This window comes from Streptomyces sp. NPDC051909 (assembly GCF_040681095.1).
Taxonomy (GTDB): Bacteria; Actinomycetota; Actinomycetes; order Streptomycetales; family Streptomycetaceae; genus Streptomyces.
The window spans coordinates 1-53,563 of the sequence record NZ_JBFAYA010000011.1 but is presented as its reverse complement, the minus strand read 5'-3'; the positions used below and the strand labels follow the sequence as shown (position 1 = coordinate 53,563).

58 protein-coding genes, 1 rRNA gene, 3 pseudogenes and 1 riboswitch are annotated in these 53,563 nt (G+C 71.5%); of the genes and pseudogenes, 30 read left to right on the top strand and 32 right to left on the bottom strand.

Annotation, left to right across the window (positions count from 1 at the left end; all coding sequences use genetic code 11):
- Window positions 1–109 precede the first annotated feature (109 nt).
- The gene (locus tag AB0M18_RS19070; protein ID WP_365759379.1) at window positions 110–322 is read left to right on the top strand and encodes a CsbD family protein; all 213 of its coding nucleotides are present in this window, start codon (window positions 110–112) and stop codon (window positions 320–322) included.
- 319 nt (window positions 323–641) lie between these two features.
- A pseudogene (locus tag AB0M18_RS19065) lies at window positions 642–1,739 on the top strand (IS256 family transposase); the annotation flags it as partial.
- Between the two features lie 409 nt (window positions 1,740–2,148).
- On the opposite strand, the gene AB0M18_RS19060 reads toward AB0M18_RS19065, so the two are convergent.
- Window positions 2,149–2,298, bottom strand: a complete 150-nt coding sequence (locus AB0M18_RS19060) for a hypothetical protein (RefSeq protein WP_365759377.1) — start codon at window positions 2,296–2,298, stop codon at window positions 2,149–2,151.
- 142 nt (window positions 2,299–2,440) lie between these two features.
- Between AB0M18_RS19060 and AB0M18_RS19055 the strand changes: the two genes are divergently transcribed.
- The 6 genes from AB0M18_RS19055 to AB0M18_RS19030 all read left to right on the top strand — a co-directional run bounded on the left by AB0M18_RS19055 (window position 2,441) and on the right by AB0M18_RS19030 (window position 5,825).
- Window positions 2,441–2,848, top strand: coding sequence for a hypothetical protein (locus AB0M18_RS19055; protein ID WP_365759376.1), 408 nt, complete (start codon window positions 2,441–2,443; stop codon window positions 2,846–2,848).
- Between the two features lie 84 nt (window positions 2,849–2,932).
- Complete coding sequence (locus tag AB0M18_RS19050) at window positions 2,933–3,640, top strand: DUF6766 family protein (protein WP_365759374.1); 708 nt, start codon at window positions 2,933–2,935, stop codon at window positions 3,638–3,640.
- Between the two features lie 123 nt (window positions 3,641–3,763).
- Complete coding sequence (locus tag AB0M18_RS19045) at window positions 3,764–3,949, top strand: hypothetical protein (RefSeq protein ID WP_365759372.1); 186 nt, start codon at window positions 3,764–3,766, stop codon at window positions 3,947–3,949.
- Window positions 3,950–4,081: 132 nt separating this feature from the next.
- Window positions 4,082–4,789 carry a nucleotidyltransferase family protein gene (locus tag AB0M18_RS19040; RefSeq protein ID WP_365759370.1) on the top strand — a complete coding sequence of 236 codons (708 nt, stop codon included), beginning with the start codon at window positions 4,082–4,084 and terminating at the stop codon, window positions 4,787–4,789.
- Window positions 4,786–5,046, top strand: coding sequence for a hypothetical protein (locus tag AB0M18_RS19035; RefSeq protein ID WP_365759368.1), 261 nt, complete (start codon window positions 4,786–4,788; stop codon window positions 5,044–5,046). The genes AB0M18_RS19040 and AB0M18_RS19035 overlap by 4 nt, the downstream gene beginning before the upstream one ends.
- A gap of 38 nt (window positions 5,047–5,084) precedes the next feature.
- A complete protein-coding gene (locus AB0M18_RS19030; RefSeq protein ID WP_365759735.1) occupies window positions 5,085–5,825 on the top strand; it encodes a metallophosphoesterase in 741 nt (246 codons plus the stop codon).
- Between the two features lie 267 nt (window positions 5,826–6,092).
- Here the strand turns inward: AB0M18_RS19030 and AB0M18_RS19025 are convergent.
- Window positions 6,093–6,203: pseudogene (locus tag AB0M18_RS19025) on the bottom strand (hypothetical protein); the annotation flags it as partial.
- A gap of 83 nt (window positions 6,204–6,286) precedes the next feature.
- The gene (locus tag AB0M18_RS19020) at window positions 6,287–6,646 is read right to left on the bottom strand and encodes an STAS domain-containing protein (RefSeq protein WP_365759366.1); all 360 of its coding nucleotides are present in this window, start codon (window positions 6,644–6,646) and stop codon (window positions 6,287–6,289) included.
- Window positions 6,647–7,299: 653 nt separating this feature from the next.
- Here AB0M18_RS19020 and AB0M18_RS19015 point away from each other — a divergent pair.
- Window positions 7,300–7,647 carry a helix-turn-helix domain-containing protein gene (locus AB0M18_RS19015; protein ID WP_365759364.1) on the top strand — a complete coding sequence of 116 codons (348 nt, stop codon included), beginning with the start codon at window positions 7,300–7,302 and terminating at the stop codon, window positions 7,645–7,647.
- An 83-nt stretch (window positions 7,648–7,730) separates the two neighbouring features.
- A complete protein-coding gene (locus AB0M18_RS19010; protein ID WP_365759363.1) occupies window positions 7,731–8,915 on the top strand; it encodes an alcohol dehydrogenase catalytic domain-containing protein in 1,185 nt (394 codons plus the stop codon).
- 75 nt (window positions 8,916–8,990) lie between these two features.
- On the opposite strand, the gene AB0M18_RS19005 is transcribed toward AB0M18_RS19010, so the two are convergent.
- Entirely contained in the window at window positions 8,991–9,146 is a 156-nt protein-coding gene (locus AB0M18_RS19005) for a hydrophobic protein (RefSeq protein WP_265862821.1), read from the bottom strand.
- A gap of 886 nt (window positions 9,147–10,032) precedes the next feature.
- A complete protein-coding gene (locus AB0M18_RS19000) occupies window positions 10,033–10,356 on the bottom strand; it encodes a plasmid stabilization protein (protein ID WP_265862822.1) in 324 nt (107 codons plus the stop codon).
- Window positions 10,357–10,601: 245 nt separating this feature from the next.
- Between AB0M18_RS19000 and AB0M18_RS18995 the strand changes: the two genes are divergently transcribed.
- Genes AB0M18_RS18995 through AB0M18_RS18985 form a run of 3 tightly spaced genes read left to right on the top strand, consistent with a single transcriptional unit; the run spans window position 10,602 to window position 12,285 of the window.
- Complete coding sequence (locus tag AB0M18_RS18995) at window positions 10,602–11,627, top strand: LLM class F420-dependent oxidoreductase (RefSeq protein WP_365759359.1); 1,026 nt, start codon at window positions 10,602–10,604, stop codon at window positions 11,625–11,627.
- Complete coding sequence (locus tag AB0M18_RS18990) at window positions 11,624–11,941, top strand: hypothetical protein (RefSeq protein ID WP_365759357.1); 318 nt, start codon at window positions 11,624–11,626, stop codon at window positions 11,939–11,941. Before AB0M18_RS18995 ends, AB0M18_RS18990 begins: the two co-directional genes overlap by 4 nt.
- A complete protein-coding gene (locus AB0M18_RS18985) occupies window positions 11,905–12,285 on the top strand; it encodes a hypothetical protein (protein ID WP_365759355.1) in 381 nt (126 codons plus the stop codon). The genes AB0M18_RS18990 and AB0M18_RS18985 overlap by 37 nt, the downstream gene beginning before the upstream one ends.
- 150 nt (window positions 12,286–12,435) lie before the next feature.
- Here AB0M18_RS18985 and AB0M18_RS18980 read toward each other — a convergent pair whose 3' ends face one another.
- Window positions 12,436–13,566 (bottom strand): SDR family oxidoreductase, encoded by a 1,131-nt coding sequence (locus AB0M18_RS18980; RefSeq protein WP_365759353.1) that lies wholly within the window; start codon window positions 13,564–13,566, stop codon window positions 12,436–12,438.
- 138 nt (window positions 13,567–13,704) lie between these two features.
- On the opposite strand from AB0M18_RS18980, the gene AB0M18_RS18975 reads away from it, so the two are divergent.
- Window positions 13,705–14,805 (top strand): glutamate--cysteine ligase, encoded by a 1,101-nt coding sequence (locus AB0M18_RS18975; RefSeq protein ID WP_365759351.1) that lies wholly within the window; start codon window positions 13,705–13,707, stop codon window positions 14,803–14,805.
- Between the two features lie 162 nt (window positions 14,806–14,967).
- On the opposite strand, the gene AB0M18_RS18970 is transcribed toward AB0M18_RS18975, so the two are convergent.
- Both AB0M18_RS18970 and AB0M18_RS18965 read right to left on the bottom strand, forming a co-directional pair.
- A complete protein-coding gene (locus AB0M18_RS18970; RefSeq protein WP_365759349.1) occupies window positions 14,968–15,123 on the bottom strand; it encodes a DUF5670 family protein in 156 nt (51 codons plus the stop codon).
- Between the two features lie 64 nt (window positions 15,124–15,187).
- Window positions 15,188–15,664, bottom strand: a complete 477-nt coding sequence (locus AB0M18_RS18965) for an SRPBCC family protein (RefSeq protein WP_365759347.1) — start codon at window positions 15,662–15,664, stop codon at window positions 15,188–15,190.
- A 243-nt stretch (window positions 15,665–15,907) separates the two neighbouring features.
- On the opposite strand from AB0M18_RS18965, the gene AB0M18_RS18960 reads away from it, so the two are divergent.
- On the top strand, window positions 15,908–16,585 hold the full coding sequence (locus AB0M18_RS18960; RefSeq protein ID WP_365759345.1) for a HemK2/MTQ2 family protein methyltransferase: 678 nt from the start codon (window positions 15,908–15,910) through the stop codon (window positions 16,583–16,585).
- A 51-nt stretch (window positions 16,586–16,636) separates the two neighbouring features.
- Window positions 16,637–17,329, top strand: a complete 693-nt coding sequence (locus AB0M18_RS18955; RefSeq protein WP_365759343.1) for an HAD family hydrolase — start codon at window positions 16,637–16,639, stop codon at window positions 17,327–17,329.
- Window positions 17,330–17,347: 18 nt separating this feature from the next.
- On the opposite strand, the gene AB0M18_RS18950 is transcribed toward AB0M18_RS18955, so the two are convergent.
- Both AB0M18_RS18950 and AB0M18_RS18945 read right to left on the bottom strand, forming a co-directional pair.
- Window positions 17,348–18,070, bottom strand: coding sequence for a UdgX family uracil-DNA binding protein (locus tag AB0M18_RS18950; RefSeq protein ID WP_365759337.1), 723 nt, complete (start codon window positions 18,068–18,070; stop codon window positions 17,348–17,350).
- Window positions 18,067–19,389 carry a cytochrome P450 gene (locus tag AB0M18_RS18945; protein WP_365759335.1) on the bottom strand — a complete coding sequence of 441 codons (1,323 nt, stop codon included), beginning with the start codon at window positions 19,387–19,389 and terminating at the stop codon, window positions 18,067–18,069. The genes AB0M18_RS18950 and AB0M18_RS18945 overlap by 4 nt, the downstream gene beginning before the upstream one ends.
- A 216-nt stretch (window positions 19,390–19,605) precedes the next feature.
- Between AB0M18_RS18945 and AB0M18_RS18940 the strand changes: the two genes are divergently transcribed.
- Window positions 19,606–19,866 (top strand): CDGSH iron-sulfur domain-containing protein, encoded by a 261-nt coding sequence (locus AB0M18_RS18940; protein WP_365759333.1) that lies wholly within the window; start codon window positions 19,606–19,608, stop codon window positions 19,864–19,866.
- Window positions 19,867–19,951: 85 nt separating this feature from the next.
- Complete coding sequence (locus tag AB0M18_RS18935) at window positions 19,952–21,046, top strand: iron-containing redox enzyme family protein (RefSeq protein ID WP_365759331.1); 1,095 nt, start codon at window positions 19,952–19,954, stop codon at window positions 21,044–21,046.
- Between the two features lie 195 nt (window positions 21,047–21,241).
- Here the strand turns inward: AB0M18_RS18935 and AB0M18_RS18930 are convergent.
- Window positions 21,242–21,456, bottom strand: a pseudogene (locus tag AB0M18_RS18930) (pyroglutamyl peptidase); the annotation flags it as partial.
- Between the two features lie 194 nt (window positions 21,457–21,650).
- Between AB0M18_RS18930 and AB0M18_RS18925 the strand changes: the two are divergent.
- Window positions 21,651–22,961: an ROK family protein gene (locus AB0M18_RS18925; RefSeq protein WP_365759329.1), complete on the top strand. Its 1,311-nt coding sequence runs from the start codon at window positions 21,651–21,653 to the stop codon at window positions 22,959–22,961.
- A gap of 188 nt (window positions 22,962–23,149) precedes the next feature.
- Complete coding sequence (locus tag AB0M18_RS18920) at window positions 23,150–23,569, top strand: Rieske (2Fe-2S) protein (protein ID WP_365759327.1); 420 nt, start codon at window positions 23,150–23,152, stop codon at window positions 23,567–23,569.
- On the opposite strand, the gene AB0M18_RS18915 is transcribed toward AB0M18_RS18920, so the two are convergent.
- The gene (locus tag AB0M18_RS18915) at window positions 23,556–24,230 is read right to left on the bottom strand and encodes a cysteine hydrolase (RefSeq protein WP_365759325.1); all 675 of its coding nucleotides are present in this window, start codon (window positions 24,228–24,230) and stop codon (window positions 23,556–23,558) included. The genes AB0M18_RS18920 and AB0M18_RS18915 overlap by 14 nt on opposite strands.
- A gap of 81 nt (window positions 24,231–24,311) precedes the next feature.
- Here AB0M18_RS18915 and AB0M18_RS18910 point away from each other — a divergent pair, with 81 nt between their 5' ends.
- Window positions 24,312–24,770, top strand: a complete 459-nt coding sequence (locus AB0M18_RS18910; protein ID WP_365759323.1) for a pyridoxamine 5'-phosphate oxidase family protein — start codon at window positions 24,312–24,314, stop codon at window positions 24,768–24,770.
- Between the two features lie 28 nt (window positions 24,771–24,798).
- Here AB0M18_RS18910 and AB0M18_RS18905 read toward each other — a convergent pair whose 3' ends face one another.
- The gene (locus AB0M18_RS18905; RefSeq protein ID WP_365759321.1) at window positions 24,799–25,704 is read right to left on the bottom strand and encodes a LysR family transcriptional regulator; all 906 of its coding nucleotides are present in this window, start codon (window positions 25,702–25,704) and stop codon (window positions 24,799–24,801) included.
- Window positions 25,705–25,778: 74 nt separating this feature from the next.
- On the opposite strand from AB0M18_RS18905, the gene AB0M18_RS18900 reads away from it, so the two are divergent.
- The gene (locus tag AB0M18_RS18900) at window positions 25,779–26,768 is read left to right on the top strand and encodes a DMT family transporter (RefSeq protein WP_365759319.1); all 990 of its coding nucleotides are present in this window, start codon (window positions 25,779–25,781) and stop codon (window positions 26,766–26,768) included.
- A 15-nt stretch (window positions 26,769–26,783) separates the two neighbouring features.
- Here the strand turns inward: AB0M18_RS18900 and AB0M18_RS18895 are convergent, their stop codons facing one another.
- Window positions 26,784–28,115, bottom strand: coding sequence for an aminotransferase class I/II-fold pyridoxal phosphate-dependent enzyme (locus tag AB0M18_RS18895; protein ID WP_365759318.1), 1,332 nt, complete (start codon window positions 28,113–28,115; stop codon window positions 26,784–26,786).
- Window positions 28,116–28,150: 35 nt separating this feature from the next.
- Between AB0M18_RS18895 and AB0M18_RS18890 the strand changes: the two genes are divergently transcribed.
- A complete protein-coding gene (locus AB0M18_RS18890; RefSeq protein ID WP_365759316.1) occupies window positions 28,151–28,849 on the top strand; it encodes a pyridoxamine 5'-phosphate oxidase family protein in 699 nt (232 codons plus the stop codon).
- A gap of 10 nt (window positions 28,850–28,859) precedes the next feature.
- Window positions 28,860–29,510, top strand: coding sequence for an FMN-binding negative transcriptional regulator (locus AB0M18_RS18885; RefSeq protein WP_365759314.1), 651 nt, complete (start codon window positions 28,860–28,862; stop codon window positions 29,508–29,510).
- Here AB0M18_RS18885 and AB0M18_RS18880 read toward each other — a convergent pair.
- The 3 genes from AB0M18_RS18880 to AB0M18_RS18870 all read right to left on the bottom strand — a co-directional run bounded on the left by AB0M18_RS18880 (window position 29,507) and on the right by AB0M18_RS18870 (window position 32,357).
- Window positions 29,507–30,457 carry a DMT family transporter gene (locus AB0M18_RS18880; protein ID WP_365759312.1) on the bottom strand — a complete coding sequence of 317 codons (951 nt, stop codon included), beginning with the start codon at window positions 30,455–30,457 and terminating at the stop codon, window positions 29,507–29,509. The two genes, AB0M18_RS18885 and AB0M18_RS18880, sit on opposite strands and share 4 nt — an antisense overlap.
- Window positions 30,458–30,831: 374 nt before the next feature.
- On the bottom strand, window positions 30,832–31,818 hold the full coding sequence (locus tag AB0M18_RS18875) for an EamA family transporter (protein WP_365759310.1): 987 nt from the start codon (window positions 31,816–31,818) through the stop codon (window positions 30,832–30,834).
- A gap of 41 nt (window positions 31,819–31,859) precedes the next feature.
- Window positions 31,860–32,357 (bottom strand): Clp protease N-terminal domain-containing protein, encoded by a 498-nt coding sequence (locus tag AB0M18_RS18870; protein ID WP_365759733.1) that lies wholly within the window; start codon window positions 32,355–32,357, stop codon window positions 31,860–31,862.
- Window positions 32,358–32,680: 323 nt separating this feature from the next.
- Between AB0M18_RS18870 and AB0M18_RS18865 the strand changes: the two genes are divergently transcribed.
- Window positions 32,681–32,902 carry a hypothetical protein gene (locus tag AB0M18_RS18865; protein WP_365759308.1) on the top strand — a complete coding sequence of 74 codons (222 nt, stop codon included), beginning with the start codon at window positions 32,681–32,683 and terminating at the stop codon, window positions 32,900–32,902.
- Window positions 32,903–32,972: 70 nt separating this feature from the next.
- Window positions 32,973–33,401, top strand: a complete 429-nt coding sequence (locus AB0M18_RS18860) for an SRPBCC family protein (protein WP_365759306.1) — start codon at window positions 32,973–32,975, stop codon at window positions 33,399–33,401.
- A gap of 90 nt (window positions 33,402–33,491) precedes the next feature.
- Here AB0M18_RS18860 and AB0M18_RS18855 read toward each other — a convergent pair whose 3' ends face one another.
- Window positions 33,492–34,148, bottom strand: a complete 657-nt coding sequence (locus AB0M18_RS18855) for a PadR family transcriptional regulator (protein WP_365759304.1) — start codon at window positions 34,146–34,148, stop codon at window positions 33,492–33,494.
- A 161-nt stretch (window positions 34,149–34,309) separates the two neighbouring features.
- Here AB0M18_RS18855 and AB0M18_RS18850 point away from each other — a divergent pair, with 161 nt between their 5' ends.
- Window positions 34,310–35,119: a PhzF family phenazine biosynthesis protein gene (locus AB0M18_RS18850; protein WP_365759302.1), complete on the top strand. Its 810-nt coding sequence runs from the start codon at window positions 34,310–34,312 to the stop codon at window positions 35,117–35,119.
- Between the two features lie 64 nt (window positions 35,120–35,183).
- On the opposite strand, the gene AB0M18_RS18845 is transcribed toward AB0M18_RS18850, so the two are convergent.
- Entirely contained in the window at window positions 35,184–35,975 is a 792-nt protein-coding gene (locus AB0M18_RS18845; RefSeq protein WP_365759731.1) for a type II CAAX endopeptidase family protein, read from the bottom strand.
- Between the two features lie 91 nt (window positions 35,976–36,066).
- Entirely contained in the window at window positions 36,067–37,608 is a 1,542-nt protein-coding gene (locus AB0M18_RS18840; protein ID WP_365759300.1) for a glutamate--cysteine ligase, read from the bottom strand.
- A 498-nt stretch (window positions 37,609–38,106) separates the two neighbouring features.
- Between AB0M18_RS18840 and AB0M18_RS18835 the strand changes: the two genes are divergently transcribed.
- Both AB0M18_RS18835 and AB0M18_RS18830 read left to right on the top strand, forming a co-directional pair.
- Window positions 38,107–38,718 (top strand): hypothetical protein, encoded by a 612-nt coding sequence (locus tag AB0M18_RS18835; protein ID WP_365759298.1) that lies wholly within the window; start codon window positions 38,107–38,109, stop codon window positions 38,716–38,718.
- Window positions 38,719–39,025: 307 nt separating this feature from the next.
- Complete coding sequence (locus AB0M18_RS18830) at window positions 39,026–39,232, top strand: DUF5999 family protein (protein ID WP_365759296.1); 207 nt, start codon at window positions 39,026–39,028, stop codon at window positions 39,230–39,232.
- A gap of 110 nt (window positions 39,233–39,342) precedes the next feature.
- Here AB0M18_RS18830 and gcvP read toward each other — a convergent pair whose 3' ends face one another.
- Window positions 39,343–42,228 carry an aminomethyl-transferring glycine dehydrogenase gene (gene gcvP / locus AB0M18_RS18825; protein WP_365759294.1) on the bottom strand — a complete coding sequence of 962 codons (2,886 nt, stop codon included), beginning with the start codon at window positions 42,226–42,228 and terminating at the stop codon, window positions 39,343–39,345.
- 179 nt (window positions 42,229–42,407) lie between these two features.
- Window positions 42,408–42,506, bottom strand: a riboswitch (glycine riboswitch).
- A 63-nt stretch (window positions 42,507–42,569) separates the two neighbouring features.
- Here gcvP and AB0M18_RS18820 point away from each other — a divergent pair.
- On the top strand, window positions 42,570–42,995 hold the full coding sequence (locus tag AB0M18_RS18820; RefSeq protein ID WP_365759292.1) for a PRC-barrel domain-containing protein: 426 nt from the start codon (window positions 42,570–42,572) through the stop codon (window positions 42,993–42,995).
- Window positions 42,996–43,037: 42 nt separating this feature from the next.
- Here AB0M18_RS18820 and AB0M18_RS18815 read toward each other — a convergent pair whose 3' ends face one another.
- From AB0M18_RS18815 to rrf, 11 genes are all read right to left on the bottom strand, one after another.
- Entirely contained in the window at window positions 43,038–44,420 is a 1,383-nt protein-coding gene (locus AB0M18_RS18815; RefSeq protein WP_365759290.1) for a DNA polymerase IV, read from the bottom strand.
- Between the two features lie 105 nt (window positions 44,421–44,525).
- A complete protein-coding gene (locus tag AB0M18_RS18810; protein ID WP_365759288.1) occupies window positions 44,526–45,152 on the bottom strand; it encodes a MerR family transcriptional regulator in 627 nt (208 codons plus the stop codon).
- 216 nt (window positions 45,153–45,368) lie between these two features.
- Window positions 45,369–45,842 carry a bifunctional nuclease family protein gene (locus AB0M18_RS18805; protein ID WP_265866874.1) on the bottom strand — a complete coding sequence of 158 codons (474 nt, stop codon included), beginning with the start codon at window positions 45,840–45,842 and terminating at the stop codon, window positions 45,369–45,371.
- Window positions 45,843–45,917: 75 nt separating this feature from the next.
- The gene (locus tag AB0M18_RS18800) at window positions 45,918–46,664 is read right to left on the bottom strand and encodes a MerR family transcriptional regulator (protein ID WP_365759285.1); all 747 of its coding nucleotides are present in this window, start codon (window positions 46,662–46,664) and stop codon (window positions 45,918–45,920) included.
- Between the two features lie 28 nt (window positions 46,665–46,692).
- Window positions 46,693–47,628 (bottom strand): FHA domain-containing protein, encoded by a 936-nt coding sequence (locus tag AB0M18_RS18795; protein ID WP_365759729.1) that lies wholly within the window; start codon window positions 47,626–47,628, stop codon window positions 46,693–46,695.
- Window positions 47,629–47,710: 82 nt separating this feature from the next.
- Complete coding sequence (locus tag AB0M18_RS18790; protein WP_365759283.1) at window positions 47,711–48,736, bottom strand: DUF881 domain-containing protein; 1,026 nt, start codon at window positions 48,734–48,736, stop codon at window positions 47,711–47,713.
- A 5-nt stretch (window positions 48,737–48,741) separates the two neighbouring features.
- Window positions 48,742–49,074, bottom strand: coding sequence for a small basic family protein (locus tag AB0M18_RS18785; RefSeq protein ID WP_015032176.1), 333 nt, complete (start codon window positions 49,072–49,074; stop codon window positions 48,742–48,744).
- Entirely contained in the window at window positions 49,071–50,000 is a 930-nt protein-coding gene (locus AB0M18_RS18780; RefSeq protein WP_365759281.1) for a DUF881 domain-containing protein, read from the bottom strand. The genes AB0M18_RS18785 and AB0M18_RS18780 overlap by 4 nt, the downstream gene beginning before the upstream one ends.
- Window positions 50,001–50,111: 111 nt before the next feature.
- Entirely contained in the window at window positions 50,112–52,607 is a 2,496-nt protein-coding gene (locus AB0M18_RS18775) for a mannose-1-phosphate guanyltransferase (protein WP_365759279.1), read from the bottom strand.
- A 116-nt stretch (window positions 52,608–52,723) separates the two neighbouring features.
- The gene (locus AB0M18_RS18770) at window positions 52,724–53,332 is read right to left on the bottom strand and encodes a CDP-alcohol phosphatidyltransferase family protein (protein ID WP_365759277.1); all 609 of its coding nucleotides are present in this window, start codon (window positions 53,330–53,332) and stop codon (window positions 52,724–52,726) included.
- Window positions 53,333–53,471: 139 nt separating this feature from the next.
- A 5S ribosomal RNA gene (gene rrf / locus AB0M18_RS18765) occupies window positions 53,472–53,563 on the bottom strand; the annotation flags it as partial.

Below are 53,563 nucleotides of genomic sequence, written 5' to 3'. Positions count from 1 at the left end.
AGCGCGTGGGGCGACCCTCGGAGAGATGGCGAATACCGCAACCGTGGTCGGGTAGCCGCCGTGCACGGCCTCAATAGGGGCTTCGGAGTCATCTGAGGAGCTGATCGGCGTGGCTGAAGGCAAGAAGATGCGAGGGAAAGCCCAAGAAGCGGTGGGCAAGGTGAAGGAGATGACCGGAGAGGCGACGGGCAAGCAAGACCTGCGTCTGAAGGGTGTCCGGGACCAGGTGAAAGGCCGGGCCCAACAGGCTGCCGGTGAGGCCGAGAAGACCGTGAAGGGAACGGTGGAAGAGGCCAATGGGAAGATGCGGCGTCACACGTGACGGCCGCATCACAATGGTGGCTGGCCCGGACAGAATCTGCATGCCCAATGTCCGGGCCATGCCGCGCCACGTGGTCGTTCCCGGCGTCGCCGAGAGAACACTCGCGGCCATGACGACGGAACAAGGACCAACTGACGCACCACAGGGTGACGGAGGACGGAAGACACACCCTCGCTTCGACCTCGACGCCGCCGCGCCGATGTCCATGTGGCGTTTTTGGGAGGATCGGGGCAGCCTGCGGACATGAGCGATGTCCCGATCGTCGTGCACCGCCCCAGCGCTTCCGGGGGGCGGCGGGTCACCGCGCGGGGTCGAGGGCATGGTCTGTCACCTACCTCAGAATCACCCACTCCGACCACAAGCTCGCGGTCTCTCCGGAAGGCGCCGCCTCGACGATCTCGTCGCGGATCCGCGACGATCCGCGCTGGATGGAATGGCGCGGCGCCGCGCCCCACCGCAACCACGCTGGTGGTCCGCAACGGCCACCACCGGCCCCGCACAGTGGTCACCGCCGCCGGACCGGTCGAGGTCACCGCGCCCCGGGTGAAGGACCGGCGCGTGGACGAGGCCACCGGCGAGCGCAAGCGGTTCTCCTCCCGGATTCTGGCCCCGTGGTGCCGCAAGTCCCCGAAGATCTCCGAGGTACTGCCGCTGCTTCAGCTGCACGGACTGTCCTCGGGCGACTTCGTCCCGGCGCTGGAGCAGTTCCTCGGCTCGGCCGCCGGGCTGTCGCCGGCCACGGTGACGAGGCTTACCAGGCAGTGGCAGAACGACCACACCGCCTTCCAGGAGCGCGACCTGTCGGACCGCGACTTCGTCTACGTGTGGGCCGACGGCGTCCACCCCAAGGTGAGGCTCGGCCAGGCCCACCTCGTGCGTGCTGGTGCTGCTTGGGGTGCGGCTGGACGGCACCAAGGAGCTGATCGCGCTCGCGGAGGGGCTGCGGGAGTCCACGGAGTCGTGGGCCGACCTGCTGCGCGACTGCCGTCGGCGGGGAATGCGCGACCCCGAACTCGTCGTCGGCGACGGTGCGATGGGTCTGTGGAAGGCCCCGGCCGAGGTGTTCCCCGCCGCCCGTCACCAGCGGTGCTGGTTCCACAAGGCCCGCAATGTCACGAGCGCCCTGCCGAAGTCTGCACAGCCAGGCGCGACGAAGGCGAGGCAGGAAATCTACAACGCCAAGGACCGCGCGCACGCCGAGAAGGCGATCGAGGGGTTCGCGTTCGCCGACGACCGGGAGGAGCTGCTGGCGTTCTACGACTTCCCGGCCGGGCACTGGATCCACCTGCGGACCACGAACCCCATCGAGTCCACTTTCTCCACGGTCAAGCTGCGGACCAAGGTCACCCGCGGCGCCGGCAGCCCCGCCGCCGCCCTGGCGATGGTGTTCAAGCTGGTCGAGTCCGCTCAGGACCGCTAGCGCGCGATCACCGGCGCCCACCTCCAGGTCCAGCCGAACGCCGTTCCCGGAGATGACGGCGAAGATGAACTCTACGAGGACGACTACCCCGACGTGTCGGTCCTCCTCCTCATCGAATCACCGGCTGCCGCCGAGTCCCTCAAGGCCGAGCTGTCGGTGGTTGAAGGACTTACCCCGTTCAGATCTTCGCGGAGCTGAGAAACCGTCGATCCACAGGTGTTGACGATTACTCCCGACGGCCCAGCGCACAGTGCTGGAGGACTGAGTTCTACGGGCATGCGACCGCACATGCTTACGCGCGACGAGCCCGGCCGAACCCCGGCCCGCGGCGCGAATGTCATGGCGTCCGTGAACGCCCTGGCGTGCGAGCGAACCTGGCGCTCCCGCGTGCGTCCGCCAGAACGCTCTACTGGACGGCCAGGACGATCTCGTACGCGGCGCAGACGAGGACCAGGAGCGCCACGGCGCAGTGGCGACAGGGCGAGGACGTCGACACCGAGAGTCTGCGGACGGCCTTGCGCCGATACCGCTCCTTCTTCCACCGGCTGCTCCGCACAGGCCTCGAAGAGGAGAGGCAGGAAGCGGCGGAGCCCGGCGCGGGCGCCGGCGTTGAGCGGGAGCACGCGATCGGGTGAAGGCGGCGGCGCGGGCGGCCCCGCGTCGCGGTGCCCGGCGGCCAGCACGGGCAGAGTGAGGGCATGTCGATACCTCTGCGGGCGGCCGGTGCGCTGCTGGTCACGGCCTTCCTGTGCGGGTGCGGCGCGTCCACCGCTCGCGAGGACGGCGCTTCCGCCGCCGGCCGGCGGTTCGCCGCGGCGCTGGCCTCTGGGGACTACCGCACAGGCTGCGAGCTGCTCGCCCCCGAGACCCGGGACGAGGTCGAGGAGGACGCCAAGGGCCCCTGCGGTCCGGCCCTGCGTGACCTCGATCTGCCGTCGGCCGGCCCGGTCCGCGGAGTCGATGCGTACGGACGGGACGCACTGCTTCGGATGACCAGCGACACGCTGTTCCTGTCGCAGTTCGACAGCGGGTGGCTGGTCACTGCGGCGGGCTGTGTCCCACAGGCGCCGGACGAGCCGTACCGCTGCTCGCTGAAGGGAGGGTGACGGAATGAGGGCCGTGTTCATTGGCCTCGTCCTGACGATTCTGGGTGGCCTCGCCTACTTCACGGCGATCGGGGCGATGCACCGGTGACGAGCGGACACGGTTCGGATCGCACCGAGCACCTCGGCTTCTGGCGCTCCAACAGCCTGACCCTCGCCTTCGGCGGGGCCTTCCTGGTGGTGCTCGCCGCCCAGGCCGTCGCCGGACGGGCGGAGTTCAACGAGCAGATGGCCGTTGACGGGCTCCAGCAGATCGGGCTCGGCGCCTATCTGACGTCCTCGGACTTCGCCGTCGACGTCACCGAGAACTGGCAGTCCGAGTTCCTGCAGTTCTTCCTCTACGTGTTCGGTACCGTCCACCTCCTGCAGCGCGGCTCGCCGGAGTCGAAGTCCCTCGACCGGGCCGGCGCGGAGAGCGATCGCGAGCAGCGGATGGGCGACCACGCCGGCTCCGACTCGCCGCGCTGGGCCGGCACCAAGGACTGGCGTCAGGCGCTCTACTCCCGCTCACTGGGCATGGCGATGGCGGTGTTCTTCCTCCTGTCGTGGTTCGCCCAGTCCGTCGCCGGCGTCGCCGCGTACAACGGCGAACGGCTGCGGCAGCTGCAGGCGCCGATCGACTGGGGCGACTACCTCGCCTCCTCCGACTTCTGGAACCGCTCGCTGCAGAACTGGCAGTCGGAGCTCCTCGCCGTCGCCGCCATGGCCATCCTCTCCGTCTACCTCCGCCAGCGCGGCTCCCCGGAGTCCAAACCGGTCGGCTCCCCGCACTCGGCGACCGGTGTGGAGGGCTGAAGCGCCCAGGAACGGGCAGTCGCACGCGCCGTCCCTCGGGCCGCCACTCGGGCCGTCACTCGGGCCGTCACTCGGCGATGAGGAGGGCGTCATGGACGGCTCCTCCTGGAGGGCCTACGGGCGGTGCACCTTGCCGTGGCCGGCAACTGCATGTACTGGCAGATGCTGGCCCAGGCCGCCGAGGTCAACCGGGACGCGCGCCTCAGCGAGCTCGTCGAGCTGGGCCGGCCACGGGCACAGCGCCGGCTCCGGTGGACCGAGACCGTGATCAAGAACCTGTCGGCGCAGATCCTCCTGACGGCTCGCTGAACGCTTTTCGAACCGATCCGACGGCTCCCCGAGGGGTCCGTCGGGCCCGGCGCATTCTTCGGGGCGGACGGGGTACTGGCAGGTCCCCGGGGCTTCGAGCCGACAGCGGTGCATTCGGCAGGAGGGATCGAGATGAACCTCGTCGAAGGAACCCCTGCGAACGACGGCGCCACCTCCGCCGGCCGGCGGCCCACGGGCTCCGGCACCGTAGGGCTCGCGGCGCGCGAGGCCGGTGATGAGCGGGCCCGGCAGCTCCCCGCGGACCACACCCAGGCGATTCTGGAGGTCACGAAAGAGGTCGCCGGCGTACTCAAATCCTCGGGGTGTCTGTTCGCCCTGGTCGGCAGCGTCGCCGTCTACGCCTACGGAATCCCGGTGCGCCTGCAGCACGACGCGGATTTCGCCGTACGCCGGGAGGACGCCGAGCAGGTGACCCAGGTGCTCAGCGATCACGGCATCGAGATCGTCGAACCGCCCGAGGACTGGCTGATCAAGGGCCGCAGGGACGGAGAGCAGATCGATCTGATCTTCGCCCTGGCCGGCCGCCCCGTCACGACGGAACTACTCCGACGTGCCGAGACCCTGCCCGTGGACTCGGTGCACATGCCCGTGATCGAGCCGACCGACCTCATGACCGGGCGGCTGGCCGCGTTCTCGGAGCACCACTGCGACTTCGGGGCACTGCTCCCCGTCGCCCGCGGGCTGCGTGAACGCGTCGACTGGGGTCGTGTGCGCAAGGAAACCCGGAACAAGCCGATGGCGACGGCATTCCTGTACCTGCTGGAACTGCTCGACGTCATCCGGCCCCGCCCCGACAGCGAGAAGGAGCGAGGCCGATGACCGAACACGATTCCCAGGAAGTCGAATACCGGATCGCACGGTTGCGTGAACGGCTCGCCGGAGACGATGTGGCCGAACTGGGTGTCCGGATCGAACTCCGGGGCGACGCCGTCCTGTTGACGGGCGCACTGCCCACGGCCGGCCGACGGGAGGGGATCCTGCGGCTGGCTCGGGAGGAGTTGGCCGGACTCGTCGTACGCACGGACCTCACCACGCCCTCCGCCGACGCCCCCGACCATGTGGAGCGAGTGCCATGACGCAGGCATCGCCGACGGCCGCGCGGGGCAGCGACCATGTGGTCAGAGTGGCGGCGGTCGGTGACATCCATCTGAGTCCGGAATGCGCGGGACTGCTGCGTCCCGCGTTCCTGACACTCCCCGAGTGTGCCGACGTGCTTCTGCTCGCCGGTGATCTGACCCGCCACGGCACTGTCGACGAAGCGCTGGTGGTGGCCGAGGAGGTCCGGGACATCGGTGTCCCGGTCATCGCTGTGCTGGGCAACCACGATTATCACTCGGACCAGCAGGGCGCGGTCACACGCACGCTCGTCTCCGCTGATGTCGGCGTCCTGGAGGGACAGTCGACCGTCCTCTCCGTTGCAGGCCACTCGGTCGGCGTGGCCGGCGCGAAGGGATTCTGCGGAGGATTCGCGGGCCGAAGTGCGGGCGCTTTCGGCGAGCCGGAGATGAGGGCGTGGGTCCGGGTGGCACACGTCGGCGCCGAGCGGCTGGCCTCCGCGCTGGAGGAGTTGAGCGCGGAACACTGTGATGTCCGCATCGCCTTGACGCACTTCGCGCCCGTCCCCGACACCCTGGCGGGGGAGCCTGTCGAGATCTATCCGTTCCTCGGCAGCTACCTGCTCGCCGAGGCGATCGACTCCGTAGGTGCGGACCTCGCCATCCATGGCCACGCGCACCTCGGGACGGAGCACGGTATGACGGCCGGCGGGGTGCGCGTGCGCAATGTCGCGCAGCCGGTCATCGACCGGGCGTTCGCACTCTACGAGTTGCCGGTCTCCGGCCACTGCCCCGCCTGAATCGGCCGAACGGGCGTCGCCCGCCGGCCGGCCGACACCATCAGCTCTGCTCCACCGCACAGCTTCGGACGCCGGGACGAGACGGCTCGGCGCAGGACCAGTGCGGGAATCAGCCAGCAGACGGCGAACCAGATCAGCAGGGCGGCATCGATGATCACGGCCGCGGGCGGGCTGACGACCGTGCGCAGGACGACGAGCAGGGCGAGCGCAAATGGCTCCGAGGAACAGCACCAAGCCCGTGGACGTCAGCCTCGAGGCCCAGACGACGGCTTCCGGCTTCACGCCGAGGCCGGTGACGAGCCGATGCAGACACACAGGAGCGGTCAGCGTGCCGGTCGCCGCCGGGACTAGTTGAACACCGGTGAAGGCGAGACGCACTTCGTGGAGCAGCTCGCCCCACAGTCGGTCGGCTCGTTCGTCGCATGTCTCCTGGCGTTCTCCGACGTGCGCACCCCTGGCGATCACCGGGGCCACCTCTGCTCGGCCGGGCCGAGGCCGAAGAGATCGACGGAACCCGTGATTTCGAGCAGCCGCACCATCTGGTGACTGGGAGCGGCCAGGGTGATACGGCTTCCCGATTCGAGTGCCAATTCCCTGGCGGTCAACAGCAGATTGAGACCGGTCGAGTCACAGAACGACGAGTTCTGGAGGTCGACGACGATTTCAGTGCCCCGGGGGGCCAGCGCGACACCGTCGAGAAGCAAGGGCCGCAGCTCGGCCGAGTGGTCGAGGTCCAAGTCGCCGCTCACCCACACGACGAATGAGTGCGGGACACGGCTTTCGGTTTCGGGGTGTGCGGTCTGCTCCTTGCCGGATGTCATGACGCACCTCCTGGTCACGACGGCGACTGCCCTGCCTCCGAGATCCCATGCAGGCCATTCCGCTTGTCGCTTGCGGCGGTCGGTGCGGGCTCGGAGGAGTCAACTCCCGTCTCCCGGGCGGGCACACGACGTCGCCCCGTCCACAGGGCGGCTTCCTCTACCTGGTCGGAGGTGAGACAGGACTCCTGTTCCAGATCAGCGAGACCGATACCCCGGGGATGTCTCGCGCGTACGCGGATCAGACGCTCCGCCCACAGTTCCGCCTCGACGAAGGGACGCGCCCTCAAGGCGGAGACCGATGCCTGCAGGTGCGCAGCGCTACAGGCCACCACAGGCCGCCAACCGTCCTGCCACCGGTCACGAGGAGCGAGATACGAGGAGTCCGGCGCGTAGGCGCGACATGGCGACTTCTCCGCCACCCGTTCCCCGCAGTAGTCACAGTGGTCACTGCGGTCACCGGTTCCGGTGTCCTCGGAAGGAACCGCCGTTCCAGGAATCATGAGCCCGCCTCTCAGGAAGCGCCGAGGTTTCCGAAGTGCCTGAAATCTCACCGCTCTCCATTCATCATACGTCGCCCGTTACACGAAATCTCCCTCGGGTATTCTCGGCCTTCCCGCATCCCCGCTCGCTGCATCGGGAGGCATAGTGGATTCATGGGAGACAACTCCGGCAGCCGTGGATCCGACTGGACGTTCCTGACGAATCACGCCCGTGTCCTGCTGGCCATCGCCCGCGATCCCGGCGTGCGGCTCCGCGACGTGGCGGCGGTGTGCGGACTGACCGAGCGCACAGTCCAAGCGATCGTTTCGGACCTCGAAGAGGCCGGATACCTCACGCGCAGCCGGGCCGAGGACGCGCGCCGGAACCGCTACACGATCGCTTCCGGCTCTCCCTTCCGCCACCCTGCCGAAGCCGGCCATGAGATCGCCGGCCTCCTGCGGCTCCTCGTCGAACCTCAGGCCGAGGCAGACCGCTCCGCTCCCCGGCGTGCCCGGAACTGAGAGCGCTCGGCATACGCGAGTAGGCGGTCAGGGCAGGGGCAGGCGCTTGGTGTTCCTTTCCCGCACCATGCCAGGAGGCAGTGATGCGCGCAGTGACGTGGCAGGGCACGCGGAATGTCCGCGTGCAATCCGTACCCGACCCGCAGGTGGAGGAGCCCACGGACATCGTGGTGAAGGTGACCTCCACGGGGATCTGCGGTTCCGATCTCCATCTCTACACGGTGATGGGCCCCTTCATCGACGCCGGAGACGTCCTGGGGCACGAGGCGATGGGCTTCGTGCAAGAAGTCGGCTCGGAGGTCGCCACTCTCCGCCCAGGCGACCGGGTCGTCATCCCGTTCAACGTCTCCTGCGGACGCTGCTTCATGTGCGATCAAGGCCTCCAGTCCCAGTGTGAGACCACCCAGGTGCACGACTACGGCATGGGTGCCGCGCTCTTCGGCTACACCAAGCTCTACGGCCAGGTGCCCGGCGGGCAGGCCGAGTACCTGCGGGTACCGTTCGGCGACACGCTGCCCGTGAAGGTCCCCAAGGGCCCACCCGACGAGCGTTACGTCTACCTCTCCGACGTTCTGCCCACCGCCTGGCAGGCGGTGGAGTACGCCGACATTCCGCCCGGCGGCTCCGTCACCGTCCTGGGACTCGGGCCCATCGGCCAGATGGCCGCGCGGATCGCGCTGCACCGCGGCGCGAGCCTGGTGGTGGGCGTCGACCCGGTGGCGGCCCGGCTCGAGCGTGCCCGGGCGCACGGTGTCCACACCATCGATCCGGACGAGCACGGGAAGAATCTGGGCGATGTCGTCCGAGGCCTGACCGACGGGCGCGGGACGGACTCCGTGATCGACGCCGTGGGAATGGAAGCTCATGGCACACGGCTCGCGGCGGCGGCCCAACGAGCGACAGCCGTACTGCCCGACGCCCTGGCGAGGCCGCTGATCGAACACGCGGGCATCGACCGCCTCGACGCCCTGCACGCCGCGATCGACATCGTCCGCCGGGGCGGCACCGTATCCGTCTCGGGTGTCTACGGCGGGGCGATCGATCCCATGCCCCTGCTCACGATGTTCGACAAGCAGATCCAGCTCCGTATGGGCCAGGCCAACGTCCGGTCCTGGGTGGACGACATCCTGCCGCTCCTCGACGACTCGGACCCCCTCGGTGTGGAGGGCTTCGCCACCCATACGATGCCGCTGGAGGAGGCGCCCCGGGCCTACGCAATGTTCCAGGCCAAGGACGACGGCATGATCAAGACCCTGCTCAAGCCCTGAACGCCGTCCGCGGACAAGGCGTCCCGGCACGCTCGGGAAGGAGCGTGCCGGGACGCACGCGGTAGGGGTCCCGCGTCACCAGCGATACCAGCGTCCTTGCGCACCATGGACGAAGAAGCCCAGCACCCAGAGCACCAGCACGGCGAGGGCGATGTACCACAGCACGTCTACGGCGAAGCCGGCTCCGAAGAGCACCAGAATGAGAAGCAACACGAGCAGAAGCGGAATCATGACGACACCTCCTCGGGCCCCGGCCTGGCGTCGTGTCCGCCGCGATGCCGGTCGCCCACCGCGCAACTTCCCGCGCCACGCCCATGCATGCCCTTCAACCGTGAGGACATGCGGCCCGTGGGCCGCACGACGCGCCTTCGCCGTACCGTGCCGACGGGCGCGGTCGGGCTTTCCGCCCGGGCCTACCGCTTCGGCTGCCCCGCACACGCCAGGGGGACCCCGTGTCCTCGCGGTGATCACCCGCTGGCTTCACGGCGGGGCTGATCCCTCGGCGAGCGAGGCTCGTTGGAGCCTGACGCCTATTGGTGCGCGCCGCAGCAGGCGGCCCGGCTCATGCCCAAGGCTTGCTCCGCCAGGACCTCGACGCCGTCACCGCCGAACTCACCCATACGTGGAGCTCCGGCGTCGTCGAAGGCCATGTGACGGGCCGTGAACCCTGCGGCTGCGCCAAGGAACCCAAGTTCCGCCCGCGTACCCGAGCTCAGCTGCGAGCACGTCGAATCACAGCAACCCGAACTTGGTATCTCCCTCGCCGAAATGCTGGGACGCGCAGATCCACAGGCATCCGCATGACCTGACTGAGTGGTGCACGAGCGGCACATGGTCAGCCACCCTCGCCCACAGAATCATTCACGCAACTGCGGTCAGAGCCAATTACGGCGGCGTTCATAGGTCAAACGGGACGGTTTTCCTACGGCGGGAGCGGGCGGAGCTGCTCCTCGCGCCCGATACCTGGTCGCCGGCGTTTGAGCGCGTGGCCGCCATCTCCATGGGACTCACCGTTGTCCGCCGCGCTCTGTCTCTCCCCGTCGCGTCGCTCACGCGCTGTCCTGTTCGTCGGCCTCCGCAGGCCGTTCCGAGGCTCGCGATCATCCATGTCTGGCCCCTAATGGCCGAGCTTCCGCTTGAGTTCCGCCTTGTTCATCTGGGACCGTCCGTGCAGATTGCGCCGCTGGGCCTCCGAGTACAGCTGGTCGTAGGTGGGTCCCTCGGAGCCGCTGTGGGAACGCTTGCCACCACGGCGCGAGGACGACATGTCCTGTGTGGAGCTCTTGCTCGCTGTCTTGGACTCACCCGAGCGGGCGCGTTCCTTGTTCACGGTGCGGGAGGCGATCTCCTTCGCGCGCTTCTCGCTCTCGCCCCGGTCCAGGGCGCTCTGCTTGATGTGCTCGTACTGGCGTTCCCGCTTGGCGCTTGATCCACGAGGCATGTCCTGCTCCTTCCCGACAGGCCCTGTCCGGGCGGCAGAGTCTTCCTTCCGCTGCTGCCCCTTCCACCGGTCTTCATGCAGGTGGCGCCGCGCCCAGGCCCGCGTCGGGATCATGCCCTGAACCACACCGCGGACCATCATGCCCTGAACCACACCGCGGACCCAGGTTTCCCTCTCGGTCACCCGGGCAGCCGCACCGACGGAACTCAGGGAATGGAGCGGCGACCCGCACTCATGGAGGCGTCATGACCGAGTTCGGCTACTTCCTCTCCTGTGAGGAGTTCGGGCCGGGCGATCTCGTCGAGCAGGCCCGAATGGCGGAGGACGCGGGCTTTCGCTCGCTATGGATCTCGGACCACTTCCACCCGTGGAACGACGAGCAGGGCGAGAGCCCCTTCGTCTGGTCCGTGATCGGGGCGCTCTCCCAGGTGAGCGGTCTGCCTGTCGAGACCGCCGTGACCTGCCCGACCGTACGCATCCACCCCGCGCTGGTAGCTCAGGCGGCCGCGACCTCCCAGATCATGCTCGACGGGCGGTTCCGGCTCGGGCTCGGCAGCGGCGAGGCGCTCAACGAGCACATCATCGGGGACCGCTGGCCGCCCGCGGACGTGCGCCTGGAGATGCTGGAAGAGGCCGTCGCGGTGATCCGAGAGCTGTTCACCGGAGAGGAGGTCGCCCACCACGGCCCGCATTACACGGTCGAGAACGCCCGCCTCTACACGCTCCCCGCGACTCCGCCCCCCATCGATGTCTCCGCCTTCGGACCGAAGGCGGCCGACGTCGCCTCCCGGATAGCCGACGGCTTCGTCAGCACCGCGCCGGACGCCGGTCTGGTCTCCCGGTTCCGGGCGCGCGCCCCGGAGCGGCCCGCGTACGCGTCGACCAAGGTGTGCTGGGCCGAAACCCGTGAAACAGCGGTCCGCACGGCTCACCGGCTCTGGGCGATCGAACACCTCCCAGGGGAGCTGGGCCAGATCCTTCCCACCCCACGCCACTTCGAGCAGGCCTCGGAACTGGTGACCGAGCAAGCCGTCGGCGCGGCCGTACCCTGCGGCCCCGACCCGGAGGAACATGCTCGCCACGTGCAGGAGTACGTGGACGCCGGCTTCGACCGGGTTCACATCGGCCAGATCGGCCCCGAGCAGCGCGGGTTCTTCGACTTCTACCGCAAAGAGGTGCTCCCGCTGCTGGCCGGCGCCGACAATAGCCCAACTACTGGGACCACTGGGCATTGGAACCTCGACGGCGCCGACAGAGGTGACCAGCCGTGACGAAACAGACCGTCGGAGACCAGCTGCTCGGCGCCGCGGTCAGCGGCGCCGAGATCTTCCTGGAACACGACCGGGCCTCCTTCGGCAACCGCATCATGTGGTGGCCGGTCTGGCTCGACCCGCTCGGACTCGCCGCCGGAATCGCCGGCTGGGCCGGCCCCCGCGTCGTCTGGAACGCCGCCACCGGTACCCTCCGCGAGACCCTGCGCCCCCGGGCGCACTGCGCGCCCGCAACGCCTCCGCGTGGCTGCCGCCGGCGAGCGCGCTCCTGTCTGGCATGCGCCGGTTCGCCCACACCGACGATGTGGACCTGATCGTCGTCGGGTGCGGTGCCGGCGGTGCCGTGATCATCCAGCGCCTCGCCCACGCCGGCTGGCACGTGGTGTGTCTGGAAGCCGGACCGCTCTGGGATCCGGCGAAGGACTGGGTGAGAGATGAGGAGGGCTCCCGCGGCCAGTACTGGACCGAACCACAAGTGATCGACGGCCCCGACCCAGTGCCGTTCGGCTCCAACGACTCCGGTCGCGGGGTGGGCGGATCCATGGTCCACTTCGCCGGCTACGCGCCCCGGCCGCACCCCTCCGATCTGCGAACCCGCACCCTCGACGGGGTCGGCGTCGACTGGCCGCTTGACTACGCCGACCTCGCGCCCTTCTAAGCCCGTCTCGAACAGGAACTGCCCGTCGCCGGCCAGTACTGGCCCTGGGGCGCCCCGCACCCCGTTGTCGCCCCACAGGGGCACTTCGAGGCGCCCCAGATCCTCCGTGTGCAGGCAGAGGTCCACCAGTTCGAAAGCCGTCATCGCGGTTCACCGCCTCGTGCGCCGGGGGCGCGAACCCAGCCCGAACCGCCCATGCGTTGTGTGCAGGCTCCGGGCCGCCAGCGCCGCCGCACCCACGGCCACCGCGCCCGTGACCGCCGGATGACGGGCCAGGGCCGCGTACGGCGAGTGCGCGGCCGCCTCGTCGTCGAAGGCCCCGTGGGCGCCGTGGTCCTGCCCGTCGGGCCCGTCCAGCGGGGCCCACAGGTTGTGCGGGTCCTCGCCCCGCGACGGCTCACCCGTCTGCTGGGACGCGTAACCGGTACGGGCGACATACCGGTCCAGGAGACCCGGCGCGGCCCGATGGGCCAGCACCGCGGCCGCCGTCGAGGCCCCGACCCTGTACTCCTTGCGCCGCGGTCGGCGGGCGGCGTGCAGCACGGCACGGGCCGCGACCTCCGGCTGGAACACCGGCGCCACCGGGCGCGGCCGGTACGGCAGCCGGGACAGCGCCCACGAGAACTGCGGGGTGTTCACGGCCGGCAGCTGGACCACCGTGACCGCCACCCGGCTGTGGCGGTGCAGGAGTTCGAGGCGTACGGAGGCGGTGAAACCGTTGATCGCATGCTTGGCCCCGCAGTACGCGGCCTGCAGCGGCACGGCAGCCTCGCCGAGGGCCGAGCCGACCTGGACGACCGCGCCGGAGTCCCGGGGCAGCATCCGCCGAAGCGCGGCCCGGGTCCCGTTCACACAGCCCAGGTACGTCACCTCCGTGACCCGCTCGTACTCGTCGGGAGCCGCCGCGAGGAACGGTGCGAAGACGGACGTGAACGCCGCGTTCACCCACACGTCTACCGGACCCAGGCGGCTCTCGACGCGGTCCGCGGCCTCCTCGACCATCCACGGCACCGCCATGTCCACCGGCACGACCAGAGCCTCGCCCCCGGCCCGACGGACCTCCTCGGCCGCCGCCTCCAGGCCCGCCCGGCCCCGGGCGAGGAGAGCCACGCGGGCCCCGGACGACCCGAAGGCCCGCGCCGTGGCCCGGCCCACCCCGGCGCTCGCTCCCGTGACGACGACGGTCCGTCCGTGGAACGGTCGACGAGCGGGCCCGACCCGCACCGCACGCAGCACGAGCAGACCCTCGACGAACGAGAGCGCATCGGACGTCCGGATCATGATCACGCTCCTGTCTGCCGGCCGCAGAGCACAACCCACTCGGCCATTGCCCCGGCTCGGGCGGAACACGCCTGATCCACAGACACGGGTGGGAAGACCACGGCCGGGTAGTCGCGTGACCGAGCCGAGGAGTTGGCCATGACGTACCTGACCATGGGAGTCGAGGAGGAATTCGTCCTCGTGGACGACGCGAGCCGTGCCCCCGTGGACCGGGCACCGGAGGTGATCGCCTCGGCCGCCCCGGTCCTCGGCAAGCAGGTCCAGAACGAGTTCTTCAACGCCCAGATCGAGACTATGACGCTGCCCACTGCCTCATGCCGCGATCTGCGGGACGAGCTGGTGTGGCTACGGTCGGCCATCGGCGCCGCGGCCCGTAGGGCACGCTGTCATCCGGTCGCCACTGGAACGCCGGCGGTGCCGCCCACCCAACCACTGACCATCACCGACAACGAGCGCTACCGACGCATGGCCCAGCGGTTCGCCTCCCGTTTCAGTACGCTCGACGGGCTCGTCTGCGGCTGCCACGTCCACGTCGGCACGCTGGACCGCGAGCTCGCACTCGCGCTCTCCCGCCGCATGGCGCCGTGGCTCCCCGTCCTCCAGGCCATCACAGCCAACTCGCCGTTCGCACGGCGGGGCGACACGGGCTTCGCCAGCTGGCGGTCTGTGGAGTACGCGAAGTGGCCCACCGTCGGACCTGCGCCCGCCCTCGACGAGCCCCGCTACCTTGCGCACGTGGCCGAGCTGGTGCGCACCGGCATGTTGCTGGACCGGCGGATGGTGTATTGGCACGCTCGGCCGTCCGAGCATGTGCCGACCCTGGAGATCCGCATCGCCGACTCCAATGCCGACGTGGACACAGTCGTCATCCTGGCGTCCCTCGTCCGCGCCCTCGCCACGACTCTTCTGGTCGACGAGGAGGTCGGCAAGCCGATGCCGCGGACGCCTCTGCGCCGACTGCTGCTGGCGCACGAACTGGCGGCAAGATACGGCCTGTCCGGTTACGGAGTCGATCCGTGCACCGGCGCCGTGCGGCCTGGCGCGGAACTGGTCGACCGACTCGTCGACCGGGTGCTCCCGACGCTCGAGTTCACCGGCGACACCGCGCGCGTACTGCGCCAGTTGCGCGGCATCCGAGTCCACGGGGTCGGGGCGGCCCGACAGCGCGCTGTGTTCCGGCGCCAGGGCCGCCTCAGCGATGTGGTGGACGCGCTGGCGCGGCTGACCGCCCGGGGCTGACGCGAAAGTCTGGTCCGAAAGTCTGGTCCGGGGCTGACGAAGGTCTGGTTCCGGGGCGGGGTTCTCACAGCCAGCGGCAAAGCTGCCGACGAGACGATCTGGCCAGATGGCAGGACTCGGCGCCGGCCAGTCGGGCCGGCGCCGAGTGGCCGAACGAGCCCGTCACCAGTGGTACCAGCGGCGGTCTGCGGCGTGGAACAGGAAGCCCAGCACCCACAGTACGAACAGCGCGATGGCGATGTACCAGAGCAGCTCGAGGGCGAAGCCACCGCCGAAGAGCAACAGGATCACGAGTAGAACGATGAGCAAAGGAATCACGATGAGCCTCCTGAGGAACAGAGCGGCTGCTCGCGCGGACCGCGGACCGGCACCCAGGGCCCCGTCAGGGCTCCTTCGAGGAATCGCTTTCCACAGGCCTGAGCCGGCCGCGCCAGCGGCCGGTCGCACGTTCGCGATCCTCCATGAACTCCTTGAACCGGTACAGGTCCCCTTCGACACGGCTGTCGGCCATGCCGATGGCTGCTCCGGCCTTGTCGGCCAGGCTCTGAGGTTCGATCTCCATGGCGAGATTCACCCGAGTGTGGCTGTCGTCGGAGCTTTCGAAGGTGACGACGCCCCTGTGCCTCACATCGCCGGCAACGGTGCGCCACGCGACGCGCTCGTCGGGCAGCTGGTCGACGATTTCCGTGTCGAACTCCCGGGTCACTCCGGCGATCACGGTCCGCCAGTGGCAGTGCCGGTCGTCGAGCTGACGGACCTCCTCGACACCGTCCATGAAGCGGGGAAACTCCTCGAACTGCGTCCACTGGTCGTAGACCTCGCGCAGCGGGGCGTCCACCTCGATCGTGGCGTGCACCATCGTGTTCACCTCCTGACCGGCAAATGCACCGATCACAGCGCGAGTGCCCGCGGTCGGCACGCCTAACCGGGCTGACATCCGTCCCGGTCCCAAGAGTGACTGCAGCGGGGAAGGTCCGGCACGAGGCGTGTCCGGGCCTGCCCGGGGTACTCGCGGAAAATGACCAGGACGACCAGAACCACCACGACTTCCGGGGCGGCTACGGCCGCGATCGCGGCGACAAGGTTGTTCAGACCGCCCGGGGTGTACGCCCCGCAGGGTGACACGTCCCTGCTCCTGGAGAGCCTCGCCCGCGAACGGCTGGAGCCGGGCATCCGCACGCTCGACCTGTGCACCGGCACTGGGGTCCTCGCCATCGCGGCGGCCCGCAGAGGGGCAGAGGTGACCGCGGCCGACATCTCCGGCGTGGCCGTCGCCGCGGCCCGCCTCAACGCCGTGTTTCACCGCTGCCGGGTCCGGGTCCTGCGCGGCGACCTCACAGAACCCGTGTTCGGCAGGCTTTTCGACCTGATCACCGTCAACCCGCCCTATGTGCCCACTGCAGCGCCGGAGGCACCCGCAGGCGGGTCGCGCCGCGCCTGGGACGCCGGGCCCGACGGGCGACTCCTGCTCGATCGGATCTGCCGGTCCGTTCCCGTCCTGCTGACGCCCCGCGGCGTGCTCCTGCTCGTGCAGTCCTCGCTCAGCGGAGTGGCCGCCAGCCTGGCCGCTCTGAGTCGGGCGGGCCTGTGTGCCCGGGTCACCGCCCGCCGCATACAGCCGTTCGGACCGGTCATGACGGCGCGGGTCCCGTGGTTCGAGCGGCAGGGCCTTGTGGCACCCGGAACCACCAACGAGGAGCTGGTGGTGATCCGGGCGGTCCGCAGCCCCGCCCGCATGCCCTCGGCGATATGGGGCACTCGTGACCGCGAAGCGGCATGACCGAACCGCATCGACCGCTTCCATCGGCGGGCTCGGTGGGAGGAGGACACGATGACTGCGCGTGCGGCACGAGCGTCCCGGGGTGCTGCCCTGTTCGATGTCGACGGGACCCTGGTGGACACCAACTACCTCCACACCCTCACCTGGTGGCAGGCACTGCGCCGACACGGTCATGACGTACCGATGTCCCGCATCCACCGCGCGATCGGCATGGGCGCCGATCGCCTTCTCGACGCGGTCCTCGGAGAGCGGCGCCAACACGCTGAGGACAGTGCGATTGCAGACTCCCACGCGGCCCTTTATGCCGCCTGGTACGGCAATCTCCGCCCCTTCGAGGGCTCGACGGAGCTGCTGCGCGCGGTGGCGGCGCGCGGATGGCGGGTCGTGCTCGCCAGCTCGGCCTCCGAGGAGGAGGTCGCCGCCGTCCGCGGGCTGCTCGACGCCGACGAGGTGATCGAGGCGGTCACCTCGAGCGGAGACGTGGACGCCACCAAACCAGCACCCGACCTCGTGGAGACGGCCCTGGAAGCGGTGGGCGCCGAGTCCGAGAACGCCGTCTTCGTCGGCGACACCGTCTGGGACGTAGAGGCCGCCAGGCGGGCAGGACTGCCGTGCATCGGCCTGCTGACAGGAGGCACGACGCGCGCCGAGCTGGAGGACGCGGGCGCGGTGCTCGTCTGCGAGGACGCCATGACCCTGCTGCGGAGGATCGACACCAGCCCGCTGTCGCGGCCCCGGCAGTGACAGCCGGGGCCCTGCGCCTCATCCAGCGGTGTCCTCCAGTACGTCGGCGGCCGTCCGGAGGTCGGCGACGAGACCTTCGTACATCTCCTTCCGGTCCCGTGACCGGAGCACCGCGGAGGGGTGCACGGTCGGGAGCACCTGGACGCCGTCCGCCAAGCCGTCCGCCTTGCCGCCGTCCTGCCCGCCGACGAGGTCAGGCAGCGGTTGCGGCACGCCCCGGTCAGTCCCGACCCTGAAGGACGAGCCGAGCAGCGCGCGGCCCGCGGTGGCGCCGAGCGTGACGATCACCGCGGGGGAAACCAGCCGGAGCTCGGCGAGCAACCAGGGGCGACAGGCGAGCGTCTCGCGCAGGCTCGGCGCCTTGTGGATCCGGCGCTTTCGGGTCTCCGCCTGGGTGAACTTGAAGTGCTTGACCGCGTTCGTGAGGTACACGTCCTCCTCGTCGACCCCGGCATCGCGCAGCGCCCGCGACAGCAGCCGGCCCGCTGGGCCCACGAAAGCCTTGCCCTCCTGGTCCTCGCGGTCGCCGGGCTGCTCGCCCACCAGCATCAGCCGCGCGTGTGCGGGGCCCCGGCCGAAGACGGTGCCGCTCGCGTGCCGGTGCAGCGGGCAGCCGCGGCAGTCGGCGGCGGCCCGGCGGTGCGCGGATAGGCCGCCGCGCCGCGGCAGAAAGGGCGTCGCGTCGTACCTCTCGTCGTCGTACGAATCCAGGGCGGTGGCCTTGGTGCGGCTGGCGGTCACGGTCGCACGCCCCCCATCAGGGATCCGGACGCAGCTCCAGCGCTGGCACCGATGACGATCCGGAGACCGTCCCGCGGTCGTGTCGGGACGCGGTTGAGCGGGATGCGCAGGTCCTGCTCGGGAACGGTGAAGTCGAGCCGGGCAAGCACCGGGGTCAATTCGGCGAGCACCGCGACGGTGATGTCCTCGCCCGGGCAGCGGTGCCCCTCGCGCGGACCACCGCCCTGCGGGATCAGCGCGTCGGTGTGCGGTGAGGTGGTCAGGAACCGGTCCGGGACGAAGCGATACGGGTCATCCCACAGAGCGGGGTCGTGATTCCGCCCGTACACATCGAGCAGCAGCAGTGTGCCGTGCGGCAGCCGCTCCCCGTCCAGCACGAGCCCGTCAGGCGCGAGGGCGCCGATGAACGGGACGAACGGATAGAAGCGGCGCACCTCGTGCGCGAAGGACCGGGCGAGGCCGACCGGCTCCTCCTCAGCGAGCCGCCGCCGCAGACGGGGTCGCAGGCTCATCGCGTGGGCGGCGAAGGTCAGGAACCACGTGATCGCCACCGTGGGCCGCGCGATGTTCAGCAGTTCCACGGCTGCGGTCGCCGGGTCCAGCGGCGATCCGTCGGCGTCGCGGTGGGCCACCACCGCCTCGAAGGGTGTACGCGGCGGCCCGGCCGGCGGCGCGGCCCGGGCTCGTACGACCTCGGCGGCCAGCAGCTCCTCCTGCCTCTTCCGAGCCCGCCGGGCCCGCAGATGGCGCGGTCCCGGTGTGGCGAAGCCGTCGACCATCGCCACGCAGTCCCGGCCCAGTCGTACGGTGCCGCCGGCGTCGTACCCGGGCAGCCCCGCCCAGTCGCGCACGGCGCGGGCGAGGACGAGCCCGCCCTCGTCGAAGAGCGTGACTTCCTCGCCCTCCCGCTCGGCGAGCCGCTCGCGCAGCCCCTCGGCCGCTCCGCGGGCCAGCGCGCCGACCGCCTCGGGACCGGTGAGCCATGACAGGAACATCGCCTTGCGGGCCTGGTGTTCCGGGCCGTCGAGCGTGTGTACCGCGCCCCGGCCGAACAGTGTGTCGAGGACTGGTCCTGGCAGCGCGCCGGAGCGGAGAGCGTGGTGTTCGTCGTAGAAGAACGCGACCGCCTCGGGGCCGCGCAGCACCCGCGTCGGACGCCCGAACAGCCGGGTCGCCACCGGGTGCTCGCCCGGCTGGTCCCGTCGAAGCGCCGGCAGCCATCCGTACCCTTTCAGAAGCAGGGCGAGCGTGCGGTCGACGCCGGAACGCCGCGCCGCCGCCCCGTCGGGGTTCGAGTGGTCAGGGCAGGACAGGCGCATGGTCTGACTCCCTTCGCCGTGGGGCGCGTCAGATGTGGAGCACTCAAGACGGCCCAGCCGCTCAGCGGGCCGCGGTGGCGGCTCGCCGTACGGCGGTCTCCTGCCGCCTGCGGCTACCCCGTTCCGCCTCGCGCACGCGCACGCGGGGCATACCGCCAGCGCAGCGGGGCATTCGCCGACACGTGACTCGCGCGAGCCCGCGAGGGGAGGTACACCGTGAATGCTGTGAAGCAACCCGCCAAGGACCTGGATGCCGCGCCCCGGAGGTCCGCCACGCGGATCACGCCCGTGGTGGACGGACCTCTGCTGGTCGAGGGTCCGGTGGAGATTGTGCTGGCCGACGGAACCGTCAGGCGCAGCGACCGGCCTGTCGTCGCGTTGTGCATGTGCCGACGCAGTCTCAGAGGACCGTTCTGCGACGCCAGCCACCGCCGCCGCATGCGGCCCGGCCGGAGCAGGCTGGAGCGGCCGGGCTGAGCGCAGGCAGCCGCGCGCCGTGGGCCCCTTCCTGCGAAGGGCGCGTGCATCCGGGTCCAAGGCGGAGACGTGAGGAGACCGTGCCATGACCACCACAGTCTTGCGGGAGACCGGGGGAACCACCGCCCCGGGCGGCAGGCCTGAGCTGCCTCCTCCTCGCGGTGAGCTGTCCGAGGCCCTCGTCTCCCGCCTGCGTGCCGGGACCGGGCCATTGCCCGGCCGCCGTGCCGTCAAGGCCGCCGATCCGTATGGGGAAGACCTCCAGCTGGCCTTGCACCTCGGCTACGAACTCCACTATCAGGGCTTCGCGGACGTCCCCGACGAGGCCGAGTGGGATCACGGTCCGCTCAGGCTGCGGTCCCTCCTGGAACGGCGCTTCGAGGAGGCGCTGCGTGCGGCGTGCGCTCGGCCGGACGACCCCGACGAGGTGTTCGGACGGCTGCTGACCGAACCGTCCGACGGCGATGGAGACGGCGTCTCCCACTACCTGATCCGCCGTGGCACCTTGCGCCACGTGCGGGAACACGCCGTCTTGCGCTCCGTGCACCAGCTCCGCGAGGCCGACCCGCACCTCTGGGTGGTGCCGCGACTCCAGGGCCGTGCCAAGGCCGGCATGATCACGATCCAGTACGACGAATACGGCTGCGGTCGGGCCGAGCACATGCACGCCCGTCTGTACGCCGACCTCATGCGCGCCCTCGGTCTCGATCCGGCATACGGTCACTACCTCCCGTTCGTGGGCGCGCCGGCCCTCGCCAACGCCAACCTGATGTCGCTGCTCGGCCTCCACCGAGCCCTCAGGGGCGCCCTCGTCGGACACTTCGCCGCTCTGGAGATCGCCTCGTCGCCCGCCGCGTCCCGGATGGTCGCCGCGATGCGCAGGACCGGCGCCGCCGAAGCCGCTGTGCGCTTCTACGACGAACACGTGGAAGCCGACGCCGTCCACGAACAGCTCGTCCGACGCGAAGTGGTCGGCGGGCTGCTCGCCGACGAACCAGCCCTCGCCCTCGACGTGGCATTCGGCGCAGAGGCCACGAGATTCCTCGAAAACGCGTTCGCCACACACGTCACCAGCGCCTGGGAGAAGGGCACCACGACGCTGCGCGCCGCGCTCAACGACCCACCGCAGCCACAGGCGCCGGCAGAGACCGTGACACAGACCCGGGAGGAGGACTCGTAGTCCTGCAGCCCGCGCCGCCAGACGGCCGCCGCCCGCCGCTCCTCGGGAGCGGCATCCTTGTCCAGGTCCTCCTCGAGTCGTCGGCGAATCCCGACTCGTCGTCGTGCCAGCGCACGTGCTCGGTTCCGGCGAACAGCCACACGAACCCTCCCAGGTGGCCGGTGCCGCCCCCGTCGCTGACACGGCCGCCTCAGCCTACTCGGCCGCGGCGGTCACGGCGACGACCGCCCGCACCTGCACGATGACGTCGAGCCGGTTCCGTACGACTCGGGGTCGGTGACCGTACCCGCCACGGGGTCGGTCTGATCCGGGCCGAACTGGAGGACCGGCATGTACACATGGCCGCCGGACAGCCGCGTCAGGCCGGGGCAGCCGCGCAGCAGGGTGCCCCGGTGGGCGATCTCGTTGGAGCGTCAGCCCCCCGCCACCGCCCGCCCCCGCTCCGGATTTCGCGCGGCAGGGCTGAAGTCTCGCGCGGCGCCCCGGGCCGAGCCTTTCGGGCTCGGCTTAATTTATGACGTGAGTCAAACAGCAAGGGAAGGACGTGTCAAGGCCTCGCACCAGGTGTATCTTGCGAAAAAGACGCAAGTGAACGGGGGTTACGGTGCGAGCAACGAGTGGCCGTACAGTGCGCGACCTGCGGCGGGAGAACCGCACGGCGGTGCTGCGGCGACTGTACTTCGACGGTCCGATGAGCCGTTTCGCGCTCGGACCGGCCACCGGTCTGAGCTCCGGCTCGGTGAGCAACGTGGTCGCCGAACTGGCCGCCGAGGGGCTGGTCGAGGAGGCCGGCAGCGTCGACTCGGCGGGCGGGCGGCCCCGCACGCTGCTGCGGATCAGGCCCGGCAGCGGCTGCATGATCGGCGTGGACGTCGGCGAGACCCGGATCAGGATCGAGCTGTTCGACCTCACCCTCACCGAACTCGCCCGCACCGAACGCCCGTTGGCCGTCGACGCCGCCGAGCCGCACGCGCGCTACGAGGTCGGGGTGGTCGTCGGCCACATCCGCGACGGCATCGCCGAGGTGCTGCGCACCGCGGACATGGACCCGGAGCGGCTGCTCGGCGTCGGGGTCGGCGTCCCCGGCATCGTCACGCACGACGAGCCCGAGGGCGCCGTGGTGCACGGCCAGACCATCGACTGGGACGCCGTCCCGCTGGAGCGACTGCTGCGCGAGACCGGCGCGCTGCCCGCCACCGTCCCGTACCGGATCGACAACGGGGCCCGCACCATGGGTCAGGCCGAGCTCTGGTTCGGCGCCGGGCGCGGCGCGCGCAGCGCGGTCTTCGCGCTCCTCGGCTCGGGCGTCGGCGCCTGCGTGGCCACCGACCCGATGGGTCCCGGCCGCGCCCTGGAGTGGGGCCATCTGACGGTACGGGTACGGGGGCGCCGCTGCCGCTGCGGCGCGCTCGGCTGCCTGGAGGCGTACGCGGGCGCGGAGGCCCTCGTCGCCCGCTGGCGCGAGGCGGGCGGCAACCCGCCGGCCGGCGCCGGCGAGGAGACCGCCCTCGCCGCCCTCCTCACCGCCGCCGACCAGGCCGCCGACCCCACCGCGCTCGCGGTCCTGGAGGAGACCGCCGAATACCTCGGCGCGGGCTTCTCCGACCTCATCAACCTCTTCCAGCCCGAACGCATCCTGGTCGGCGGGTGGGCCGGACTCCAGCTCGGCGGCTCCTTCCTCGACCGGGTCCGCGTCCACGCCCGCGCCCACGCCCTGCGCCACCCCGCCGCCCGCGTCACCATCGGCCTGGGCACCCTGGGTCCGGAGGCCGTCACCATCGGCGCCGCGATCCTCCCCCTCGCCGACTTCTTCGCCCGCGGCGGCCGCCGCGCCGACCCGGAGACGCCGGAGGCGGAGCAGCCCGGGACGCAGCCGGCCTGGCGTACGACCCTGCGCGAGCGAACGGTGCACTGAGGCCGCCCCGGCAGCGGCCGCCCCGCCGCGAGTGAGACCCCCGAACGGATCTCGTCCCCGCGTACGGCTGACGCGGAGCGCCCGGGTCCGACAGCATGGGCCGCGCGTACGGATCAAGGCGCATGCGAATCAAGGCGCATGCAGATCAAGGCGCATGCGGATCAGCGGATCAATCGGAGAGGTGCGAGATGAGCGGTGTGGCGCGCAGGACGGTCGTCGCGGCGGCGGGTGGAGCGGGTCTGACGGCGGCCCTCGCCGCCTGCGGCGGGAGCGACGGCGGCGACAAGAACGGCTCGGGCGGCACGGAGACGCACGAGGAGAACGCGCCGCTCGCGAAGACCGGCGACATCCCGGTGGGCGGCGGGAAGGTGCTCGCCGACAAGGGTGTGGTCATCACCCAGCCCAAGCAGGGCGAGTTCAAGGCCTACTCCTCCCGCTGCACCCACCAGGGCTGCGCCGTGGGCAGCGTGGCGGACGGCGTCATCGTCTGCCCCTGCCATCAGAGCCGCTTCGACGTCAACGACGGCAGCGTGAAGCAGGGCCCGGCGACGAAGCCCCTGGAGCCGATGCCGATCGAGGTGGCCGGGGAGGCGATCAGGCTCGGCTGACCCCCGGGGCCGCGCGCCGGGGCGCCTTCCAGCAGCCGAGCACGTCGTCGGTGGTGGCGATGGTGGCGACCAGGGCGAGGGTGTTGCGGATCATCGCAGGGGTGTAGTCGGCCGGCACGCCCGCGATGGCATCGGCCGGCACGACCACCGTGTAGCCGAGGTTCACGGCGTCGAACACGGCGTTGGGAACGGCGACGTTGGCGGAGACGCCGGTGACCACCAGGGTGCGGCAGCCGAGGTTGCGCAGCAGCGGGTCGACGTCGGTGCCCGCGATCGGCGACAGACCGTGCAGCCGCCGCACCACCAGGTCCTGCTCGGCCACCTCGATCGGCGCGGCGATCCGTACGGCGGTGCTGCCGGTGTGCTGCTGTACGGGGAGCCGGGCCGCGGCCCGGAACAGGCGCGCGTTGTGGTTGGCGCCGCGCCCGTCGGGGCGCCGCTCGGCGACGGCGTGCAGGACCTGCACGTCGGCCTCGTGGGCGGCGGCGACCAGCCGGGCGACGTTGTGCAGGGCGCCCGACGAGCGGGCCACGGCGGCGAGTTCGGGCAGGGCGCTGTCGCTGCCGACGACACCCTGCTGGCACTCGACGGTGAGCAGCACGGCCCCGTCCGGTGCGAGCTGTTCCCTGAGCAGTTCCCTGCGCCGATTCCCCTGACCCATGACATCCTCCTCCTTGCCCTCCGGCCGCCCGAGGCCCCATGATTTCTGACACTCCATCAGAAATCCAGAAGGGTGCGCACGATGAGCGTCGCACAGCGCCGCGGACGCCGGATCATGATGACCCCGGCCGAGCTCGACACCTTCCTCACGGAACAGCGCACCTGCCGGGTCGCGACCGTGTCGGCCGGCGGCCGCCCGCATGTGAGCGCGCTGTGGTTCGCCTGGGACGGCACCTCCCTCTGGCTCTACTCGCTGACCCGCAGCCGCCGTTGGGCCGAGCTGCGGGCCCGGCCGCAGGTCGCGGTCGTGGTCGACGACGGGGTGGAGTACGGGGAGCTGCGCGGCGTGGAGCTCTCGGGCACCGTGGAGTTCGTCGGCGAGGCCCCGCGCACCGGCGAGCCCTGCGCAGAACTCGACGCCCCCGAGCGCCTCTTCGCCGCGAAGAACTTCGGTCTGGACACGATGCCGCACGACGGCCGCCACGCCTGGATGCGGCTCACCCCGGACACCGTCGCCTCCTGGGACTTCCGCAAGATCTGAGGCCCGCACCGGAGGGATGTGCGGCGGCTCAGCCCTCGTGCGCCGCACCCGCCTCCCGCAGCGCCTCCACGACGGCGCGGATGGACGGGCGGCGCCCCGCGTCGGTGCGCCAGGTCGCGTAGATATGGCGGCGCACCGGCTGGCGTACCGGCACGAAGGACACCCCGTCCATGGTCGCCGGGCGGCCGAGCCGGGGCGCGACGCACACGCCGAGTCCGGCCGCGACCAGGGCGAGCTGGGTGTGGTGGTCGCCGGCGACATGCGCGATGCGCGGCTCGATGCCCTTGCCGCGCAGTGTGAACATCAGCCAGTCGTGGCAGAACTCGCCGGCCGGCCAGGAGACCCACTCCTCGTCCGCGAAGTCGTCCAGCTCGACGGAGGCGCGCCCGGCCAGGGGGTGGTCGGCGGGCAGGGCGACATCGGCGGAGTCGTCGAGCAGATGGGCCCGTTCGAGCCCGGCGGGGACGGGCGCCCGCTTGTTGTTCCAGTCGAGGACGACGGCGAGGTCGCTGTCCCCGCGCAGCACGTCACGGGTCCCGAAGTCCGGCTCCAACTCGGCCGTATGCACGCGCAGTTCGGGGTGGGCGGAGCGCAGCGCGCGGATGGCGGCCGGGAACAGGCCGCGCATCGCGGTGGGGAAGGCGGCGATGCGCACCTCGCCGACCACCTGGCCGCGCTGCGCCTCGATGTCCGCCTGCGCGAGCTGCACCTGCGAGAGGATCCGGGAGGCGTGCTCGGCGAGCAGCAGCCCGGCGTCGGTGAGCCGGATCCCGCGCCCGCTCCGGGCGAGCAGCTGCTGTCCGATCTCGCGCTCCAGTTTGGCCAGCTGCTGCGAGACGGCGGAGGTCGTGACGTGCAGCCCTTCGGCGGCGCCGCTCACCGAGCCGTGCCGCGCGACGGCGTCCAGGGTCCGCAGGCGCTCCAGGTTCAACATGTAAGCGATTCTAAGAGGTCGCCTCAAAGAATTCTCGCTTGTACTACGAGGTCGGCTCGGTCACCCTGAGTTCCATGAGCAGCTCCGCCGCCCCTTCCGCACCCCGCCGCCCGCGCACCGTCGACTGGCGCGTCCGCTTCGGCGTCCTGGCCCTGATCTGGGGCTTCAGCTTCCTCTTCATCAAGGTCGGCACGGAGGGCTTCGCGCCGTTCCAGGTGACCTTCGGGCGGCTGCTGTTCGGTACGGCGGTGCTGGCCGTCGCCATGGTCGTGAAGCGCGACCGGCTGCCGCGCGGGGCGCGCACGTGGGGTCATCTGACGGTGGCGGCGTTCCTGCTCAACGCGCTGCCGTTCTCGCTGTTCGCGTACGCGGAGCTGACCATCCCGTCGACGCTCGCGGGCATCTGCAACGCGACGACCCCGCTGTGGGGCATGCTCCTGTCGCTGGTGGCGCTCTCCGAGGACCGGCCCACCCGGGTGCGCGCGGCGGGCCTGGGTATCGGCTTCGTCGGGGTGCTCACGGTGCTCGGCGCCTGGCAGGGCTTCTCGGGCCTGGACGTGACGGGCACGGCGCTCGCGCTGCTCGCCTCCTTCAGCTACGCGGTCGGCTGGATCTACGTCCGCCGCACCCTGACCGGCACCGGCGCCTCGAACCTCTCCCTCGCGGGCTCCCAGGTCGGCCTGGCCACGCTCCAGCTGGCCCTGGTCACCCCGCTGTTCACCACCTGGCCGGAGTCGGTCGAGGTCCTGCCGCTGCTCTCGGTGATCGCCCTGGGCGCGCTCGGCACGGGCTGCGCGATGCTGCTGCAGTACGGGGTCGTGGCCGAGGTCGGCCCGACGACGGCGTCCATGGTCACGTACTTCATCCCGGTCATCGCGACCGCCGCCGGTGTCGCCCTGCTCGGCGAGCAGCTGTCGTGGAACACGCCGGTCGGCGCGGTCGTCGTCCTCGCGGGCGCCGCCCTCACCCAGACCCGTGGCCCGCGCCGCACCGTCCCGACGCCGCCCGTCGCCGCCGCCCCGGACAGGACCCCTCGCTCCGAGGCCGCCGGCACCCGCTCGTAGCACCGGCCCGCGCCCTCAGCCGTAGCTGCGCGCCGGCGCCGGCCCCGCCGCGTACGCCACCGCGTCCGCGAGCGGTTCGATGTCCGCCCGGGCGAGGCCGGAGACGGTGAGCCGGACCGCCGGGCCTGCCTCCATGCGGAAGCGGGCGCCGGGGGCGACCGCCCAGCCCGCGCCGAGGAGCCGGGCGACGGCGCCGGTCTCGTCGGCGACCGGGACCCAGACGTTCATGCCGCTGCGTCCGTGCGCCTCGACACCGCGTCGGGCGAGTGCCTGTACCAGGCCGTCGCGCCGTGCCCCGTACGAGGCCGCCACCGCGGCCGGATCGACCGCGTCCGTGGTCCACAGGTGCACCACGGCCCGCTGGAGCAGCCGGCTGACCCAGCCGGGGCCGAGCCGTTGGCGCCCGAGCACCCGGTCCACCGTCTCCGCGTCGCCGGTGAAGGCGGCGATCCGCAGGTCGGGACCCCAGGCCTTGGCGACCGAGCGGACGAACACCCACTTCCCCTCCCCCGTGGCCAGCGGGTGCGGCGGCTGGGCGACGATGCCGTGCCCGTGGTCGTCCTCGACGAGCAGCACGTCGGGGTGCGCGGCGAGGACCGAGCGCAGCGCGGCGGCCCGCTCGGCGGTCACGCAGGCGCCGGTGGGGTTCTGGGCGCGGTCGGTGACGATCACGGCACGCGCGCCCGCGCGCAGGGCGCGGGCCACGGCATCGGCCTGCGGCCCCTCGTCGTCGACGGCGACCGGCACCGGCCGCAGGCCGAGGGCGGGCACCAGGTCGAGGAGGCTGCCCCAGCCCGGGTCCTCCACCGCCACGGCGTCGCCCGGCCGCAGATGCGCGGCGAGCACCCGCTCGACGGCGTCGAGCGAGCCGGACGCGACACCGACCGGTCCGGCCGGCACGCCGCCCTCGTCGAAGGCCGCGCGGGCGAGCCGCGCGAACCCCTCGTCGATCGGCGCCTCCCCGTACAGCGGGGGCCGCTCGGCGTACTCGCGCGCGACGGCGGCGAGCGCCTCGCCGAGCGGCGGGAGCAGCGCGGGGTCCGGGCTGCCGTTGCTCACGTCCCGTACGCCCTCGGGGGCCTCGACCCGGATCGAGCCGCGCGCGGTGGTCGCGGGCGCGGCGCGCACCCGGCTGCCGCGCCGCCCGTCGGTCTCGATCACCCCGCGCTCGCGCAGGGTGCGGTAGGCGGCGGCCACGGTGTTCGGATTCACCCCGAGAGCGGCCGCCAACTCCCGCATCGGCGGGAGGAGTTGTCCGGGCTGGAGCTGCCCCATGCCGACCCCGCGCTCGACGCCGGCGGCGATCTCCGATGCGCGACGACCTTCGATCCGATACTCTCCTAGCACAAAACATATTATGCACTAGTGCAATGGAGTCCGCAATGACCGAGCCCGAGACCGAGACGGAAGCGACCGCCGCCGCCGGGGAGTACGCCCCCACCGAGCGCACCGTGCCCACCCGCTCCCGGGAGCGCGCCTCGTACGACCGCGAACTGGTGCACTCGCTCCTCGACGAGACCTACCTCTGCCACCTCGGCTTCGTCCGCGACGGCGCGCCGGTCGTGCTCCCCACCCTCTACGGGCGGATCGGCGAGCGGCTGTACGTGCACGGGTCCACCGGCTCCCGGCCGCTGCGCTCGGCCGGCCGGGGCGAGGACGCGCCGGGCCTGCCGGTCTGTCTGACCGTGACCCATGTGGACGGCCTGGTGCTCGCCAAGTCGGCCTTCCACCACTCGATCAACTACCGCTCGGTCGTGGTGCACGGCGTCGCCCACCAGGTCACCGACCCCGAGGAGCTGCGGACCGCGCTCGACGCGCTCGTCGACCACGTGGTGCCCGGCCGTGCCGCCGACTCCCGGCCCGGCAACGCCAGGGAGCTCGCGGCCACCGCCGTGCTCCGCATCGAACTCGCCGAGGTCTCGGCGAAGGTGCGCACCGGCGGCCCCAACGACGAGCCCGAGGACGCGGCGCTCCCCCACTGGGCCGGCGTGGTCCCGGTGCAGCGCGGCTACGGCACCCCGGTCCCGGCCGCCGACCAGCCCGCCGGGCTGCCGCTGCCCGCCTACCTCGCCGCCCTCTAGGAGGAACGTCATGCTCATCCACCCCTGGGACGCCGCGCTCGACGAGGGCGAGTGGCGGGACTGGCTGGCCCGCCACGACTTCGGCCAGCTCGCGGTGAACGGCGCGCCCGGCGAACCGCCGTGGGTGCAGCCGCTGCACTTCCGTTACGAGCCGGAGCCCGGCCCGTACGGCCAGGCGCTCACCCATCTCGCCCGGCCCAACCCGCTCTGGCGCGACCTGGAGCGCTCGTCCACCGTGCTGCTCAGCGTGGTCGACGACTACGTCTACGTCCCCGGCCACTGGACCGCCCCGGAGGGCGAGCCGTCCGCACACGGCACCCCGACCTCCTTCTACGCGGCCGTCCAGCTCCGCTGCACGGCCCATGTCGTGGACGACCCGGCGGAGAAGGCGGCCCTGCTCAACCGCCAGGTCGCCCACTTCCAGCCGGAGGGCGGCACGGCCGCGGCGGCCCCGGGCGAGGCGCCGTTCGGCCGGATGCTCCCGGGCATCCGGATGCTGCGGCTCGAAGTGACCGACGTACGCGCCAAGTTCAAGTACGGCGGCAACAAGCCGGCCGAGATCCGCGACCGCGTCACCGACCGCCTGACCGCCCGCCGGGGCCCGGGCGACGCGGCGGCCCTCGGCCACAAGGCCCGCCGCACGCCCGGGACCGGCGGCTAGCCGGCGGTCGCCGGCGCCGTCGCCGACCTGGTCTCGGCGAGCGCCAGACCGGTCACGGCGAGCAGCAGGAGCAGCGTCCCGGCGACCGTCGCGGCGGTGAGCTGCTCGCCGAGCAGGGTGACCGCGATGACCGCCGCGCTGACCGGCTCCAGGAGCATGATCACGGAGACGGTCGCGGCGCGGACCACGGCCGCCCCGGCGAAGTAGAGCGCATACGCGAGGGCCGTCGGCACGGCGGCCACGTACAGCAGCAGGGCGAGCATCCGCAGCGGCGCGTCGGTGTGCGGCAGCAGGCCCTCCGCCCAGGCCATGGGCAGCAGACCCACCATGCCGACGGCGAAGGCCCAGGTGGTGGTGGACAGTGCGTCACCGCTGCCGCCGGTACGGCCGAGCCAGCGGGTGAGCAGGGTGATCGCCGCGTATCCGGCGGCGGACAGGACGGCGAGGACGACGCCGAGCGGGCGGACCTCCGCGCCGCCGCCGCCGAGGACGAGGACCCCGAGTCCGGCGAGCGCGCCGCCGACCGCGGCGGCGCCGCCGGCCCCGATCCGCTCGCCCATCAGCAGACGTGCGCCGACGGCGATCAGCACGGGCCCGGCACCGAGGGTGACGACGGTGCCGACGGCGAGGCCCGTGGCCTGCACGGCGGCGAAGTAGGCGCTCTGGAAGACGGTCAGGCCGATCCCGGTGCCGAGGATCCGGAGGAGCCGGCGGCGGCGCGGTTCGGGAGCGGCCGGGGCCTTCGGCCCGCGCCGCAGCGCGAGCGCGCCGAGCAGCAGGACGAGCCCGCCGACGCAGCGCCAGAAGGAGAGGGCGAGGGGACCCATGTCGCTGGCCCGGAAGACCAGCGAGGCGGCGGCCCCGGCGGTGCCCCAGGCGATTCCGGCGACGACCAGATAGGTGAGGCTCCGCCCCGTGGACAGGGCGGGGCCGAAGGAATTCGACACGTGCGTTCTCCGTGTGAAGACAGGAAGGGAAGGTGGTCGCTGGGCTCCGCGGGCGGGCAGCGACGAGGGCCTGTCCGGCGGATCAGGGTCGGATAGGCCGCGTCGTCTGGTGCTTGGGGTCTCCCCAGGCCCGCCAGGGCCGAGGGGAAGCATCGCAAGGCGCTGGAGCGTCTCGACAGCGGAGCTATCGGGGCGCTTCGGCAACGCAGCGAGGTGCCGTGCCAGGCGTCGCGGACCCGACCATGATCCGCCGGACACGCCCTGACCGCCCGGGGGCTTGATCAGCCGGCCCGGGCCCGGTCTTCGTCAGCGGAAGGTGCCGCCCGCGCTAGGCGGCGGGAGGCGGAAGAACGGTCGAATGCATGCTCGGCACCCTACGCGGAGTTCCGCCCGGCCGTCGCGGCCTCCTCCGTGACGGGCGCGGCGGACCCGGCCACCGGCTCGGCCGCCACGGCCCTGGGCGTCGACGACTGCGCGATGAACGCGCCGACGAGGACCACCGCGCCGCCGATGATCTGCGGGGCGGCCAGGTGCTCGCCGAGCAGCACCCAGGCGAGGACGGTCGCGATGACCGCCTCCAGGCAGGCCACCACGCCCGCGACCTGCGGAGAGAGCCTCCGCACCGAGATGACGCCGGTGACGTACGCGAGGACGGTGGCGATCAGCACGACGTAGCCGATCAGCAGCCCGGCCGGGACCTCGGTGCCGTTCATGTCGGCGGTGCCGCCGAGGACGGACCAGTCCATGCCCCACGGGCGGGCGACGACGGTGAGCACGAGCGCGCCGCCGAGGAGTCCGTACGCGATCACGCCGAGCGGGTCGGCGGGCTCGGCCTCGTCGCTGCCCTGGTCGGAGAGGACGAAGTAGCCGACCTGGCAGCAGGCGGCGGCGAGCGCGAGAAGCAGTCCGAGCAGGTCGAATCTCAGCCCGGACCAGACCTGTACGACACAGGCGAGACCGCCGACGGCGAGGACCACGCCGAGCGCGGCGCGCCGGGTGACCGGCCGGCGCTGGACGAAGCGGACCCAGCCGAGGACGAGCGCGGGGGCGAGGTACTCGATGAGCAGGGCGACGCCGACCGGGATCCGGGAGATCGCGGCGAAGTAGCAGGCCTGGACGCCGGCGACGGCGAGCAGGCCGAAACCGGCGAGCAGGGCGGGCTTGCGGCGCACCAGGTCCCGGTGGCGCCAGGCCACGGGCAGCATGACGAGGGCGGCGCCGGCCACCCGGAGCCACACCACGTGGAGCGGGTCGAGTCCCGCCTCGATGAGCGGCTTGGCCGCCACTCCCGAACCACCGAATGCGAAGGCCGAGGCCAGGGCGAGTCCCAGGCCGGCGCTTCTCCCCTGAGACGCGTGCATCGGGCCATCATGACAGGACCCGGTCAGGTGCGTAACCCCCGTTACACCTGTTGAGACGGGTGCTCGATCCGGGCGGCCAGCGCGCCCGGTTCGAGCCCGGCGCGGCGCAGCACCTCGGCGGCCCGGTTGTCCGGATCGGCGGCAAGGGCGGCGAGCAGATCGAGGCCGCGCACCCGGTGGTCACCGCGGTGCTCGCCCCGGTGGGCGGCGCGTTCGAAAGCGGCGGCGAGGGCGGCGGCCGCCGCGGGCGACCAGCCGGCGGCGCCGGTGTCGGCCCCGCGCAGGACGGGGAGGGCGACGCCGGTGTCCTCGACGGAGCGCTGCCAGCGCAGCCCGTAACCGATGGAGCGCTGGACGAGATAGCCGAGGACGCGGGCGAACCGCTCGCCGCCGCCGAGCACGGCGGCGGCCTCGGGGTCGGCCTCGACCAGGGAGTGCAGCAGGTGGGCGGTGTCGATCTGCCGGTCGCCGTCCCGCAGGGCCCGGCGCCGGGCGCTGTCGAGTGCCGTCATGAGCTCCGCGGTCAGCCGGTCGGCCAGGTCGCCCCGGCGCTCGGCGGGCAGCAGCCGTGGCACCCGGGGCGCGGGCGTACGGCCGGACAGGCCATCGGCACTGCGGTCGGGACCGCGGTCGGGCGACGGGACCGGAGGGACGGGAGCTTGCACCCTTCCACCTCATCAGCCACGGGGCGCGCGGTCATCCCCGGCGAGGAGCATGTGCGCATCCCACCGGGGTTGGGCATGGGCGGTCGATTCCTCCTCCTTGCGGATGAGATCGCGCGACTTCCTCTCCAGGGGCGCGCGCCGCCTTGCCCCGCGCCCGCCTCGCAACCACGAGGCCGCCCTTTATCGTCCCTTCAGGCATGTTCTGGATGGTGGCCCTGCTCGCGCAAGACGGGCGGCAGTACGTCTACCGCGTGTACGCGCCGCGGCAGGCGCTGCCGGCCGACCTGTTCTGGGCGGCGTTCCACTGCCACGACGAGGGCGGCGGTCCGCGCGCCTCGGACTGGTTCGACTCCGCGCAGATCTGGTGGTTCGACGGCGTCGACGGCGAGCCCGCAGAACTGACGGTTCATCAGTATTGAATGTTCACGCCCCTGCGGCTACGTTCCGCGACACCGAAAGCCCGACTGGTACGCGTGAAGGGGTGGTCCCATGGCCGAAGTCAGCGCGGAGGCACGCATCGAGGCACCGGCCGAGAAGGTGTGGGCGCGGCTCACCGACTTCGGGTCGTACGGGCAGTGGAACGCCACCCACACCGACTTCCCGAACGGCGGCCCGGCCGCTCTGGAGGCGGGCGCGACCTTCGCGGAGAACATGAAGCTGATGGGCTTCCCCGCCGAGGTGACCTGGACGGTGGAGGAGCTGGAGACCGCCCGGGTGTTCGCGATCCGCGGCAAGGGCCCGATGGGCGTCACCGTCGGCACGCGCTACTCCCTCACCGCCGACGGCGAGGCCACGACCGTACGGATCGACGGGGAGTTCACGGGTGCGGCCGTCTCCCTGATGGCCGGCAAGCTCAAGGACTCGGCGACCGCCGCGCTGGCCGAGTCGCTGCGCAAGCTGGCCGGCCTGGTCGCCTGACCGGCCGGCACGTTCCGTACGCGAAGGGGCCCCGCGGCATGCGCATGCCGCGGGGCCCCTTCGTGACCGGTCGATGCGACCGTCAGCCGCTCAGTGCTCGTCGGCCAGGATCAGATACAGCTTCTTGCGGGCCTCGGTGATGACCTCCACGGCCTTCTGCCGCTGCTCGGCGTCACCGGTCTTCCAGACCTGGCCGAAGGCCTCCATCAGGCCGAAGCCGGCCTGCCGGATCTCGTTCAGGGCCTCCCAGTCGACGCCGCGCCCGGCCTCCTCCCACGGGGCGTCCGGCCCCGCCTCGGCCTCGGCGCGCCCGGCGTCGGTGAGCGTGAACAGCTTCTTGCCGCCCTCGCTCTCGCTGGTGATCAGGCCCTCGTCCTCCAGCATCTGGAGGGTCGGGTAGACCGAGCCCGGGCTGGGCCTCCAGGCCCCGCCACTGCGCTCGCCGATCTCCTGGATCATCTCGTAGCCGTGCATCGAGCGGTCCGTGAGGAGGGCCAGGATCGAGGCGCGCACATCACCGCGCCGCGCCCGGCCGCGCCCCGGGCCGCCCGGACCGCGCCCGCGGCCGCCCCAGGGCCCACCGCCCCACGGTCCGCCGCCCCAGCCCGGCCCGAACGGCCCGAAGGCTGCCCGCCGTCCCTCGAAGTCACCGCGAGGGCCGGGGCCGCAGTGCCCGCGTCCGGCACCGGGGCCGGGGCCGGGGCCGGGGCCGTTTCCGTGTCCGAATTCATGTCCGTAGGTACGCATCGCAACGCTCCTTCCGTCGAGATTCATCGTTGAACTGTCGCGATGCCTCAACGATATATCGGAACTGTTCGGCGAGCAAGCACCGAACTACGAGCCGATCGGTCCAGTCGTCCGCGATTGGCCTTGGCCTGCCGTTTTGCGCGTCCGGTACGTTCCGGGTCATGCGGATTCGAATCGTCGACGCCTTCACCGACCGCCCCTTCTCCGGAAACCCGGCCGGCGTCCTGCTCCTGGACGCCTTCCCCGAGGACGCCTGGCTCCAGAAGGTGGCCGCCGAGGTCAACCTCTCGGAGACCGCCTTCGCCCACCCGCTGCCGCCGGGCGGCGAGGCGGACTGGGCGCTGCGCTGGTTCACCCCCACCACCGAGGTCGACATGTGCGGCCACGCCACCCTCGCCACCGCCCACGTCCTGCACAGCACCGGCACGGCCACCGGCACCGTCCGCTTCGCCGCCCGCTGCGGCCTGCTGATCACCACCGCCGAGGCCGACGGCACGATCACCATGGACTTCCCGACCTCCTCCCTCACCCCGGTCGCCGCGCCCGAGAACCTGGCGAAGGCGCTGGGCGCCGAGCCGGTCGCCGTCCACGACACCGCCGCGCACATCGGCGACCTGGTGGTGGAGCTGGCCGACGAGGCGACCGTGCGCCGGCTCACCCCGGACTTCGCACTCCTGAGCACCCTGTCCGACCGCGGGATCATCGCGACGGCCGCCGCGGACGACCAGGAGGGTCCGTACCAGTTCGTCTCGCGCGGCTTCTTCCCCGCCGTGGGCATCGACGAGGACCCGGTCACGGGCAGCGCCCACACCGCGCTCGCCCCCTACTGGTCGGCCCGCTTCGGCCGGACCGAGCTGACCGGCTTCCAGGGCGGCGCCCGCACCGGCCTCGTCCGCACCCGGCTGCGCGGCGAGCGCACCCTGCTGACCGGCCACGCGGTCACCGTGATCGACGGCGAGCTGCACGCCTGAGAACCCGGAGACGCGGAAGGGGCGTACGGCCGATGCCGTACGCCCCTTCCTACGCCGAACGCGCTCACACCGTGGGCAGCCAGCCCACCTTCCCGGCGAGCAGCCCGTAGCCGACGAAGGCCACGATGTCGAGCAGGGAGTGCGCCACCACCAGCGGCCCGACCCGCCCCCAGCGCCGGTACAGCCAGACGAAGACCACGCCCATCACCATGTTGCCGAGGAAGCCGCCGACGCCCTGGTAGAGGTGGTACGAGCCGCGCAGCACCGAGCTGGCCGCCAGCGAGGCCTTCGGGGACCAGCCGAACCGGTCGAGCCTGCGCAGCAGGTAGCCGACGACGATCACCTCCTCCACGACGGCGTTCTGGATCGCCGAGAGGATCAGTACCGGGTACTTCCACCACACGTCGGGCAGCGACTCGGGCACCACGGTCAGGTTGAAGCCGGAGGCCCGGGCCGCCAGGTAGAAGGCCAGGCCCGCGCTGCCGATGCCGGCCGCGACCAGCGCGCCGCGCCCCAGGTCCGGCCACGGCCGGGTGCGGTCGAAGCCGATCACCCGCAGCCCGCGCGCTCCGGTGCCCTCGCGCAGCAGCAGATGCGCGACCAGGGCCACGGGCACAAGGGCGCTGGCGATGCCGAAGAGCTGCCAGGCCAGGTCGAGCCAGGGCCGCCCCGGCGCGTACGAGCCGTTGAGCGTGGCGGCCTGGTCCTTCAGGGCTCCCGGCTTGGTCAGCGAGCCGATGAAGCTGATCAGCGCGGAGACGCCGCTCGCACCGAGCGAGAGCGCGAGCACGAGCAGCGTCTCGGAGCGCAGGATCCGGCGCGAGGGGCCGCCGGGAGACGGAGAAGCGTCCACCACATGTTGCTCCGACACCACGCCTGTCTCCCATTCCCCATAGCTGTCCGGGTACGGGAAACCCTACCTACGGGCCGGCCCCACGAGGTGCGGCCTACGGCGCCGCGGAGCCGCCCTCGGCCCCCACGGGCGCGGGCGCGGGCAGGCCCGCCGGCCAGCTGTGCACCGGCTCCCCGGTGAGCATCAGCTCGCGGTAGCGGCGGGTGGTGGCCGCGAGCGCCGCCGACCGGTCCAGGCCCGACTCCAGCGCCCGGTGGAAGGTGTCGGCCTGCCAGGAGGCGCCGTTCACCCTCCGCAGACAGCGCTCCTCGATCACCCCGAGGTAGAGGTCCCGGTCGCGCGGCTCGATGTGCCAGGCGTCGAGCCCGGCCGCGGCCATCGGCAGCAGCTCGTCGAGCACCAGCCGGGTCGCGGGCACGGTCGCCACCGCGCCGGTGCGGCCCGGCCGGGGCCAGCGCAGCTCCGCCTCGATGCCGTACCGGCAGGCGGTGTCGAAGTTGTGGGCGGCGTCCGCGAAGTCGAGCCGCTTCCAGATCGGCCGGGACTCCTCGGCGAGCGTGCGCACGAGCCCGTAGTAGAAGGCGGCGTTGGCGACCACGTCGGTGACGGTCGGTCCGGCCGGCAGCACCCGGTTCTCCACCCGCAGGTGCGGGACGCCGTCGACCCAGCCGTACACCGGCCGGTTCCAGCGGTAGACGGTGCCGTTGTGCAGCACCAGCTCCTTGAGCTTGGGCACCCCGCCCTCGTCCAGGACGCGCAGCGGGTCCTCCTCCTCGCAGATCGGCAGCAGCGCCGGGAAGTAGCGGAGGTTCTCCTCGAAGAGGTCGTAGACCGAGTCGATCCAGCGCTCCCCGAACCAGGTGCGCGGGCGCACCCCCTGCGCCTGGAGTTCGGGCGGCCGGGTGTCGGTGGCCTGGGTGAACAGCGGCGGCCGGGACTCGCGCCACAGCTCGTGGCCGAAGAGGAAGGGCGCGTTCGCGCCCACCGCTATCTGGACGGCGGCGGCGGCCTGGGCCGCGTTCCACACGGCGGCGAAGCGCGGCGGGGTCACCTGGAGGTGCAGCTGCACCGAGGTGCAGGCGGCCTCGGGCACGATCGAGGCCGAGGTGCAGAGCAGCCGCTCCACGCCGTGGATGTCGAGGGTGAAGTCCTCGCCGCGGGCGGCCAGGATCTGGTCGTTGAGGAGCGTGTAGCGGTCGGCGGCGGAGAGGTTGTCGAAGACCGCGTCGTCCTGGGTGAGGGTCGGCAGTATTCCGATCATCACGACTCCGGTGCCGAGCTCGGCGGCCTTGCGGTCGGCATATCCGAGGCCGGTGCGGAGTTCTTCGGCGAGCCGGTCGAATACATGCCCGTCGAGCCGGTGCGGGGCGATGTTCACTTCCAGGTTGAACATTCCGAGTTCGGTCTGGAAATCGGAGCTGGCGATCCGGTCGAGCACCGGTGCGTTGAGCATCCTGGGCAGCCCGTCCGGTCCCACGAGATTGAGTTCGATCTCCAGGCCCATGAGATTGCGGGGCCGGTCGAACCGCTTCTCGGCGAGCAGCCGCGCGAGCGCCGCGAGACATTGCTGGAGCTTTCTGCGGTAGCGCTGCCGGTCGGACGGGCCGAACCCGTCGGCCACGACCTTCTCCCCCATCGAAGCGTCCCTCCCGAGTGGGCGGCCGCCGCGACGGCCGCGAGCGTCACGGACGATGATGCCCCGTCGGCTGATCGACAACGCCTGCGGGAGCGAGGTCGCGGCGGATAGTCTGGAACGGCTTTGTCCGGCGGCCGATCCCGGGGGCGGAGCGCAATGGACATATACCAATGTCATATTGTCCGCACCGCGCCGGTGCAGTGGGGGTCGGGATTCGGCCGACCCCACCGGACGGGGAAACCGCAGGCAGACGTTCCGTCGGAGTCCGGCATTCCCTCGGATCCACCGGGGAATAAGTCCTGATGACGCCTTGTCAGGAATATCGGCGGCGCCTAGCGGAAACACTGTGTGAACACGTGTCGTATAAACTTCGCGAACGAGGCAGAGTGTTGGCGCACGGCCATGCACCCATGGCCCCCCTCTCTGGCCCCGTCGCTGACAGCGCCGTCGTTACCTGCCCACGCTTCACCGTGTCTCCTGAGTGAGAGGCGACCCATCATGCTCCGACCCTCCCCGGCCCCCGCGCCGGCTCTCCGCAGTGTCCTCGCCGCCCTCGGATCGCCCTCGGCGGTCAGCGAGGCGCGCACACCGGCTCTGCGGGCCGCACAGGGACCGCTGAGCCCCGAACTGCCACTGCCCGTCCATGTACTCGGCCTCGCCGCCGCGCCGCCCGCGGCCGGCGCGGCCGGACCGCGGCCCCCGCGCACGCACCTGGCCGGCTGGCGCTTCCTGATCAGGCACGGGGACCGGGCGATCGCCGCCGCCGACACGATGCTCACCCCGGACGGCTGGTCGTTCTCGCACTTCTTCGAAGGTCCCTACGTGGCGGCCACCGAGCGGGCCCTGATGCAGGCCGAGGCACTGGTGACCCCGTACCAGCCGCGGCTCCTCTCGGTGCCGGAGCTGTACATGCTGACGCTGTGGCTGCACACGGACACCGATTCGGACGGCGCGAGCACCGCACCCGGACCGGAGGACCTGCTCGTCCCGCTCGCGCCCGCGCCACCCGGGATCGCCTCCCACCGCCCCTACCGGGTGGCGGACCTGCTGCCGGTGATCGGTCTGCGGCTCGGGCCGCCGCCGCTGCTCGGCTCCGCGGCGGGCGCCTGAGCCCGCACCGCACACGCGCCCCGGGGACCGCACGGACCCCCGGGGCGCACTGCTGTCCGAGAGGGGGCACGTTCGGACTAGCCCACTGGGACCACCCCGAACCCCCCCGAAGAGACGGTGCAGTTGACCTGAACCGCCCCTGCGGGTGATGCGTCTTCCCGGGAGAGGACGAGCTGCCGCGAAATACCTGCGGAACGCCGTCCGTAGGGCAAGACTGGGGACCGGAACCGAACCGACCGACGGGGGCGGCGCGATGACCATGAAGAGCCGCAGGACTTCCACCACGACGCAGCGAAAGAATCCACCCATGTGCCAGCACCAGCCTGCCTGTCCCAACGCCGACTCCGCAGACCGGGAGGCCGCCCGACTCGTGGCGCACCACCCGGAGCAGGGCTGGAGTCTGCTGTGCAACGGTGTCCTGCTCTTCGAGGACACCGGTGAGCTGCTGCCGGACGGGCAGATCATCGCCCCGCACCGCCCGCTGACGGCGGCCAGTGTGACGACCGCGGCCTGACGGAGCCACCGCCGGGGCGGCACGGTACGAGGGACGACGAGAGACGACGAGAAGAGCGCCGAGGGCCGGCCCGGAGACGGAATGTCTCCGGGCCGGCCCTCGTGTCAAGCTCAGTTGTCGTACTCCTCCAGCGGAGGGCAGGAGCACACCAGGTTGCGGTCGCCGAAGGCGCCGTCGATGCGGCGGACCGGCGGCCAGTACTTGTCCGTGGCCGAGACGCCGGCCGGGAACACCGCCTCCTCGCGGGTGTACGGGTGGTCCCACTCGCCGCCCAGCGCCGCCGCGGTGTGCGGGGCGTTGTGCAGCGGGTTGTCCTCGGCCGGCCACTCGCCGGAGCCGACCTTCTCGATCTCCGCGCGGATGGCGATCATCGTGTCGCAGAAGCGGTCGAGCTCGGCCAGGTCCTCGGACTCGGTGGGCTCGATCATCAGCGTGCCGGCCACCGGGAAGGACATCGTCGGCGCGTGGAAGCCGTAGTCGATCAGGCGCTTGGCGATGTCGTCGACGGTGACGCCGGTCGCCTTGGACAGCGGGCGCAGGTCGACGATGCACTCGTGGGCGACCAGACCGGCCGGGCCGGTGTAGAGCACCGGGTAGTGCGGCTCCAGGCGCTTGGCGATGTAGTTCGCCGCGAGCACCGCGACCTGGGTGGCGCGCTTGAGGCCCTCGCCGCCCATCAGGCGCACGTACGACCAGGAGATCGGCAGGACGCCGGCGGAGCCCCACGGGGCGGCCGAGATCGGGCCGACGCCGGTCTCCGGTCCCGCGGCGGGCTGCAGCGGGTGGTTCGGCAGGTACGGGGCGAGGTGCGCGCGCACGCCGACCGGGCCGACGCCGGGGCCGCCGCCGCCGTGCGGGATGGCGAAGGTCTTGTGCAGGTTGAGGTGCGAGACGTCGCCGCCGAAGTGGCCCGGCTTGGCGAGGCCGACCAGCGCGTTGAGGTTGGCGCCGTCGACGTACACCTGACCACCGGCCTCGTGGACCTCGGCGCAGATGTCGGCGACGTGCTCCTCGAACACACCGTGCGTGGACGGGTAGGTGATCATCAGCACGGCGAGCTCGTCGCGGTACTGCTCGATCTTGGCGCGCAGGTCGGCGACGTCGACCTCGCCGTCCTCGGCGGTCTTGACGACGACGATCTTCATGCCGGCCATCGCGGCGCTGGCGGCGTTGGTGCCGTGCGCGGAGGACGGGATGAGGCAGACGGTGCGCTGGGTGTCGCCGTTGGCGCGGTGGTAGGCGCGGACCGCGAGCAGACCGGCCAGCTCGCCCTGGGAGCCGGCGTTCGGCTGGATCGACACCTTGTCGTAGCCGGTGACCTCGGCGAGGCGCTCCTCCAGCTCGGTGATGAGCGTGGCGTAGCCCTGGGCCTGCTCGATCGGGGCGAAGGGGTGGATCTGGCCGAACTCGGGCCAGGTCACCGCCTCCATCTCGGTGGCCGCGTTCAGCTTCATGGTGCAGGAGCCGAGCGGGATCATGCCGCGGTCGAGCGCGTAGTCGCGGTCGGCGAGCTTGCGCAGGTAGCGCATCATCGCGGTCTCGGAGCGGTGCGCGTGGAAGACCGGGTGGGTCAGGTACGCGTCGGTGCGCAGCGCGTCGACGGGCAGCGCGTCCTCGGTGCTCGCGTCCAGGGCCTCGATGTCGGCCTCGACGCCGAAGGCGGTCCACACGGCGGCCAGCTGGGCGCGGGTGGTGGTCTCGTCGCAGGAGACGGAGACGGTGTCGGCGTCGACGCGGTACAGGTTCACGCCGGCCTCGCGGGCGGCGGCGACGACCTCGTCGGCCTTGCCCGGCACACGGGCGGTCAGGGTGTCGAAGAAGGCGCCCTGGGTGAGCTCGACGCCTCCGGCGCGCAGACCGGCGGCGAGGATCGCGGCGTAGCGGTGGGTGCGCCGCGCGATGCCCTTGAGGCCCTCGGGGCCGTGGTAGACGGCGTACATGCCGGCCATCACGGCGAGCAGGACCTGCGCCGTACAGATGTTGCTGGTGGCCTTCTCGCGGCGGATGTGCTGCTCGCGGGTCTGCAGGGTCAGGCGGTAGGCCTTGTTGCCGTCGGCGTCGACGGAGACACCGACCAGGCGGCCCGGCATCGAGCGGACGTGCTTGTCCTGGACCGCCATGTAGCCGGCGTGCGGGCCGCCGAAGCCGAGCGGGACGCCGAAGCGCTGGGTGGTGCCGACGGCGATGTCGGCGCCGAGGGAGCCCGGCGAGACGAGCAGGGTGAGCGCCAGCAGGTCGGCGGCGACGGTGACGATCGCGCCGAGCTCGTGGGCCTGGTCGATGACCGGCTTGATGTCGCGGATGGCACCGGAGGCGCCCGGGTACTGGAGCAGCACGCCGAAGACACCGCGCTCGGCGATCTCGGCCGGGATGCCGGCGGACAGGTCGGCGACGACGACCTCGACGCCGGCGGGCTCGGCGCGGGTCTGGATGACGGCGACGGTCTGCGGCAGGGCGTCCGCGTCGACCAGGAAGACACCGTTCTTGACCTTGCCGATGCGGCGGGACAGCGACATCGCCTCGGCGGCGGCGGTGCCCTCGTCGAGCAGCGAGGAGCCGGCGGTGGGCAGACCGGTGAGGTCGGCGACCATGGTCTGGAAGTTGAGCAGCGCCTCCAGGCGGCCCTGCGAGATCTCCGGCTGGTACGGCGTGTAGGCCGTGTACCAGGCCGGGTTCTCCATCACGTTGCGCAGGATCACCGGCGGGGTGAAGGTGCCGTAGTAGCCCAGGCCGATCATCGGGGCGAGGACCTGGTTGCGGTCGGCGAGCTCGCGCAGCTCGGCCAGGACCTCGGCCTCGGTGCGGGCGGCCGGCAGGGCGAGCGCCTCGGCGTTCTTGATGACGTCCGGTACGGCGGCGGCCGTGAGCTCGTCGAGGGAGCCGTAACCGACCTGGGCGAGCATCTTGGCCCGCGCCTCGGCGTCGGGTCCGATGTGCCGCTGCTCGAAGGGGATGCCCTGCTCGAGCTCGGAGAGCGGGATGCGGTTGGCGGTCATGTACGGGGGCCTCCTGGTCGTCACGACCTGCGAGGGGCACCACGGCGCTGGTGCCCGGACGGCCTCCCCCTCTGTCATCTCAACCTGAGAGCTTCACCGGCCGTGCCTCGCGGCGGGCCGGCTTTCACCGTCGGTGAGGGCGGGAGACATGGAACGCCCGCCCTGCTTTCCAGAGTGACCTCGTCCGCGCGGTACGGGTGCCTGAGAGATTCCGGGGAGGATTTGCTCCTTCGGCGCCTCCGGAAGCCTTCTCCGGAGGACTCTCCCGCGCGGGGTTCACAGCCACAGCCAGCCTACCAGCGCCGTTCCTTCTTCCATCGCTCAAGTGGCCGACATCCCAGATGTGCACTTTCGTAGTGCTTGAAGAGCAGTTGCGACCAGTTGGAGGGACCGTGCAGACCGACATCGATCCGCGCAGCCTGATCGGCCGCAAGGCGTTCGACCGGAACGGACACAAGATCGGCACCGTGGACGAGGTGTACCTGGACGACGCGACGGGCGTCCCCGAATGGGCCGCCGTCCGCACCGGCCTGTTCAGCCGGGACGCGTTCGTCCCCCTGGAGCCCAGCGAGCTGTCGGGCGACGGCCTCCATGTCCCCTACGAACGCGCGCTCATCAAGGACGCCCCCGACTTCGGCGTCGGCCGCCATCTCTCCCCGGACCAGGAACTCCAGCTCTACCGCCACTACAGCCTCGCCCTCCCCCCACCGCCCCAGGACCCCGGCCCCCGCGACTTCGGCCGCCTGGCGGGCCAGGAGGAGGCGTGACGGGCCGCTGACGGCCGCTGCGGGCGGCGGGCTGGACGGCGGCTAGGCCGCGGCTCCCGTCGCACCGCCCGGGACAAGGGGCAGCGGGTCGGACGGCTCCAGGTCGGGGTCGTCCACGGAGAAGGTGCGGACCCGGCCCGGCTCGGAGCCGGGTTCCTCGAAGCGGACCGTGACCCGGCCCAGGCCGCTGCCCTGCACCCAGCCGGCGCCGTGCACGGCGTGCCGCACGTCGTGCCCGGGCGCCCAGCGCCGCTCGGCGGTCTCCGTGGCGGTCGGCGGCGCGGCGACGGGCTCGTCCGCGGGTGAGGACTCGGCCGACTCGTCCCGTACGGGCTCCGCGTGCCCCGCCTCCGCCTCCGCCTGTGCGAACAGGTCCTCCTGCGTGTAGTCGGCGAGCCCGCTCACGCCCACCCCGAGCAGCCGCACGCCGCCCGTGGTGTCGACCAGGTCGAGCAGCCGCCCGGCCGCCTCGCGCACCACCACCGGGTCGTCCGTCGGCCCGCGCAGCGTCTCGGAGCGGGTCAGCGTCGAGAAGTCGTAGCGCCGCACCTTCAGGACGATCGTCCGCCCCGAGTGCCCGGAGCCCCGCAGCCGCGCCACACAGCGCTCCGCGAGCCGCTCCACCTCCAGGCGGATCCGCAGCCGGTCGTGCAGGTCCACGTCGAAGGTGTCCTCCACGGAGACCGACTTGGTGTCCCGCTCCGCCACCACCGGCCGGTCGTCCCGCCCGAGCGCCATCCGGTACAGCCCGGCACCGTGCGCGCGCCCCAGGAGCCGTACGAGCTCGTCCTCACCGGCCTCCACCACCTCGGCCACCGTGGTGATCCCGGCCCTCCGCAGGTGCTCCCCGGTGGCCGGGCCGACGCCGGGGATGATCCGCACCGAGCGCGGCCCGAGCAGCTCCCGCTCCGTCCCCGGCTCTATCAGCACGAGCCCGTCCGGCTTGGCCTCCTCGGAGGCGATCTTCGCGAGCATCTTGGAGCCGGCCAGACCCACCGACCCGGTCAGCCCCGTCGTGGCGAGGATGTCCCGCCGCAACCGCTCCCCCACCGCCCGCGCGCCCGCGCTGTCCTCGGCGAGTCCGCCCGCCTCCAGGTCGACGAAGGCCTCGTCCAGGCTCAGCGGCTCGACCAGCGGCGAAAGACTCCCGAGCAGCTCCATGACCTGCCCGCTGATCGCCCGGTAGAAGGCGAACCGCGGCACCAGATACGCCGCGTTCGGCGCGAGCCGCCGCGCCTGCCCCATGGGCATCGCGGAGTGCACACCGAAGCGCCGGGCCTCGTACGAGGCGGTGGCGACCACTCCACGCGGCCCGAGCCCGCCCACGACCACGGGTTTTCCGCGCAGGCTGGGCTTCGACGCCTGCTCGGCAGCGGCGAAGAAGGCATCCATGTCGAGATGCAGGATCGTGGGCACGGCTCTCACGGTTCCGATGCTGCCGCACACCACTGACAATCGGCCCGCACGAGCGTGCGAGCCGTGTCGCCGGACGGCGCCACGGGAGGAACGCCGAAGACGTACGGGGGCGGCTCAGACGGCCCGGTCGCGGCGCCGGCGCGCCAGCTCGTCCGCAGGGTTGTGCCCGATCAGGGTCTCGCCGGTGTCGACCCGCTCGCCGTGCAGCTGCGAGAGCGCCGCCTCCACGTCGCGCCAGACCACGCCCACCGCGATGCCGAAGACGCCCTGCCCGCCCTGGAGCAGCGAGACGACCTCGTCGGGCGAGGAGCATTCGTAGACGGTCGCGCCGTCGCTCATCAGCGTCATGCGCTCGAGGTCGCGGAAACCCCGGGCCCGCAGGTGCTGCACCGCCGCCCGGATGTTCTGGAGCGCGACCCCGGTGTCCAGGAAGCGCTTGACGATCTTGAGGACGACGACGTCCCGGAAGCTGTAGAGGCGCTGCGTACCCGATCCGTACGCGGGCCGCACGCTCGGCTCGACGAGACCGGTGCGCGCCCAGTAGTCCAGCTGCCGGTAGGTGATGCCGGCCGCCGCGCAGGCCGTGGGGCCGCGATAGCCGACGGTCTCCGCCGCCGGGCCCGCCGGGCCCGCGCTCGCGTCCGTACCGAGGTCGCCCACACTGCTGTGAAGCGGATACGGGCCCTTCTCCCCGGGAGCACGCCCCAGGAAGCCCCCTGCCGTACCGTCGCCGCTGCTCATCACGCCGACCCTCCGTCCTTGACCTGCCCACACGAAGGTAGGCAGTCACTCGGGGTGCGTCAACGATCGCCACACTCGGCACGCCGAGTGATAATCACCCGAAGAGTGGTTTCCCGTGCCCCACTTTGGGGAAAGGCTACTCGAATGCGCCGGGCCCGCCCCGTTCTGGCGGCCCGTCGAGGTGTCGCCCGAACGGACGACCTCCCGGCCGCCCGGCTACTGGTTGCCGGTCCCGAAGTCCTCCGGGGAGATCTGGTCGAGGAACTCGCGGAACTTCTCCACCTCGTCCTCCTGCTCGTCCGGAATCGCGATCCCCGCGTCGTCGAGCACCCCGTCACTGCCGTAGATCGGCGTTCCGGTGCGCAGCGCGAGGGCTATCGCGTCGGACGGGCGCGCGCTCACCTCGACACCGCTGGCGAAGACCAGCTCGGCGTAGAACACCCCGTCGCGCAGATCCGTGATGCGGACCTCGGTGAGCTCCTGGCCGACGGCCTCCAGGACGTCCTTGAAGAGATCGTGCGTCAGCGGCCTGGCCGGAGCCATGCCCTGCTGGGCGAAGGCGATCGCGGTCGCCTCGCCCGGACCGATCCAGATCGGGAGGTACCGGTCGCCCCCCACTTCGCGCAGGAGAACGATCGGCTGGTTGGAGGGCATTTCCACCCGGACACCCACAACGTCGAGCTCGTTCACACAGCAACCCTAGGACGTGCCCGACCGGTTTGGGTAGTCGGGCCGCCCGGAGGCCGGCGGAAGATCACCGGCGGATCACTGCAGGCGCAGCCCCAGGGCGGTCTGGACCAGTGCCGCGTGGAGGCGTACGGACAGTCCCGCGAGCTCCTGCGCGGTGGCCTCCGCATGCGCCCTGGTCTGCGGATTGCGGTGCCGTCGCAGCGGCGCCACCACCTGCTCGACCAGACCGGCCTCCCGGTCCGCGGCGGCCTTCACGGCCCGCAGATGGCGCGGTTCGAGACCGAATCTGCCCAGGTCCGCCACGAGCTTGGCGACGGTGACGGTCTCGGCGTCGTAGCCACCGCCCTCGACCGGGGCGATCAGCCCGTACGACTCCCACTCGGCCAGCTCGGCCTCGGTCACCTCGGCGGCGGCCAGCAGCTCGGCCCGGCCGACCCGGGCGGCCGTCGGCCGGTCGCCCTCGGCGTCCCAGGCCCCGTCGAGCAGGTCGCGCCGGCCGCCGGCCGGGGCCGGCAGCCGCACCTCCTCGCCCCGGGCGAGGGCGTCCAGATGCTCACGGATGACCTTGAGCGGGAGGTAGTGGTCCCGCTGCATCCGCAGGATCTGAGCGAGCCGCTCCACGTCCTGGGCGCTGAACTTCCGGTACCCGGAGGCCGTACGGCGGGGCTCGACGAGCCCCTCGGCCTCCAGGAACCGGATCTTGGAGATGGTCACTTCGGGAAACTCGTCGCGCAGCTGGCTCAGCACCGTGCCGATGCTGACCAGCCGTTCGCCCGCGGGGGCGGTGCCGAGCCCGGCACCGCCCGTCGGTGTACGCAGCATGGACCTTCCCTGAAGGTGCTCCGGAGCGTCACACGCCCCGCTGGCTCGCGAAGAACACGAGCCGGTACTTGCCGATCTGCACCTCGTCACCGTTGGAGAGCACGACCGAGTCGATCGGCTCGCGGTTGACGTAGGTGCCGTTGAGGCTGCCGACGTCCGACACCGTGAAGGTGCCGTCCGGCTGGCGCCGGAACTCCACGTGGCGACGCGACACGGTCACGTCGTCCAGGAAGATGTCGCTCTGCGGGTGGCGGCCGGCCGTGGTCAGCTCGCCGTCCAGCAGGAACCGGCTGCCCGAGTTGGGGCCGCGGCGCACGATCAGCAGCGCCGAACCGGACGGCAGTGCCTCGACCGCCGCCAGGGCCTCCTGCGAGAGCGCCGGAATCTGGCCGGTGACCTCCGCGTCATAGGCCTCGATCCCCGAGATGGAGATCGTCGAGGTCGTCTCGGAAGCACGCTCCGGCACCACCCCGCCGCGCAGCGGCGCGCCGCAGTGGGAGCAGAATCGGCTGTCCGCAGTGTTGCGGTGACCGCACCTCGTACACACCGGCATGGACGCGTCCTCCTGCCGCGGCTGCCCCGCGGAGGTCTGGGTCGCGTACGGGTCGGGAACGAACCCTCCACCCGCACTTGAGGTTGATGGTTCTCCGAAACCTATGCGCGCGGCACCCGCAGGGTCAACAGACGACGCGCCCTGTGCGCCCGGAATGTCGTCACCCTGCCCACCGACCTCGTCACGGAACAGCGGGCGCTCGGCGCCCTGTTCCTCATCCTGGGCGTGACGCGGCGCGCGATGCCTGGCGTTGCCGCCGTCCTCACGTCCGCTCTTGCCGAACAACTTCGCAAACAACTTCACGGGCGATTCCCCTTGACCGAAACAGACCCGCCCGTGGGGCAGGACGAACCCTGACTGAACACACCTGCCGACCCGGACACCTTCACAACGTCCGTGGCCACTCGACAGTTTCCACCACGCACCACCCTCGTGATGCGGCGACCCCCCGCAAGGTCATGCCCTTGCCGCGCGACCGTCATCCGACCCCGCCTCACTGCGAGGACGACTGAGCGTAGTCAGGCCGCTTCGCAGGTCGCAAGGCGTCGACGACGATCTTCCCGGAACGCTCCACCGTGGCCGTGGCCTGCTCCTTCTCCAGTGTCTGAACGATTCCGCCGGGGATGTTGAGCGCGGGCTCCAGATCCTCCGGCTTGCCGATGACCTTGAAGACGTACGGAGCGGTCACCTGCGTTCCATCGATCTGCATGTCACGTCCGCCACCCGAGAAATAGCTGTCCGCCACCACCCGCACGTCGTTGACCTGGATCGCCTCCGCGCCCGCGGCCCGCAGCTCCTGGATCGCGTCGAGCAGCATGTCCGACTCGACGGCGCCGGTGGGGTCGGTGATCGTCAGCGTGATCCCGGGACCCTCCGCGGCCACCGTGCCGGCCAGGATGCCGAGCTGCCGCTCCTTCTCCTGGGTCTGCTTACGGGCCTCCTCGGCCTGGTCCGAGCTGGACTCCAGCTCCGACTGCTGCTTCTCGAGCCGGGTCTTCTCGTCCTCCAGGCGCTGGGTGCGGTCGTCGAGCTCGTCGAGGATCCGCACCAGGTCCTCCTGGCGGGCGCCGCGCAGCGCGCTGTTGTCACTGGTCGACCGGACCTGGATGGCGAGGCCGAGACCCAGCACGAACAGCAGCAGGGCGACGACGAGTTGGGCCCGGGAGACCCGCGGCGGCCACAGGCTCGCCGCCAGCCGCTGGCGCCCGGTCACCGTCTCCCCGTCCTTGCCGCCGTCCCCCGGCTCGGGCTCGGGCGCGGGCGCGGGCGCGGGCTGTGCGGGAGCCGCCGCGGCCGGCGTCGGCTGCGGCCCGGCCTGGGGCCGGTACACGGGCTGAGGCCGAGGCTGCGGCTGCGGCGCCGAAGGCTGCTGGGGCTGTCGCGGTTGCTGAGGCTGTCGGGGCTGCTGGTCCTCCGGTACGGACTTCGACGGCGTCTCCGGAGCCGGCTTCGGCTCCCGGGCGGCCGCGCCCTCGCCCTGCTCCGGGCCCTCGGACGGCGTGTTCTCGTTCTCGCTCATCGGCCTCACGCCCGGAACACATGCCGCCGGATGGCGGCGGCGTTGGAGAAGATCCGGATGCCGAGCACGACGACCACACCGGTCGATAGCTGCGCGCCCACGCCCAGCTTGTCCCCGAGGAAGACGATCAGCGCGGCCACGACCACGTTCGACAGGAACGACACCACGAAGACCTTGTCGACGAAGATCCCGTCGAGCATGGCCCGCAGACCGCCGAAGACCGCGTCCAGGGCGGCGACCACGGCGATCGGAAGATACGGCTCGACCACCGCCGGAACCTCGGGCCGGACCAACAGTCCGACCACGACTCCCACGATCAGGCCCAGTACGGCGATCACGATGTGCCCTTCCCTGTGTCGGCCGTGGCCCGCCCGGTCGCGTCGGCGGCCCCGGCTCCCCTCGGCTCTGCTGTACGTACGATCAGGCTCGGCGCGGCCGGCAGACGCACGTCGCCCTCGGCCGAGATGCTCGTACGGATCCCGAAGTTCTCCTGCAGCGCATGCAGGTACTGTCCGTCGGCGCTGTCCTGGAACGCGGTGCTCAGCCGTTTCCCGTCGCCGATCGCGAGGACGGTGTACGGCGGCACCAGCGGCTTGTTGTCGACCAGTATGGCGTCGCCCGCCGCCCGGATCGCCGACAGCGCGGTCAGCCGCTGCCCGTTGATCGCGACCGCCTCGGCGCCCGACTCCCACAGCCCGTTCACGACCCGCTGCATGTCACGGTCGCGCACCCGCCCGGTGTCCGAGAAACCACTGCTCTCGCGCGGACCGCCACCACCGGTGTCGGTGCCCTTGGCGTCGTCCACGACCAGTTTCACACCCGGCCCGTGCACCGGCGTCGCCCCGGAGAGGAGTGCCACCAGTTCCGCCTGGTCACCGCCGTGCTGCTGCAGCGCCCTGCGCTGTCGCTCCCCCACCTCGGCGCGGATCCGCTCGACGTCCTGCGCCAGCCTGTCCGCCGCGGACGTCTCCGACTCGATCCGGTCGATCAGGTCCTGCCGCTCCTTGGCGACCACCGGCGCGGAGACCCGCGCCTCCGCCGCGCCCAGCGTCACCACGGCCGCCGCGAGCACCAGACCGGCCGCGAGCCCGAGCTTCGCCCGTACCGTACGGGGCAGCGCATCGCCCTCCGCGGCCCGCCGGGCCGTCGCCTCCGCGTAACCGTCGTCCAGCGCGTGGTCGATCACATTGTTCAGCAGCGACATGGACGCGTCCGGGCGCGGATGGGGCGATCCTGTGCTCCGAACGGGGGGCTGCTGCGACATGCCGCACATCGTCGCACGTCGCACGCCCTACCGCCGAATGGCCCCACCCGAGAACCGGGAGGTACCGACAGGTACCTCCCGGCCCACGGGCCTCACCCGACCGACGCTCCCCTAGTGACCTGCGCTGTCGACGACGGCCGACCACTCGTCGAGCAGCGCCTGCGCTGAGGTGTCGTCGGGGCCCTCCGCCCACAGATGGGTGACGGCCTCCGCCGGGTCCGGCAGCACCATCACCCACCGTCCGTCGGCCTCCACCACCCGCACACCGTCCGTGGTGTCCACCGACCGGTCACCGGCCGCCTCCACCACCCGGCGCATCACCAGACCCTTGACCGCCCACGGCGTGGCGATGTCCCGCCGCAGCACATGTGCCCGCGGGATCCGCGCGTCGATCTGGCTCAGCGTGAGCTGCGTCCGCGCCACCAGACCGATCAGCCGCACGAACGCCGCCGCCCCGTCGAAGACGGAACTGAACTCCGGCACGATGAAGCCGCCGCGCCCGTCACCGCCGAAGATCGTCGACTCCTCCCGGCCCACCCGGGTCAGATCGTCCGGCGAGGTCGTCGTCCACTCCACCTGCGTGCCGTGGTACGCGGCCACCTGCTCGGCGATCCGCGTGGTCGTCACCGGCAGCGCCACCCGGCCCGACCTGCGCTCCGCTGCCACCAGGTCCAGCATCACAAGAAGCGCCCGGTCGTCCTCGATGATCCGGCCCCGCTCGTCCACCAGGGACAGCCGCTCGCCGACCGGGTCGAAGCGCACCCCGAACGCGGCCCGCGCCGACGCCACGATCTCCCCGAGCCGTACGAGCCCGGCCCGCCGGCTCTCCGCCGACTCCGTCGGCCGCGACTCGTCGAGACCCGGGTTGATCGTCAGCGAGTCCACCTGGAGCCGCCCGAGCAGGCTGGGCAGAACAAGCCCGGCACTGCCGTTGGACGCGTCCACGACCACCTTCAGACCCGCCTCGGCGATGCCCGAGGTGTCCACGTTCCGCAGCAGCGAGCCGGTGTACGAGTCGAAGACACTGGCCGGGAAGGACAGGTCGCCGATCTCCCCCGGGAACGCCCGCCGGTACTCCTGACGTGCGAAGACCCGGTCCAGCTTGCGCTGCCGCGCCTGCGACAGATCGGCACCCCGCTCGTCGAAGAACATGATGTCGACCGAGTCCGGCACCCCGGGCGAGGTCCGCACCATGATCCCGCCGGCCGACCCTCGCGCCGTCTGCTGCCGCGCCACCGGCAGCGGTACGTTCTCCAGATCTCGTACGTCGATGGCGGCGGCCTGCAGCGCCGAGATCACCGCCCGTTTCAGCGCCCGCGCACCCCGGGAGTGGTCGCGTGCCGTGGTGACGGTCGCGCCCTTCTTCAGGGTGGTGGCATACGCGCCGGCCAGCCGCACGGCCAGCTCGGGCGTGATCTCGACGTTGATGATGCCGGAGACACCACGTGCACCGAAGAGGTGCGCCTGGCCGCGGGACTCCCAGATCACGGAGGTGTTGACGAAGGCGCCGGCCTCGATCGTCTTGAAGGGGTAGACCCGCACGTTCCCCTGGACGATCGATTCCTCGCCGATCAGGCACTCGTCGCCGATGACGGCGCCGTCCTCGATCCGCGCGGCCCGCATCACATCGGTGTTCTTGCCGACGACACAGCCGCGCAGATTGCTCTGCTGCCCGATGTAGACGTTGTCGTGGATGACGGCCTTGTGAAGGAAGGCTCCGCTCTTGACGACGACGTTGGAGCCGATGACGGTGTGCTCGCGGACCTCCGCGTCGGCCTCCACCTTGGCGTAGTCGCCGATGTAGAGCGGCCCGCGCAGCACGGCGTCGGGATGGACCTCGGCGCCTTCGGCGACCCAGACACCCGGCGAGATCTCGAAGCCGTCGATGTCGACCTGGACCTTGCCCTCCAGGACGTCCGCCTGGGCCTTCACATAGCTCTCGTGGGTGCCCACGTCCTCCCAGTAGCCCTCGGCGACATAGCCGTAGATCGGCTTGCCCTCCTTCATGAGCTGCGGGAAGACATCACCCGACCAGTCGACCGGAACGTCCGCCTCGACGTAGTCGAAGACCTCGGGCTCCATGACGTAGATGCCCGTGTTCACCGTGTCCGAGAAGACCTGCCCCCAGGTCGGCTTCTCCAGGAATCGTTCGACCTGCCCTTCCTCGTCGACGATCGTGATGCCGAATTCCAGCGGATTGGGCACCCGGGTCAGACAGACCGTGACGAGGGCGCCCTTCTCCTTGTGGAAACGGATCAGATCGGTGAGGTCGAAATCGGTGAGCGCGTCCCCCGAGATGACGAGAAAGGCGTCGTCCTTCAGTGCCTCCTCGGCGTTCTTCACACTCCCCGCGGTGCCGAGCGGCTTCTCCTCGTTCGCGTACGTGAGCTCCATTCCGAGCTCTTCGCCGTCCCCGAAGTAGTTACGGACGAGAGAGGCGAGAAACTGCACGGTGACGACGGTCTCGTTGAGACCGTGCCTCTTGAGCAGTCGCAGGACATGCTCCATGATCGGCCGGTTCACGACCGGCAGAAGAGGCTTGGGCATGCTCGAGGTCATGGGGCGAAGGCGTGTGCCTTCGCCACCGGCCATCACGACGGCCTTCATGTCGGAAGCGTCCTCCTTGAAGAGACGACGGTCCTGCCGACTTCGCCTGTCCACTCAATGGCTCTCCGACGTCCTCGCCCCGGCCGGCGTCGTTGCTCGGCGCGGGACGGACGGGCTCAATCGGCCGCGGCATCCGCCTTCACGAGTCGACGGACCTGGACCACGTAGAGGATCCCTGCCCACCAATAGAGAGTTGTACCCCATCCGGCGAAGGCCCACCCGAAAACTTCAGCGAGTGACGCAAGCCACGTGTCCCCGTCACTGAGGAGCAGCAACGGGAACGCGTACATCAAGTTGAAAGTGGCAGCTTTCCCGAGGAAGTTCACCTGCGGCGGGGGATAGCCGTGCCGGCGGAGGATGCCCACCATCACCAGCAGCATCGCCTCGCGTGCCAAAAGGGCGATCGTGAGCCAGAGCGGCAGGATCTCGCGCCAGGTGAGACCCACGAGCGTGGAAAGGATGTACAGCCGGTCAGCAGCCGGATCGAGCAGCCGGCCGAGGCTGCTGATCTGATTCCAGCGCCGGGCGAGCTTCCCGTCGAGATAGTCGCTGACACCGCTGAGCGCCAGGACGAGCAACGCCCATCCGTCGCTGTTGGGCCCGCCGAACTCGGGGCGGAGGATCAACCACAGGAACAGGGGTACGCCGGCAAGGCGAGCCATGCTCAGGATGTTGGGGATGGTGAGTACCCGGTCCGTCTGAACGCGGGTCTCCTGGACCTCCACCCGGGGGCCTCCTGTGGGAACGAGCTGACGATAACCCCCTGACCTTACCCTCAGCCCCGACGGCCGGCGGCACAGGGGTGCGCACAACGCAAAAATGCCTCAACCCCCGGACCAGGCCCGGGGGTTGAGGCTAAAAATTGTTCGGCGGCGTCCTACTCTCCCACAGGGTCCCCCCTGCAGTACCATCGGCGCTGAAAGGCTTAGCTTCCGGGTTCGGAATGTAACCGGGCG

What these genes read in the sequence shown, in the direction of transcription:
- AB0M18_RS18915 (WP_365759325.1), bottom strand. Translation starts at nt 24,230, where the DNA reads ATGGGTCAGGGGAATCGGCGCAGGGAACTGCTCAGGGAACAGCTCGCA.
- AB0M18_RS18820 (WP_365759292.1), top strand. Translation starts at nt 42,570, where the DNA reads ATGTGCACTTTCGTAGTGCTTGAAGAGCAGTTGCGACCAGTTGGAGGG.
- AB0M18_RS19040 (WP_365759370.1), top strand. Translation starts at nt 4,082, where the DNA reads ATGAACCTCGTCGAAGGAACCCCTGCGAACGACGGCGCCACCTCCGCC.
- AB0M18_RS18955 (WP_365759343.1), top strand. Translation starts at nt 16,637, where the DNA reads ATGACTGCGCGTGCGGCACGAGCGTCCCGGGGTGCTGCCCTGTTCGAT.
- AB0M18_RS18975 (WP_365759351.1), top strand. Translation starts at nt 13,705, where the DNA reads ATGACGTACCTGACCATGGGAGTCGAGGAGGAATTCGTCCTCGTGGAC.
- AB0M18_RS18860 (WP_365759306.1), top strand. Translation starts at nt 32,973, where the DNA reads ATGGCCGAAGTCAGCGCGGAGGCACGCATCGAGGCACCGGCCGAGAAG.
- AB0M18_RS18875 (WP_365759310.1), bottom strand. Translation starts at nt 31,818, where the DNA reads ATGCACGCGTCTCAGGGGAGAAGCGCCGGCCTGGGACTCGCCCTGGCC.
- AB0M18_RS18980 (WP_365759353.1), bottom strand. Translation starts at nt 13,566, where the DNA reads ATGATCCGGACGTCCGATGCGCTCTCGTTCGTCGAGGGTCTGCTCGTG.
- AB0M18_RS19035 (WP_365759368.1), top strand. Translation starts at nt 4,786, where the DNA reads ATGACCGAACACGATTCCCAGGAAGTCGAATACCGGATCGCACGGTTG.
- AB0M18_RS18900 (WP_365759319.1), top strand. Translation starts at nt 25,779, where the DNA reads ATGAGCAGCTCCGCCGCCCCTTCCGCACCCCGCCGCCCGCGCACCGTC.
- AB0M18_RS19010 (WP_365759363.1), top strand. Translation starts at nt 7,731, where the DNA reads ATGCGCGCAGTGACGTGGCAGGGCACGCGGAATGTCCGCGTGCAATCC.
- AB0M18_RS18830 (WP_365759296.1), top strand. Translation starts at nt 39,026, where the DNA reads ATGTGCCAGCACCAGCCTGCCTGTCCCAACGCCGACTCCGCAGACCGG.
- AB0M18_RS18890 (WP_365759316.1), top strand. Translation starts at nt 28,151, where the DNA reads ATGACCGAGCCCGAGACCGAGACGGAAGCGACCGCCGCCGCCGGGGAG.
- AB0M18_RS19005 (WP_265862821.1), bottom strand. Translation starts at nt 9,146, where the DNA reads ATGATTCCGCTTCTGCTCGTGTTGCTTCTCATTCTGGTGCTCTTCGGA.
- AB0M18_RS18850 (WP_365759302.1), top strand. Translation starts at nt 34,310, where the DNA reads ATGCGGATTCGAATCGTCGACGCCTTCACCGACCGCCCCTTCTCCGGA.
- AB0M18_RS18865 (WP_365759308.1), top strand. Translation starts at nt 32,681, where the DNA reads ATGTTCTGGATGGTGGCCCTGCTCGCGCAAGACGGGCGGCAGTACGTC.
- AB0M18_RS18810 (WP_365759288.1), bottom strand. Translation starts at nt 45,152, where the DNA reads ATGAGCAGCGGCGACGGTACGGCAGGGGGCTTCCTGGGGCGTGCTCCC.
- AB0M18_RS18920 (WP_365759327.1), top strand. Translation starts at nt 23,150, where the DNA reads ATGAGCGGTGTGGCGCGCAGGACGGTCGTCGCGGCGGCGGGTGGAGCG.
- AB0M18_RS18910 (WP_365759323.1), top strand. Translation starts at nt 24,312, where the DNA reads ATGAGCGTCGCACAGCGCCGCGGACGCCGGATCATGATGACCCCGGCC.
- gcvP (WP_365759294.1), bottom strand. Translation starts at nt 42,228, where the DNA reads ATGACCGCCAACCGCATCCCGCTCTCCGAGCTCGAGCAGGGCATCCCC.
- AB0M18_RS18935 (WP_365759331.1), top strand. Translation starts at nt 19,952, where the DNA reads ATGACCACCACAGTCTTGCGGGAGACCGGGGGAACCACCGCCCCGGGC.
- AB0M18_RS18905 (WP_365759321.1), bottom strand. Translation starts at nt 25,704, where the DNA reads ATGTTGAACCTGGAGCGCCTGCGGACCCTGGACGCCGTCGCGCGGCAC.
- AB0M18_RS18775 (WP_365759279.1), bottom strand. Translation starts at nt 52,607, where the DNA reads ATGAAGGCCGTCGTGATGGCCGGTGGCGAAGGCACACGCCTTCGCCCC.
- AB0M18_RS18945 (WP_365759335.1), bottom strand. Translation starts at nt 19,389, where the DNA reads ATGCGCCTGTCCTGCCCTGACCACTCGAACCCCGACGGGGCGGCGGCG.
- AB0M18_RS18780 (WP_365759281.1), bottom strand. Translation starts at nt 50,000, where the DNA reads ATGTCGCAGCAGCCCCCCGTTCGGAGCACAGGATCGCCCCATCCGCGC.
- AB0M18_RS18855 (WP_365759304.1), bottom strand. Translation starts at nt 34,148, where the DNA reads ATGCGTACCTACGGACATGAATTCGGACACGGAAACGGCCCCGGCCCC.
- AB0M18_RS19000 (WP_265862822.1), bottom strand. Translation starts at nt 10,356, where the DNA reads ATGCCTCGTGGATCAAGCGCCAAGCGGGAACGCCAGTACGAGCACATC.
- AB0M18_RS19015 (WP_365759364.1), top strand. Translation starts at nt 7,300, where the DNA reads ATGGGAGACAACTCCGGCAGCCGTGGATCCGACTGGACGTTCCTGACG.
- AB0M18_RS18985 (WP_365759355.1), top strand. Translation starts at nt 11,905, where the DNA reads ATGCGCCGGTTCGCCCACACCGACGATGTGGACCTGATCGTCGTCGGG.
- AB0M18_RS19020 (WP_365759366.1), bottom strand. Translation starts at nt 6,646, where the DNA reads ATGACATCCGGCAAGGAGCAGACCGCACACCCCGAAACCGAAAGCCGT.
- AB0M18_RS18840 (WP_365759300.1), bottom strand. Translation starts at nt 37,608, where the DNA reads ATGGGGGAGAAGGTCGTGGCCGACGGGTTCGGCCCGTCCGACCGGCAG.
- AB0M18_RS18995 (WP_365759359.1), top strand. Translation starts at nt 10,602, where the DNA reads ATGACCGAGTTCGGCTACTTCCTCTCCTGTGAGGAGTTCGGGCCGGGC.
- AB0M18_RS18835 (WP_365759298.1), top strand. Translation starts at nt 38,107, where the DNA reads ATGCTCCGACCCTCCCCGGCCCCCGCGCCGGCTCTCCGCAGTGTCCTC.
- AB0M18_RS18800 (WP_365759285.1), bottom strand. Translation starts at nt 46,664, where the DNA reads ATGCTGCGTACACCGACGGGCGGTGCCGGGCTCGGCACCGCCCCCGCG.
- AB0M18_RS18885 (WP_365759314.1), top strand. Translation starts at nt 28,860, where the DNA reads ATGCTCATCCACCCCTGGGACGCCGCGCTCGACGAGGGCGAGTGGCGG.
- AB0M18_RS18965 (WP_365759347.1), bottom strand. Translation starts at nt 15,664, where the DNA reads ATGGTGCACGCCACGATCGAGGTGGACGCCCCGCTGCGCGAGGTCTAC.
- AB0M18_RS19055 (WP_365759376.1), top strand. Translation starts at nt 2,441, where the DNA reads ATGTCGATACCTCTGCGGGCGGCCGGTGCGCTGCTGGTCACGGCCTTC.
- AB0M18_RS18790 (WP_365759283.1), bottom strand. Translation starts at nt 48,736, where the DNA reads ATGAGCGAGAACGAGAACACGCCGTCCGAGGGCCCGGAGCAGGGCGAG.